Raw genomic sequence first — 56,801 nt, forward strand, 5'->3', positions numbered from 1 at the left:
GCCCCGCGCCCCGCGCCCCGCGCCCCGCGCCCCGCGCCCCGCGCCCCGCGCCCCGCGCCCCGCGCCCCGCGCCCCGCGCCCAAGATCGTGCTCGAGCCAGGATGTAGTGGCATCGGCGACGCGCCGACACCACTACGTCCTGGATTTTGCGCGATCTTGGGTCCGAGTCGGCTTCTTCGCGACAAGATCCGCTCAACTTCGGGGAACTTGCGGGGTCACAGCGCGCCGAGGCAGCACTTTCCCTGCAGTTGAGCGAATCTTCACGGGCCCGGCCGGACCGGGCCCGGCCTTCACGGAGCAGGCCTTCACGGACCAGGCCGGACCGGCTCGCGGATCCCGCCCCGCCGGACACCCGGCCCGGAGATCCCGCCGGGCCGCGCACCCGGCGGCCTGCCGGTGTGTCTCGCGGATCTTGACGGTCGCCGGCCGGCGTGGTCGGGTTTCGGAATGGGTGAGCAGTGGCGGGCACAGTTCGACGCGGAGGTGAACTTCGCCAACGGCGGCGGGCTACGTACCGAGGGGTTCCGGCTCGACATTCCCGGTCGGGAGATCACCGACGACGACCTGGCGGCGTTGTTCGTCCGGCACCTCGGGCTGCTGATGGTCGCCGACGTACGGATCAGCGCCAAGACGGTCATCGAGGAGCCGCACAAGGGCGGCCGGGGTGTCGCGGTCGACGAATCGGGCGCCGAACGCCGGCTGGTCGAGCTGAGCCACGTGATCCGCGACGGGATGACCACCCTGCCGGGATGGCCGGGCCCCCGGATCACCGACTGGCTGACCTTCGCGACATCCCGCGAGCGGTACGCCCCGGGCACCGAGTTCCACGTGGCCCGAATCGAGATGATCGCCAACACCGGCACGTACCTGGACACGCCTGCCCACCGCTGGGCCGGCCGGGACGACCTGTCCGCTGTGTCGCTGGACCGTCTCGCCGACCTGCCGGGGGTGGTGGTCCGGGTTCCGGCCGGCGTTCGCGCGGTGGACCGGCTGATGCTGGCCCCGTACGAGGTGAGCGGCCGGGCGGTGTTGCTGCACACCGGGTGGGGCGCGCACTTCGGCACCGAACGGTACGGCGCTCCGGAAGCGCCGTACCTGACCGGCGACGCCGCCCAGGCGCTTGCCGACGCCGGTGCGGCCCTGGTCGGCATCGACTCGATCAACATCGACGACATGAGCCCGACGGCCGCTGGCGTACGCCCCGCGCACAGCGCGCTGCTCGCCGCCGGGATCCCGATCGTGGAGCACCTGACCGGCCTGGACGCCTTGCCGCCGACCGGCTTCCGGTTCACCGCGGCTCCGCCGATGGTGGCCGGCATGGGCACCTTCCCGGTCCGCGCCTTCGCCGTCGTCAACCCCTGACGCCACCCCGCGAAGCCCTGACACGACCCCGTGACGCCGCACACCACCCGGGACGCCTGACACCACCCGCGACGCCTGCCGCAGGGCCAATGGCGGTCGTTACCGGTCGCCGGGGCGACGGGCTGGATCCGCCCTGCGGTCCGCGAAACGGATCATAGGCTGACAACGTGGACAAGGAATCGCACGGCACAGCTCGCGACTGGGCTCCGCGCAGCATCGGACTGCTCCTCGGCACCCTCGTACTGGCCACGACGTTCATCGCGGCCTACGTCGGCGCGTTGCACCAGCCCACGCCCCGCGACCTGCCGATCGGCGTCGTCTCCGGCGACCAACGCGCCCAGGCGACGCTCGACGCCGTGCGCGCCCAGACCACCATCCTCGAACCCATCAGGTACGACGACCCGGGCGCCGCCGAGCACGCACTGCTCAGCCGCGCGGTGTACGCCGTACTCAGCACCGGAGCCGACAACGGCCTGCTCCTCACCGTGGCGAGCGCCTCCGGCCCCTCCGCCACCAGCGCGATCAAGGAGGTCCTCGGCACCGCCACCACCCGTGCCGGCACCCCGCTCCGGATCGTCGACAAGGTGCCGGTCACTCCGGCCGACCCGCGCGGGGTGGTGCCCTTCTACCTGAACGTCGGGTACGTCCTCGGTGGTTATCTCGCCTCGACGGTGCTCGGGATATCCGCCGGCACCACCCCCCGTACGGCGCGACGAGCCGGACTGCGCATCGCCGCCCTGGCGGTCTACAGCGTGTTGCTCGGCATCGCCGGCGCGGTGGTGGTCGGACCCGTCCTGGACATCTGGCACGGGGACGTCCCGACGATCGCCGCCATCGGCGCGCTGGCCGTCTTCGCCGCCGCCATGTTCGCCAGCGCCGTTCAGGGCTGGCTCGGCGTCGCGGGCACCGCGCTGGTCATCCTGCTGTTGGTGGTGCTCGGCAACCCGGGTTCCGGTGGCATCTACGCGCCCGAGTTCCTCCCCGGCGTGCTGCGCGGCATGCACCGCTGGAACATCCCCGGGCTCGCCAACGACCTGACCAAGGCCGCCGTGTACTTCGACTGGCGGTCGGCCGGCTGGCCGGGTTCCGCCCTGGGGATCTGGGCGGTGCTCGGCGGGCTCGGACTGGTCAGCGCGAGCCTGGTCCGGGGTCGCCGGTCCGCCCCCTCCGACCCTGCGACGACCCGCTCGGGCCCCTCGCCGGACCGGGACGGTGTTTGAGATCACCCCGGAAAACACCCTTCCCCGGGCAGTGGATCACCAGGGGGCCCTCCAGACATCGGCTGCGCGCGGATACCATCCAGTAAGTCGGACAGCGCTGTCCTTCGTACCCACGTAAGGGAGCGCATCGTGACCGACCAGCACGACCACGACGGCCCGGACGCCGCACTGCGCGCCGACATTCGCCGACTCGGCACCCTGCTCGGCCAGACCCTGGCCCGCCAGGAGGGTCGCCCGCTGCTCGACCTCGTCGAGGAGATCCGCGCCCAGGTCCGCTCCGACGCCCCGGCGGCCGCCCAGCGCCTCGGCGGGCTCGACGTGACCACCGGCACCAAGCTGGCTCGCGCCTTCTCCACCTACTTCCACCTGGCCAACATCACCGAGCAGGTGCACCGGGCACGGGATCTGCGCCGCCGCCGCGCCGTGCAGGGCGGTTGGCTGGACCAGGCCGCCAAGATGATCGCCGAGCGCGGGGTGCCGGCCGAGGAGATCGCCAACGCGGCTCGCCGGCTGGCGGTGCGACCGGTCTTCACCGCGCACCCGACCGAGGCGGCTCGACGCTCGATCCTGTCCAAGTTGCGGGCGATCGCCGACGAGTTGGACACCGAGACCGCCAACGCGATCCTCTACGGCGCCAGCGACGAGGGCCCGGCCAACCGCCGGCTGGCTGAGTTGTTGGACCTGATGTGGCAGACCGACGAGCTGCGGCTCGACCGGCCGGACCCGACCGACGAGGCCCGCAACGCCATCTACTACCTGCGTGACCTGTACGCCGAGGCCGCCCCGCAGGTGCTCGACGACCTGGCCGACACCTTGCGCACGCTCGGCGTGGAGACCTCACCGACGGCCCGGCCGTTGAGCTTCGGCACCTGGATCGGCGGCGACCGCGACGGCAACCCGTTCGTCACCCCGGCGGTCACCCGCGAGGTGCTGACCATCCAGCACGAGCACGGCATCGCGGCCACCGAGAAGGCGATGGACCACCTGATCAACGAGGTCTCGGTGTCCCGCCGACTGCGCGGGGTCTCCCTGGACCTCTCCGCCAGCCTCGCCGCCGACCTGGACGCGCTGCCCGAGGTGGCACAGCGCTTCCGCCGGGTCAACGCGGAGGAGCCGTACCGGCTCAAGGCGCGCTGCGTGAAGGCGAAGCTCGCCAACACCCGGCTGCGGTTGCGCCAGGGCACCGCACACGTACCGGGCCGGGACTACCGGGGCTCGGCCGAGCTGATCGCCGACCTGGACCTGCTGCGCGCCTCGCTGGCCCGCAACTCCGGGCAGCTCACTGCGGTCGGCCGGCTGGCCTCCACCATCCGTACGGTCTCCGCGTTCGGTCTGCACCTGGCCACCATGGACGTCCGGGAGCACGCCGAGGCGCACCACGCGGTGCTGGCGCAGCTCTACGAGGCGGTCGGCGAGGTCTCCGACTACCCGGCGCTGACCCGGCTGGAGCGCACCAAGCTGCTGGCCGACGAGCTGACCGGTCGCCGTCCGTTGTCGACGCTGGACACGTCGCTGTCCGAGCCGGCCCGCAAGACGTTCGACGTGTTCGGCACCATCCGGGAGGCACAGGACCGGTTCGGCACCGAGGTGATCGAGTCGTACATCATCTCGATGACCCTCGGTGTCGACGACGTGCTGGCCGCGGTCGTGCTGGCGCGCGAGGCCGGCCTGGTGGACGTACACAGCGGGCGGGCCCGGGTCGGTTTCGTGCCGCTCCTGGAGACCCCGGCCGAGCTGAACGCCGGCGGCGAACTCCTCGACGAGCTGTTGTCGCTGCCCGCGTACCGGGCGCTGGTGAGGGCCCGGGGCGACGTGCAGGAGGTCATGCTCGGCTACTCCGACTCGAACAAGGAAGCCGGGATCACCACCAGCCAGTGGTCGATCCACCGGGCGCAGCGCGCGCTGCGCGACGTGGCCGCCCGACACGGCGTGCACCTGCGGCTCTTCCACGGCCGGGGCGGCACTGTCGGGCGCGGCGGCGGGCCGACGCACGAGGCGATCCTGGCGCAGCCGTACGGCACCATGGACGGTGCCATCAAGGTGACCGAGCAGGGCGAGGTGATCTCCGACAAGTACACCCTGCCCTCGCTGGCCCGGGAGAACCTGGAGCTCACCCTCGCCGCTGTGCTCCAGGCGACCCTGCTGCACACCGCACCCCGGCAGCCGGCCGAGATGTTGGAGCGCTGGGACGCGACCATGGACGTGGTCTCCGAGTCGGCGTTCCGGTCCTACCGGTCGCTCGTCGAGGACCCGGACCTGCCCGCGTACTTCTGGGCGTCCACCCCGACCGAATTGCTCGGCGCGCTGAACATCGGCTCCCGGCCGGCGAAGCGCCCGAACACCGGCGCCGGGCTGTCCGGGTTGCGGGCCATCCCGTGGGTGTTCGGCTGGACGCAGACCCGGCAGATCGTGCCGGGCTGGTTCGGCGTCGGCTCCGGGTTGGCCGCCGCCCGCGAGGCCGGTCTGGCGGACGTGCTGGCCGAGATGCACCGCAACTGGCACTTCTTCCGCACGTTCCTGTCGAACGTCGAGATGATGTTGACCAAGACCGACCTGAGCATCGCCCGCCGGTACGTCGAGACGCTGGTGCCGAAGAAGCTGCACCCGATCTTCGAGCAGATCGAGCAGGAGTACGAGCTGACCAAGCGGGAGGTGCTGGCGGTGACCGCCTCACCGGCCCTGTTGGAGAACTCACCGGTGCTCCAGCGCACCCTGGCCGTCCGCGACACCTACCTGGAGCCGCTGCACCATCTCCAGGTGGCGCTGCTGCGGCAGTACCGGGAGTCGGGTGCCGCCGGGCGGGCGGTCGCCACCGCACCGGGCGGCCGACGCGCGCCGAGCGACGGCACCGCCCTGGAACGCGCGCTGCTCACCACCGTGAACGGCATCGCGGCCGGAATGCGCAACACCGGCTGATCAACGGGTACGAGTGCGGGTTCCGAGGCCCGGGCCTCGGGGCCCCTGGCCTCGTCGATCATGGAGTTGTGGTGCTTCGCGAAGGCCGCCAACAGGGGCTGATCGGCCACCACAACTCCATGATCGACCCGATTGGGCGGGGTCAGAAGTCGCCACCCCCGAAGTCACCGCCGCCGAAGTCGCCGCCACCGAAGCCGCCGCCGCCGAAATCCCCACCGCCGAAGTCACCGCCGGCGTAGTCGCCGCCGCCGAAGTCCCCGCCCTGGTCACCGCCGCCGAAGTCCCCGCCCTGGTCTCCGCCCTGGTCGACGCCGTCGCCGAAGCCCTCCTGGTAGCCGGCGTCGTAGCCGTACCCGGGGTCGGCGAACGCGGGTGAGAAAAGCGCGTCGGCGATCAGGATGCCGCCGAGCACACCGGCGCCGGCACCCAGCGCCGTCTTCCACCAGGGCGTCGAATACCAGCCGGCGGGCACCGGTCGACCCTGATAACGCCCACCCGGGTAGTAGTAGGGCGTTTCCCGGCCAGGCTGCGGCCCGGCCCGGAAGGTCTGCCCCTGCACGTCGACCTCACGCTCCTTGGTGAGCTGCCCCGCACCGCGGGCGGCGGCCAGGGTCGGCACCTCGGGGCCCGGATCGATGCCCAGCGCGGTGCGCGCCGCCCGGATGTACGCCAGACCCTCCAGCGCGGTCTCCCGGGCCAGCCCGAACTGGTGTGGGGTGGTCGCCTGTTCAAGCTGGGAGCCCGCCGCGTTGTACCGCTCACCGGCGTCGGCGAGCGCCTGGCGTACCGCCGGGTCGTCGCCGTGCAGGTTCATCAGCTGGCCGCCGAGGCGCTCGTACCACCGCTGCGCCTCCGCACGGGCGTCGCCGAGCTCGGTGCGTCGACGGGCACCGGCCTGGGCGCGGACGAGCGCGGCGGCACCCAGCGCGCCGACCAGCACAACGGCGAGACAGAGCACAAGTTCCATGTCATCGAACGTACCCCCGGGTCGCACGTCGTATCCGTCTGGCAAGCTCCGGTGATGGACGTCTCGACGCTGCTTGTGGTGATCGTGTGCCTCGGCGCCGGCGGGGCGGTGGGCTGGCTCGCGGCCCGGTCCCGGTCGGCCGCCGACATCGCCCGGCTGGATGCCACCCTGGCCGCCACCCGGGAGGGTGAGGGTCGGCTGGAGCAGTCCATGCGGGCGTTGAGCTACGAGGCCACCGCACAGTCCCAGGAGGCGGTGGCCCGGGCCGTCGCGCCGCTGCACGACACCCTGCGCCGCTACGAGCAACGGGTGGCCGAGCTGGAGCACGACCGCGTCGACGCGTACGCCGAGCTGCGGGAGCAGGTCCGTTCGATGAGCACGGTCTCCGGTGAGCTGCGCACCGAGACCAAGCAGTTGGTGGCGGCGCTGCGCGCACCGCAGGTGCGGGGCCGCTGGGGCGAGCACCAGTTGCGCCGGATCGTCGAGGCCGCCGGGATGCTGGAGCACTGCGACTTCTCCGAGCAGGTCACCGCCGCCACCGACCAGCAGGTCGTCCGACCGGATCTGGTGGTTCGCCTGCACGGTGGTCGCTCGGTGGTGGTGGACGCCAAGGCTCCGTTCGACGCGTACCTGACAGCCATGGAGGCCCGCGACGAGCGCGGCCGGGACACCCACCTCGACGCGCACGCGCGGCACCTGCGGGGGCACGTCGACGCCCTGGCCGCCAAGTCGTACTGGTCGGCGTTCGACAACTCACCCGAGTTCGTGGTGCTGTTCGTTCCGGCCGACCCGTTCCTCGACGTCGCGCTCCAGCGGGATCCGTCGCTGCTGGAGCACGCCTTCGCCCGCAACGTGGTGCTCGCCACGCCGGCCACACTGGTCGCGCTGCTCCGTACCGTGGCCTACTCCTGGCGGCAGGAGGCACTGGCCCGCAACGCGCTCGCCGTGCACACTCTCGCCCGGGAGCTGTACGGCCGGCTCTCCACCCTCGGCGACCACGTGGGCAAGCTCGGGTCCTCACTGGCCGGTGCGGTGACCGCCTACAACCGGGCGGTCGGCTCGCTGGAGGCCCGGGTGCTGGTCAGCGCCCGCAAGCTCGCCGAGTTGGGCGTCTCGGACGACGAGTTGGCCACCCCGGCCCAGGTCGAGTTGACGCCCCGGCAACCGCAGGCACCCGAGCTGGCCGATCCAGCTGGTGACGAGGTCTCGAACCGCTCGCCAATCATGTGACAGTGCGTATACCCGCATGTCACGAACTGGTCACAAGGGACTGACCAGTAGTGACAGTGCTCGCCGCCACCACGAAAGATTCTGCTCACCCGAGCGCCCTTCTCAGAAGGGCCCTGTTCTCTGGAGGTAAAGAGAACGTGAGCAGACTCCGAAATGTGAGCCGGCGCACCTCAGCCGCGCTCTTCGCGTCGGCCCTGGCGGCCAGCGCCATGACGACGATGGGTGGTGCCGCCACCGCGGCCGCCGCCCCCGCCACCACACCGGACGCTTCCCCGGCCACCGCCGCCGAGACGCTGGGCGCGCACGACGCCAAACTGCTCAGTGAGGCCCGCGCCAAGAAGGCTCCGACCGTCACGTTGATCGTCGCCACCGAGAAGGGTGAGGCGGGGGACGTCGCCGACAGCCTCACCAAGCTCGGCGGCACCGTCAGCCAGCGGCAGGACCGGGTCGGCTTCGTGCTGGCCAAGGTGCCGACCGACCGGGTCCTCAAGGCGGCGCGGCTGCCCGGCGTCTCGGCCGTCGACCTGGACGAGGTCATCCAACTGCCGGACCCGGCCCCGGAGCGCACCGCCACCGGCACCGCCGGCGCGCGGCAGGCCGCCGTCGCGGCGCCGGGCGAGACCACCCCGGCCGACAACCCCTACATGCCGACGAACGAGACCGGCGCGGTGGCGTTCACCGCGGCCCACCCCGAGTGGGACGGCCGGGGCGTCACGATCGGCATCATGGACTCCGGTGTGGACCTGGCCCACCCGGCGTTGCAGCAGACCACCACCGGCGAGCGCAAGATCGTCGACTGGGTCACCGCGACCGATCCGCTGGAGGACGGCTCGTGGCGGCGGATGCAGGCCGAGGTCACCGGCCCGTCGTTCACCATCGCCGGCGGGACCTGGACGGCACCGGCCGGCTCGTACCGGTTCAACCTGTTCAGCGAGTCGGTCACCGCCGCGAGCGACGCCCGGGGCGACGTCAACCGCGACGGCGACACGACCGACACCTGGGGTGTGCTCTTCGACCCGGCCACGAACAACATCCGGGTGGACGCCAACCAGAACCTCAACTTCACCGACGACCCGATCATGCGGCCGTACAAGGAGAAGTACGACATCGGCTACTTCGGTACCGACAACCCGGCGACCCCGGTCGCCGAGCGACAGCCCTTCGTCGTCGAGTTCCGCAAGAACGTGAACACCACGCCGATCGGCCTGCCGGGCACCTACGACTACGTCAACATCGGCATCGTCGAGAGCACCCACGGCACCCACGTCGCCGGCATCACCGCCGCCAACGACATGCTCGGCAACGGCGCCTTCGACGGTGCCGCGCCGGGCGCCAAGCTGGTCTCCGCCCGTGCCTGCTCCTGGGGCGGCGGCTGCAGCGCGGCGGCCCTCACCACCGGCATGATCGATCTGGTGGCCAACCGTGGCGTCGACATCGTCAACATGTCGATCGGCGGCCTCCCGGGCCTGAACGACGGCAACAACGCGCGGGCGAACCTCTACAACGAACTGATCGAGACGTACGGCGTGCAGTTGGTCATCTCGGCCGGCAACTCCGGCCCGGGTCTCAACACCGTCGGCGACCCGTCGGTGGCCAGCAACGTGATCAGCGTTGCCGCCAACATCAGCAAGGACACCTGGCTGGCCAACTACGGCTCGGTCGTGAAGAAGAAGAACGCCCTGTTCAACTTCTCCTCCCGTGGCCCGCGCGAGGACGGTGGCTTCAAGCCGAACATCGCCGCCCCCGGCTCGGCCATCTCCACCGCACCCACCTGGCAGCTCGGAGCCCCGGTCGCCGAGGCCGGTTACGCGCTGCCTCCGGGCTACGCGATGCTCAACGGCACCTCGATGGCGTCTCCGCAGACCGCCGGCGCCGGCGCGTTGCTGCTCTCGGCGGCCAAGGCCACCGACCGGGGCGTCAGCCCGGCGGCACTGCGGCGGGCGTTGTTCAGCTCCGCCAAGCCAATCGCGGACGTGCCGACGTACGCGCAGGGCTACGGCATGGTCCACGTTCCGGGCGCCTGGCAGCTGCTGCGCCAGGGCGTCGAAACCCGGTCGTACGTCTCCGACGCGCCGGTCTGCAGCCCCCTGTCGGAGCAGCTGACCATCTGGAACGGCGTGAAGTTCGTGCCGAACCCGGGTCGGGGCACCGGCGTCTACAACCGCTGCACCTCGTCCGAGGGCGGCCACAAGGTCGGCCAGAGCAAGACCTACCCGGTCAAGCTCACCCGCACCAGCGGGCCGGCCGGCACCATCAAGCACAATGTCACGCTCCAGGGCAACGACGGCACGTTCAAGGCGCCGAAGACCGTCGCGCTGCCGCTCAACAAGACCGTCACCGTCAACGTGACCGCCAAGCCGACCACCGAGGGCGCGCACGGCGCGATCATGCGGATCGACGACCCGGCCACCAACGTGGTCGACTTCGAGGTGTCCACCGTGGTGGTGGCTTCGAACGACGTGAAGAAGCCCACCTTCTCGTACGCGAACGAGGGCTCGGTCGACCGCAATGGCTTCACGTCGTACTTCGTCACGGTGCCGGAGGGCGCCAAGGCACTCCAGGTGAACCTCTCCGGGATCGCCACCGGTTCGCAGACCCGGTTCATCGCGATCAACCCGTTGGGTGTGCCGGTGGAGGCCACCACCAGCACCGTCTGCTACACCAACTTCTCCGACGTCAACGTCTGCAAGCCGCAGGAGCGTGACTACCAGAACCCGCTTCCCGGGGTCTGGGAGATCGAGGTGGAGTCGCGGCGGACGTCCCCGGCGCTGAACAACCCGTTCAAGCTCCAGGTGCGGGTGCAGGGCCTGACGGTCGAGCCGGCGCTGGTCGAGCTGCCCAGTGTCGAGGCCGGCGAGCCGACCCCGGTGAGCTGGAAGGTCACCAACGCCTTCGGTCCGGTCTCGGTCAGCGGCCGCAGCGGCGCGTTGACCGGTGTGCGGACCGAGCGTCCGACCATCACCGAGGGCGGTCCCAACCAGGAGTGGACCGTCGAGATCCCGGCGGGTACGTCGACGTTCACCGCCCGGATCGGCGACCCCGCCAACGCGGGCGCCGACCTGGACCTGTTCGTCTACCGGGGTACCACCGAGGTCGGCCGGGCCGCGGACGGTGACTCGGAGGAGGCGGTCACGCTGACCAACCCGCCCGCTGGCACCTACCGGGTCGTGGTGGAGCCGTACGGGGTCGACGGGCCGGGCACCAGCACCGCCTACGACTACTACGACGCGTTCGCGTCCGCGTCGCTGGGCACGATCACCGCTCCGGCCGTCGCGGTGCCGCTGATGCACGGTGAGTCGGCCACCATCACCGGCACGGTGACCGCGGTGGCCGTCCCGGCCGACGGTCGTCAGCTCTCCGGTGAACTGGCGATCGTCACCAGCGAGGGTGCGATCGTGGGTCGCGGCACCGTGTCCATCGGTGCGGTGAACTGATCCGTTCGTAACACCGGCGGGAGCCCGCCCCCACGTTCGGGGGCGGGCTCCCGCATGTCGGGGTGGAGACGGTCAGGACCGGTGGGCTGCCGTCACGACGAACGGGGTGCCCTGCTGGCAGGTGGTCATCATGCCGGGCTCCACGCGACCGGTGACCTCGACCCGGGCGCCCGGCGTCAGCACCTCTCGTGGGCCGCCGAGCAGCAGGTAACCGTCGAGCAGCACGCAGCCGGGCTCCACACCGCCCTGCACGGTGCCGCTCAGGGTGGTGGCCCCGACGCCCGGCGGCGTGCTCGGGCCGCCCGGTTTCGGAGTTTTCAGGCCGGGCGGCACGCTCCGGGTGCCGGTCTCCGGCGAGGGCGTCGGGTCGGGCGTGGGCTGGCTGGTCACCGGCTGCGCTCCCGTCGGTGTCGGGGTGGGGGTGCCGCCCCCGACGCCCTGGCCGCCGCAGGCGCTCAGCGCCACGCAGACGGCCAGCGCGGGGACGGCGAGCCGAAGAGTCCTCATGCCGAATCTGACGTACGCCGACCCGAGTTCGTTCCCGTGCTTCAGCCGCGCCCCGCGGCGGCCTTCATGTCCCGCCTCAGCTCCTGCGGAAGCGAGAACGTGAGCCGCTCGTTGGCGGTGATGATCTCCTCGACGTCGGCGAAGCCGCGGGCGGCGAGGTGGGCCAGCACCTCCTGGACCAGGTCGTCCGGGACGCTCGCGCCCGAGGTCAGGCCAACCGTGGTGGCCCCCTCCAGCCAGGCGTCGTCGATCTCGTGCGCGAAGTCGACCAGGTGACCGGCGCGCGCGCCGGCGTCCAGGGCGACCTCGACCAGGCGAACCGAGTTGGAGGAGTTCGTCGAGCCGACCACGATCATCACGTCACAGTCGGCGGCGATCTCCTTGACCACGTGCTGCCGGTTGGAGGTGGCGTAGCAAATGTCGTCGCTGGGCGGGGACTGCAACAGCGGCAGCCGCTGCTTGAGGCGGGCCACCGTCTCCAGCGTCTCGTCGACCGAGAGCGTGGTCTGGGAGAGCCAGACCACCTTCTCCGGGTCACGTACGGTGATCTTGTCGGCGTCGTCCGGGCCGTCCACCAGCTGGATGTGCGCGGGGGCCTCGCCGGCGGTGCCGATGACCTCCTCGTGCCCCTCGTGGCCGATGAGCAGGATGTCGTAGTCCTCGGCCGCGAACCGCCGCGCCTCGTGGTGCACCTTGGTGACCAGCGGACAGGTCGCGTCGATCGCCTTCAGCGAACGCGCCTTGGCCTGCTCGTGGACCTCCGGCGCCACACCGTGCGCGGAGAAGATGACGGTGGCGCCCTCCGGCACCTCCTCGTTCTCCTCGACGAAGATGGCGCCCTGAGCCTCCAGGGTCTGCACCACGTGCTTGTTGTGCACGATCTGCTTACGCACGTAGATCGGTGCGCCGTAGAGCTTCAGCGCCTCCTCCACGGTCTGCACGGCGCGGTCGACACCCGCGCAGTAGCCGCGGGGCTTGGCCAGGAGCACGCGCTTGCCGGTCCGGTGAGTCGCCTGAGCCTCAGTCACCCCCCCATCGTACGTGCCACCCCACCACCCGCCACCGGCCCGCGCCCCACCCCCTCCTACGTTGATCATGAAGTTGTTGCTGCGACACGCCGGCACGGAGGGCAACAACCTCATGATCGACGGGCCAGGCCAGGGAGGTCCGTAGGGTGGGCGGGTGAGCGAGGGTGGGCGGGTGGGCAGCGGCGGGGGCAGCGGGGGCAGCGGCGGCGGGGCTAGCAGCGCCGAGGAGCCTTGGCCGGTACGGGTGGTCAGCCAGAAGGTGGGGGCCTGGATCGCCAAGCTGGGCTGGGTGTGGGTGGACGGGCAGGTGGCGCAGATCAGTCGCCGCCCGGGGGCCAGCACGGTCTTCCTCACCCTGCGTGACCCATCGGCCGACCTGAGCCTGACCGTCACCACCAACCGGGACGTCCTGGACTCCGGCGCGCCGGAGCTACGCGAGGGCGCCCGTGTGGTGCTGCACGCCAAGCCCGAGTTCTACGCCGCCCGGGGCACGCTGAGCCTGCGGGCCGACGAGATTCGTCAGGTGGGGCTCGGGGAGCTGCTGGCCCGACTGGAGAAGCTCAAGAAGCTGCTCGCCGCAGAAGGGCTCTTCGACCGCGCCCGCAAGCGTCGACTGCCGTTCCTGCCCGGCCGGATCGGGCTCATCACCGGTCGCGCGTCGGCGGCGGAGCGGGACGTGCTGACAAATGCCCGGCGGCGCTGGCCGGCCGTGGAGTTCCGCACTGTCAACGTGGCCGTGCAGGGTCCGTCCGCGGTGCCACAGATCGTCGACGCGCTCAAGGTGCTGGACGCCGACCCGAGCATCGACGTGATCATCATCGCCCGGGGTGGCGGCGGCATCGAGGATTTGCTGCCCTTCTCCGACGAGGCGCTCTGTCGCGCGGTGTTCGGCTGTCGTACGCCGGTGGTCAGCGCGATCGGCCACGAGACGGACGCGCCCTTGATCGACTACGTCGCCGACGTCCGCGCCTCCACCCCGACCGACGCGGCGAAGCGGGTCGTCCCCGACCTCACCGAGGAGGTACGCCTCATCGGACAGGCCCGGCACCGCCTGGAACGGGCGGTACGCAACCTGGTCGACCGGGAGACGCACCGGCTGGACGGGCTGCGTTCCCGACCGGTGCTGGCCCGACCCCAGGTGATGGTGGAGCACCGGGCGACCGAGCTGACCGCGTTGCGTCAGCGGGCCAGCCGTTGCCTTGAGCACCGGCTCTCGGCCGCCGAGGACGACCTGCGGCACACCCTCGCCCGGCTCCGCGCCCTCTCCCCCGCCGCCACCCTCGACCGGGGGTACGCGATCGTGCAGCGCGCGGACGGCCACGTGGTCCGCGCGGCGGCCGAGGTCGGTAAGGGCGACCCGCTGCGGGTACGACTGGCCGAGGGCGAGCTGGCCGCCACCGTCGACGGCTGAGTGGCGACGCGGCGCGGTGGGGAGTGGTGTGCTGAGATGAACGCGATGACTGACGACACGAAGGCCGGGCCGGACGAGCGGCTCAGTTACGAGCAGGCCCGCGCGGAGCTGGCCTCGGTGGTGGAGCGGCTGGAGGCCGGCGGCACGTCCCTGGAGGAGTCGCTGGCCCTCTGGGAGCGCGGCGAGGCGCTGGCGGTGATCTGTCAACGCTGGCTGGATGGCGCGCGGGCGCGAATCGACGCCGCCCGGCAGGAGCCCGCCTCCTGACCGACCGCCGGTGGGGCGGCCGGAGCCGCCCCACCTCGGCACGTCAGTTGAACAGGCTGTACAGCTCGGCCGGCGCCTCGACGACCTGGTCCGCCGGCGGCTTCTGCGCGGCGGTGGCGGCACCGTAGTCGGAGTACGTCATCTTGATCTCCTGGGCGGCGGTCTGCCCGGCGGCCGGCATCTGCAGCACCAGCTCGCTGAGCCGGCCCTGCGGGTCGACCTTCGCGGTGAACGGGACGGTCTTCGCCTGGGTGCCCAGCGCGGCGATCGTGGCGGCGTTCAGGGAGCCCGCCTCGGCGGCCTTGGTGACGTCGATGGTGCCGGCGTACGCGCCGGTGCCGGTGCTGCGGACCTCGGTGATGCCCTGGGTGAGCACCGCGCTGCCGGCCGGGTCGACCTTCTCGAAGTCGAAGCCGAGGTTGCGGTTGCCCTTGATCCGGGTCTGGTCGAGGTGCTGGTACTTGCCGAGATTGAGCTGCTTGATGGCGGGCAGGCTGTTGGCGGTGGGGCCGCTCAGCTCCAGCTTGACCCAGCTGTCCGGCTTGAAGTGGATCACGTCGAGCTTCATCGCCAGGTCGGACGAGGGACCACCGATCGCGATCTTCATCGCCGCGCTCTGGCTCGGCTGGTGCACGAGCCCTTCCGCCGTCGACCCGGCGCCAGCCAGGGTGAACCGGAAGTTCCCGTTGCTGATCTCCTTGGTGGAGTCGAGCAGCGCCTGCTTGGCGTCGCCCGCGACCGGGGCACCGGACGGGCTCGCCGTGCCGGACGCGCTCACCGTCGGGGACGGGGTCGATCCGGCGGTGCCGGTTCCGCTGGCGCAGGCCGCCAGGGCGGGCGTGATCAGGGCGGCGGCTACCAGGCCGGCGCCGAGTCGTCGAACAGTCATACTTGTCTCCCAAGGGGGTCACCCGACGACCTGGACGGCGCCGGACACTCCGGCGACGCAGCAGCACCGTCGGCTGCGTCGCGCGATCCGGGCCGAGCAGCGCGCCCGGATCACCTCCTCCTTGTTCCCTGTCGACGCGTCGGACAATCACCCTTCGGGCCGGTTGCCCAGATTCAGCCCCGGTGGGGCCGCCCCACCGGGTCCGGTCAGCGCAGTGAGCCGGCCAGTTCGCGGAGTTCGTTGTCCCGGGCATCGCCGACGACGATCACCGTGCGGGTCGGCTCCAGCAGGACCAGCGCCTGCTGGTTCCCCCGGGCCGTGTAGAGCTGCCACGCGCGCCCGGCCAGCTCGGTGGGGCCCTGCGGCTGGCCCTGACTGGTCAGCTCGGCGGGGAGCAGACGGTCCGCCGGGACGCTGCTCTGCAGCAGTTGGACGCCCCGCCCCTCCGGCGTGAGGTAGCCGAGTCGCAGGTTCGCACCGCCCTCGACCGTCTGGTAGCGGGCGCTGACCGTCTTCCAGTCGGCGCCGAGACCCTGTGGCTGGCTCACCGGGAAGACGTTCGCCGAACGTGCCTGCTCGATGGCGGGCGCAGGATCGACGGTGGTGGCCTGGTCGCCGCCGAGGAATCCTCGGTAGAACGCCAGAAGCAGCGCGATCGGGACGAGCAGCACCAGCAGCGAGATCGCCATGTCCTTCGGCGACCGCTCGGACTTGCCGGACACCGCCGTCGGCGGTGGGGTCGGGTCGGTCGCGGCGGGCTCACCACCGCGACCGGCGGGGACGTCGGCCGGCGGCTGGCCGTCGGGCGGCGTGCTGTCGGCGGGTACGCGGTCGGCAGGCTGTGCGGGTTCCACCCCGTTATCTTCGCAGCCGCCCGACCGGCGGTATCCAGGCCATCACCGCCCCGCGCCGACGCCCGGTCGGCCATCGTGTGAGGATCAGCGACAAAGCCGGCAGTGGGGGCCTCCCCGTCGCCGGTCGTCCCCGCACCGTCGCGAGGAGGAGTAGCCGTCATGACGAACACCAGGACGCGGATCCCGCAGGATCTCGACCGAAACCTTGCCCTCGACCTGGTCCGGGTCACCGAGGCCGCGGCGATGGCCGCCGGCCGGTGGGTCGGTCGGGGCGACAAGGAGGGCGGCGACGGGGCCGCTGTCGACGCGATGCGCAAGCTGATCAACTCGATCCAGATGCGCGGTGTGGTGGTGATCGGCGAGGGCGAGAAGGACAACGCCCCGATGCTCTTCAACGGTGAACACGTCGGCGACGGCACAGGCCCGGAGGTGGACGTCGCCGTCGACCCGGTGGACGGCACCACCCTGATGAGCAAGGGGATGCCGAACGCGGTGGCGGTGCTCGCCGTCTCCGAGCGCGGTGCGATGTTCGACCCCAGCGCGGTGTTCTACATGGAGAAGCTCGCGGTCGGGCCGGCGTACGCCGACGTGATCGACATCAACGCCGGCGTCGCGGAGAACCTGCGCCGGATCGCCAAGGTCAAGGGCACCGACGTCTCCGAGGTGACCGTCTGCGTGCTGGACCGCAGCCGCCACGACGATCTGGTGACGCAGATCCGCCGGACCGGGGCGGGGATCCGGTTCATCTCCGACGGCGACATCGCGGGCACCATCGCGGCGGCCCGGGGCGAGTCGGACGTCGACGTGCTGATGGGCATCGGCGGCACCCCGGAGGGCATCATCTCCGCGTGCGCGCTGAAATGCATGGGCGGTGCCATGCAGGCCAAGCTCTGGCCGCGCGACGAGCCGGAACGGGAGAAGGCGATCGCCGCCGGGCACGACCTGGACCGGGTGCTGGGCACCGATGATCTGGTCACCGGCGACAACTGCTTCTTCGTGGCGACCGGGGTCACCTCGGGCGACCTGCTGCGCGGGGTGCGGTACCGGGCGGGCGGCGCGTACACCCAGTCGATCGTGATGCGCTCGAAGAGCGGCACCATCCGGGTGATCGACTCGTACCACCGGTTGGAGAAGTTGGCGCTCTACTCCGCCGTCGACTTCGACGGTCGTCCGCTGGCCGAGCAGGAGTGACGTCCACCGACACGGCGACCCCGCAGACCCTGTCGGCCGCCCGCCGGATCACCGGCGTCGCGCTGGCGTCGGCCTCCGGGGTCGCCGTGGCGGTGCAGTCGCGCATCAACGGCGAGCTGGGGGTACGCCTCGACGACGGTTTCGCCGCCGCAGTCGTGTCGTTCGGCGTCGGTCTGCTGGTGTTGCTGGTGCTGGTGCCCGCGACCCCCGGTGGTCGGCGAGGTCTGGTCGCGACGCGTCGGGCCCTGCGGACTGGCACGCTGCGGCCCTGGCAGTGCCTCGGCGGGATGTGCGGGGCGTTCCTGGTGGCCACCCAGGGCCTGACCATCGGCACGTTGGGCGTGGCGGTGTTCACCGTGGCGGTGGTCGCCGGCCAGACCGGCAGCAGCCTCGCCGTGGACCGGGCCGGGATCGGGCCGACCGGCCGGCAGCCGGTCACCCGGCAGCGGCTGGCCGGGGCGGTGCTCACCGTGCTGGCGGTCGGCCTGGCGGTCGGCGACCGTCTTGGCGACCTTGGCGCGCTGGCGCTGGCCCTGCTGCCACTGCTGGCCGGGGTGGGTATCGCCTGGCAGCAGGCCGTCAACGGTCGGGTCCGAGCGGCGGCCGACAGTGCGCTGACCGCCACGCTCGTGAACTTCGCCGTCGGCACCGCCACCCTGCTCGTCGCGTTCGCGATCGACATCGCCGTACGCGGCCTGCCCGGCGGTCAGTTTCCGTCCGAGCCGTGGCTCTACCTGGGCGGCCCGATCGGCATCGTGTTCATCGCGATCGCCGCCGCGATCGTGCGCTTCACGGGTGTGCTGCTGCTCGGCCTGGCCACCATCGCCGGTCAGATCGTGGGCGCGGTCCTACTGGACCTGATCCTCCCCACGGCGGCCTCGCACCCGGGTGTGAACACCCTGCTCGGGGCCGCGCTGACAATGGTGGCGGTGCTGATCGCCGCGCTGGCGCCGCCCGCCCGTCGACGTGATGCCCGGGTATGACGACCAAGAGCCGGCTCGGTCGGTGACCAACTCCGGCAGGAGCTGACCATTTGAGTGGACTTAGTACGGTCGATCTGAACTGCAGCCAGACGGTGCTCAACTCGAGACGGGCGGCCACCTCCAGCCCAGAGGTCCGCCCACCTGTCGGCGTCGAGCACCAAGCAACCTGGAAGTCGGCTATCCGAAGGAGTTACCTGTGGCTCAGCAACCGCATCCGCCTACCCCCGGCGCCCCAGTCCTCAGCACCCAAGGGCGGATCAACCCGAGCGCGCTGTCGGCGGCCGTCTTCGCCGCCCTATCCGTCGTGTTCCTACCGCTGGCCTGGGTACTCGGCGCGGCGGCCGTCCTGACCGCTCGGCGAGCGCGCACCGAGATCACGCGAACTGGGGATCGTGGCGAAGCCCTTGCCTCAATTGCGCTGGCCACCGGCTGGGCAACCATCGTCATAGTTACGGTCATCTACGCAGGCGTTTTGCTGTCAGCAGCCTTCTAGAAGCCCCCGTCGCCCCCCAGAAGCACCTTATGGCACCGACATCCAGCACAAGCGCCACTGACGGCTGGAGACATCGAAGCGCACGGGATTCAGGCGGCGGTCATCGCCTGACGCAATAGACCGTAGTCATCGTTAAGTCAACATCATGTTGCGGTTGAGTTACTCCTTGTCGCATGACAAGCTTATCTCTCACACGGGGGTGTGGTTACGGCGCGGGAACGCCGTAACCACGTGTCCCCCACACCACACCTTGGGAGGAACATGTGAGGGACAGAGGGATTGTATCGAGGCTGTCTAGGTATGGCGTAGCGGCCTCCGCTGTTGCGCTCGCCGTCGCGGGTGGTGCGGCACCAGCTCAAGCTGCCGACATGACGCCCATGGCCAGCGGCAGCGCCTCAACGACGTTCGCCAATGGCGCCAAGCTGACCGGCAACGTCTGGATCGCCACCTGGGCAAGCGGTGGCTGCGCCGACTGGACCAGCTCGGCCGTCATCTCCGGCGGCTCGAACCCGGTTTCGGGAAATGACTGGGTAAAGAACACCACCAAGTTCGACCCGTGGGGTGTTTCCCCGTCGGTCACCGCGTTCGGAAAGAGCGGTGACCCGATCTCCGCCAGCTGGACGAACAACAACGGGTCCCGCGGTTCGTACCAGTCGGGCAACCTGTGCACCAACTGGCGGACCATCGGCGTCGAAGGGTCGGAGACCGCGCAGGCCTTCTACTACGGCCAGACCAAGACGGTCACCGCGGTCACCTGATTGTGAGCAACACAATCGCTAGTCGACGGAGCCGCAGCCGCTGGCTGCGGCTCCGTTCGCGAAAGTCATTGACCTGGTTCACCGTAGCGGCAATTATCGCCGGTGGAGTCGGCTTCTTCGTCATAAGACGCGATGAGGGGCCCGTGCGGTCACGCGAGCAACGCGCGTTGATCGACACCCTGCGCACGTTGGTGGCTGAGAACGGGCTGATCATGCGGCCCGGCCTGTCCTCGGACGGCCCTTCGTCGTGGCCGGCCAGCGGGTACGGCTTGGCGGCCATAGCAGCGATCGAGGCAGCAGGCCCTCATGCAACCGTTGTCGGCTCGGGTGAAGTGCAGCGGTCCCTCAAGGAACAGATCGATGAGGAGCCGATCTGGGGACGCTGGTACGCCGCTCTGGTCGAGAAGAGCACGGGGCAGGCCATCCCTGGGGACTGGGCCACCGGCATCCTGAACGACCCGGCACTCCCCGAGGACGGAACAGCACAGATCGCCGCCATCGCTGCCATCACTGATGTCGTCGCGGTGAAGTCGCTACCCCTGCCACCAGCGACGGCCGCCGACTTGGTCGCGCGACTGAAGGCCGCGGCAGCAGCCACGGACGTGGCGTACGCCAAGTGCCGGGCACTGGAGAGCGCCGCGGTGCTCGGGGACCAGACGATCGCCACGACCATCCGCCCCGTCGCCGGGCCCGACCTCGGGCAACCGATGTCCACCAAGTCGATTGTCGACCTGCACGGAGTGCTGTGCGCCCAGAGCCAGCTCGGGCAGAAGTCGGATGCCAGTCAATTGGCACGGATCCGCAGTTGGCTTGAACCACATCTGCAGATGACAGTGGCGGGTGCAGAATTCGAGGCGTACTACCTCTCGCAGAGTTGGCTGCTCGCCGGCGGTGAGCCGGCGCGGCTCCAGCCCTTAGCAGCGAGCCTCCGGGCCAGGATCGACCCCGCGACCGGGCTGCTGCGAGGCCACGCCGTACGACTGGGGACCTTGGAGAACACTTACTTCGCCGCAGTCCTCGCCGAGAGCGTCGACGCGGCAGACGAACTGTTCAGCCAGGACACGATCCGTGCGGTAAAGGAGCAGATTCCCGAATTCCGGAGCCGCGGAAACGGCCTTGACCTGCTGATGTGCGCAGTAATCCTGCGATACTCGGGCCAGGCGGATCGAGCGCTGGAGGATGAGGCCGCTTCCCTTGCCGTCCAGAAGCTCGGCGGCAAAGTAGATCGAAGCAGCGTCGTCGTCGCCGCCCGCGTAATGACTCTGCTCCAGCAGATCGGCCGGCAGGCGCCCCGGGTCACCGCCAGCCTGTTTCCGGTCAAGGACGCGGAAGATCGCTACCTGTCGTGGACCATGCTTTCCCTCGCGCCTCACCTGAACAACCCTGAAGCTGTCCGCGAACACTTCAAGGCGCAGATGACCGAGGCCGGCCAGGCGCTGGCCAGCCCGGATCAACTGATGGCCAAAGAAGTCATCGCCGCCCTCGTCGTCTCCGGGACGTCGGTCAACCGCGACGCGCTGCCGCCGCCTCTTGAGCAATGGGCAAGAGGCGTGCGCGGCTGCGATGGGTTCCCCCTGCTCTATCGACCACTGCTATCCGAATCGAGATGCACTCTCGAAGCCACGGTTCAATTGCTGGACGCAGGCCTCAGCAGGCCTTGACGATCGCGAGACGAGGGAAATTGGTTTACGCCCTGGAGTTGACGGATATTGCGAAAGGCTATGCTCGCGGCGATAAACTGGTGCGGGTTCTGACGGATGTGCACCTCTCGGTCACACCCGGAGAGATCGTCTGGCTGCAAGGGCCGTCCGGAGCAGGCAAGAGCACTCTGCTCAACATTGCTGGACTGCTTGCCGTTCCGGACGCCGGCCGTGTACGAATAGCTGGTCAGGACGCCTCAAGAATCAGCAGCCGACAAGCCGCCGTGCTACGAGCGACGAAGCTCGGCTTCGTCTTTCAGGAGCACAATCTGTTCGGGCATCTCACCTCCATCGACAACATCATGCTTCCCTCCCTCGACTCGGCACGTGTCGCCCGGTCCAAAGCTATCAGCATGGTGGCGCAGCTGGGGCTAGCGGACAGAGCACAGTTCACGGCTAATCGCCTGTCCGGCGGGGAACAAAAGCGCATAGCCGTCGCGAGGGCGCTTATCAACAAGCCTGCGATAGTGCTCGCAGACGAACCAACCGCAGGCTTGGATTCCGAAGCGATCCACGAGGTGTTGGCGCAGTTTACCAGCGCCGCGAACGACGGCCTGGCGGTGGTAATCGCCTCTCATGACAACGTCGTGTCCGACATCAGCCAACGTACCGTCGCGCTGAGCGACGGCGCGTTGTCGGAAATTCGCCCTGCACATCTGGACGGCATCGAATCATGAAAATCATCCCGGACTGGCGACTGGCACGCGAGAACACTCGCCTGACCGTGCGCCGGAGCAAGTCTTTCGGCCTACTGGTGGCTGCCGGAGTTGCTTTCGCGCTACTTTGCGATGCTCTGGTGGGGCAGGCCGGTGCGGCAGTGGAGCATCAGGTCCGCGAAAGCTCGATCATGCGCACGATCGAGGTGAGCAATTTCGGTGTCAGTAAACCTCTACCGCTGACCGCCAACCGAATAGCGGACATGTCCCAGATGCCCGGTGTGACGTCGGTTCGGCCGTGGATTCAGGCGGGCTGCCTCGTCACCAGTGCCGATCTTGACGTTCCCGGCGCGCTCTGGGCCACTCCGCGGATGCCCGCCGGTCAGCCTCCAATCGTCGCGTCGTCTCGGCCCGACCTGATGACACTGACGGGAGACGAAGCCGTGCTGCCCGCTCATCTTGCCGGAGCGGACCTCGAAGGCCTCATTGGTAAACGCGTCACGGTGGAGTACACCCGCCGTGTAGCGGCTGAGGCAGGTGAAGCGGCCTACCTCGACCTCCAGATCGTCGGCGTGTACAACGAAGCGATCGGCGGCCGCGACGGCCCCACGGCGATCTACCTGAGTCAGGAGACCGTCCTGGCGATGGCAGCGGCGCGTGAGGGTGTGACGCCGGAGTCGTTCGGCCGCAACCTCGGGTATCCGAAGGTGATCGTGGAGGTCAGCGACTCCGAGATGGTCCCGGACACCCAGCAGAAGCTCAGCGATCAGGGCTACAACGCGTCGAGCATCCAATCGCAGCTTGACGCCCTACCCCCAGCGATGAACTTCCTCCGAATACTGGGGCAGTTGATCACCGGCGCACTGCTGCTGATGTGCCTGCTGGCCGGCCTTTCCATCGGTGCTGGCCTCGTGCGCGCACGACTGCGGCAGATTGGGCTCCTCAAGGCGCTGGGCTTCAGCGACATGCGGGTAGCTCGCCTCTTCGCCATGGAGCTCGCCGCATTCGGCGTCCTGGCCACCAGTATCGGACTTCTCGTCGGTGGTATCGGGTTCCTGGTTGTGCAGTACCGACTCGCTGGAGAGACCTTCCTCGACGTCCCGATGGCGGAGACGATGGCGTTTCCCGCCAGCACACGAGTCGCGGCCCTCCTCTTGGCCCCCGCAATCGCCATGCTAGCCGGAGCGGTGTATCCCCTCTGGCGCGCAGCCAGAGTCCCCCCGGATCTTGCCCTACGGGACCCAGCCTGACCGGCCTGGGGATCGCCGGCAGCGTCGGCGGATGTCACCCGGCGTCGGAGGAGTGCCCGGGGAAGAGGTGTGCGCTCGGGTCGATGGCCACTGCCGCGTTGTTGACGGCCGTCGCCGCCTCACCGAAGCCGGTGGCGATCAGCCGGACCTTGCCCGGATATTCGGTGATGTCGCCCGCCGCGAAGACCCGGGGCAGGTTGGTGGCCATCGCGCTGTCGACCAGGATGTGCCGGCGGTCCAGCCGGAGCCCCCACTCGGCGAGCGGGCCCAGGTCGGCGGTGAAGCCGAGGGCGGCCACCACGACGTCCACCGGCAGCGTCTCGGTCGCGCCGCCGCGCACCGTCACCTCGGCGCCGGTCACCTCGCCGTCCCCGAGCAGCCTGGTGACCTCGGCGTTGACCACCACCCGTACCGGCAGGGAGAGCACCCTGGCGACGGTCGAGGCGTGGGCCCGGAACTTCTCCCGGCGGTGCACCAGGGTCACCGACCGGGCCAACGGTTGCAGGGCCAGCGCCCAGTCGAACGCGGAGTCGCCGCCACCGACGATCAGCACGTCCCGATCGGTCAGCTCGGTCGGCTCGGTCACGAAGTAGAGGATCCCCGAGCCGGGGGCGCCGTCGGCGCACGGCAACGGCCGGGGGCTGAAGCTGCCGAGCCCCCCGGTGACCACGACCGCGCCGCAGGCGAGCTGCTCGCCACCGGCCAGCCCGAGCACCGGTCGACCGTCGGCGTACGCGAGCTTCTCCGCCCGGGTGCCGAGCAGGTACTGCGGGCCGAACGGTGCCGCCTGGGCCACCAGGTTGGCCACCAGGTCGCGACCCTTGACGGCGGGGAAGCCGGCGACGTCGAGGATCAGCTTCTCCGGGTACATGGCGGTGACCTGGCCGCCCGGCTCGGGCAACGCGTCGATCACCGCCACCGACAGCCCCCGGAACCCGGCGTAGTACGCGGCGAAGAGGCCGGCCGGACCGGCCCCGATCACGGCGATATCGACCTCGCGCATGGCGTACCGTCGCTTTCCGCTCACGGATCAACGCTTGCTGATCTCGACCGTAAGCGGGCGGCGACGGTCGGGCAAGCACGTCCCAGAGGCGCGCCGGAGAATCGCCTCAGGGCAGGCTGAGCGGGGAGCCCGAGTAGTCCGGGCCGTCCAGTGCGGGTCGCCGTCGACGGAACAGGATCGCCGCCACCACCCCGCCGAGCAGGCCGAACAGGTGCCCCTGCCAGGAGATCCGCTCGTCGGTGGGGAGGATGCCGACCAGCTGCCAGCCGTAGAGCAGACCGACCAGGAGGAAAACCGCGAAGTTCCACCAGCTGCGCTCGACGATGCCTCGGGTGAGCAGGATGCCCAGGTAACCGAAGATGACTCCGCTGGCGCCGACCACCACCGAGTTGGGCGAGCCGGTGAACCACACACCGAGGCCGCTGACCAGGATGATGACCAGCGTCGACCAGAGGAACCGGCGGGCGCCGGCGGCGAGGACGAAGGTGCCCAGCAGGATCAGCGGGATGCTGTTGCTGTAGAGGTGGTCGAAGCCGTGGTGCAGGAACGGTGAGAAGAAGACCCCGTCCAGACCGTCGATGCGCTGCGGAATGATGCCGGCGGTGGCGTCCAGGCCGAACGCGAGCCCCTGGTCGACGGCCTCGATGAGGAAGAGGAACGGGACCACCGCGCACATGGCGACGAACGCCCGGCCGAGCGAGGCGTAGAACGCCTCGGTGCCGAACCGGAACGGGTCGCCGCTTGGCGGGTGCAGGCTCACCTGACAACTGCTATCAGCAAAAGCGGCCGACCGCCACTCACGTTCCGTCCGAGTACGCGCGAAGGCGGGGCGGGTGGAGAGCCACCCGCCCCGCCTTCGAGAGCCGTCAGTAGTGGTTGTTGTTCTGGAAGTAGGTCCAGGCGCCGCAGGGCGTCTTGTACCTGCCCTTGATGTAGCCCAGCCCCCAGATGATCTGCGTGGCCGGGTTGGTGCGCCAGTCGGACGCGACCGAGCCCATCTTGCTGCCCGGCAGGGACTGCGGGATGCCGTACGCGCCGGACGAGGAGTTGTTGGCCTTGTGGTTCCAGCCGCTCTCCTTGGTCCAGAGCTTCTCCAGGCAGGGGAACTCCGCGATGCCGAAGCCCTTGTCGATCATCAGGGCACAGCCGATCTTGCGGTTGCCGCTGTATTCCGCGCAGGAGGCCGGGATGGGCCCGTCGTACGGCTTGGCGGGAGCGTTCGCCGCCTCGCGCTCGCGCTTACGGGACGCCGCGGCGGCCTCGGCCTTGCGGGCCCGCTCGGCGGCTTCCTTGGCGGCCTGCTTCGCCCGCAGCTTGGCCTGGTACTCGGCGGCCCGCTGCTTGGAGAGCTGCACCTGGTGGGCGGCCTGCCGCTCGCGCTGGTACGCGAGGTCGGCCCGGTCGACCTCGAGACTGACCTGCTCGGTCAGACCCTGTTGCTGGGTTTCCCGGTCTTCGCCCAGGTAGAAGCCACCGGCAACGCCCACGGAGAGCAGCGCGACAGCAGCCGTACGGGCGCCCAACCGGCTCCACAGCCGACTCACGAAGTGGTCCCTTCGTCGGGAGCAAGGACGCGGCGCGGCGCAGACCACAGGTGGACCGTCAGCCGTGCCACGAGCGCCCCGACCGGTTGCCGGTCGCGCCGACGCACCGACCTTCGCCGATGTCGTCCGCCTCGCGGCGTTCGATCAGCAACGATTCCGGTGGTGCGTGGACGCTCGTGGGACACGATTGCGCACAGTGAGGCGGATGGGAAACCAACCAGACTGTTTGTGATCTGCGCCACACCGAAAATGCGGACATAAGCCCGCAAAATACCCGTCAGATCGGGATGTCCTCCAGAAGGTCCGTGACCATCGCGGCGATCGGAGATCGCTCCGAACGGCTGAGGGTGACGTGCGCGAAGAGCGGATGACCCTTGAGCGCTTCGATGACAGCCGTCACCCCGTCGTGCCGGCCGACCCGCAGATTGTCCCGCTGGGCCACGTCGTGGGTGAGCACCACCCGGGAGCCCTGCCCGATCCGGGAGAGCACCGTCAGCAGCACCCCGCGCTCCAGCGACTGGGCCTCGTCCACGATGACGTAGGCGTCGTGCAGGCTGCGCCCGCGGATGTGGGTCAGCGGCAGCACCTCCAGGATGCCCCGGGAGGTGACCTCCTCCAGCACGTTCTCGTGCACCACCGCGCCGAGCGTGTCGAAGACCGCCTGGGCCCACGGCGACATCTTCTCCGACTCCGAGCCCGGCAGGTAGCCCAACTCCTGGCCACCCACGGCGTAGAGCGGGCGGAACACGATCACCTTCTTGTGCCGGCGGCGCTCCATCACCGCCTCCAGCCCGGCGCAGAGCGCCAGCGCCGACTTGCCGGTGCCGGCCCGGCCACCCAGTGAGACGATCCCGATCGACTCGTCCAACAGCAGGTCGAGGGCGACCCGTTGCTCGGCCGAGCGGCCGTGCAGCCCGAACGCCTCCCGGTCGCCCCGAACCAGTCGCACCGACTTGTCCGGCAGCACCCGACCGAGCGCGGAACCGCGCCCCGAGTGCAGCACCAGACCGGTGTGGCAGGGCAGCCCGGCCGCCTCGTCGAGGTCGAGCGTCTCGCCGGCGTACAACTGGCCGATCTGCTCCTCGCTCAACTCCATCTCCGACATGCCGGTCCAGGTCGGGTCGCTGGCCTGGCCATGGCGGTACTCGTCGGCGCGCAGTCCGACCGAGGCCGCCTTGACCCGCAACGGCATGTCCTTGCTGACCAGGGTCACCTCCCGCCCTTCGGCGGCGAGGTTGAGCGCGACGGAGAGAATCCGGGCGTCATTGCTCTCGTTGCGGAAACCGGGCGGCAGAACACCGTCGTCGGTGTGGTTGAGCTCCACCCGCAGGGTGCCGCCGACGTCGTTGGCGGGCACCGGGCGGTCGAGCCGGCCGTGCCGAACCCGCAGGTCGTCGAGCATCCGCAGCGACTGTCGGGCGAACCAGCCCAGCTCCGGATGGTGCCGCTTTCCCTCCAACTCGGTGATCACCACCAGAGGCAGCACCACTTCATGCTCCGCGAACCGGTGGAACGCCGCCGGATCGGAGAGCAGCACCGACGTGTCCAGGACAAAGGCCTGGCCCGCTGGTCGTGGCTCCTTGGGGTCGGCCGGCGCGGCGGCCGCCGAACGGCGGCTCCTGGTGGCTCGGCGGGGCGTGGCAGTCGCGGCCGGGGTCTGGTCGGCACCGGCGATGGTACGGCGAGTCGTCACAGGCCTGCTCCGACGGATGGGCACCCGCCACCCGTGTTCCGCCTCCTCCGGTGCCCGGGGACACGGGGTCGGATGCGGAACCCCATGCGCGAGGTCGCAGATCCGGGCGGACCGGCTGGCTCGGGAGAACCCCGTGCCATGCCTAGACGCTAGCCCCGCCGGACCTTCCCGGCTAGGGGCCGAACGTGGATCTCCCGAGACACGCTCGTGAACAGCGCTCCGTCGACGCCCGCACCAGCCGAAAGGCACTGTCGCGCACGCGGCGGACCCGGCCGGGATGCATGCCCCCTGCGCGCATCCCGGCCGGTGGGGCCACCGTCACCGGTCTGACGTGGCCCCGACGGTGCGTGTCCGCCGCGGACGACGCACCGCGCTCGTGGCGCCGGTCGGCGGGGCAGGCCCGCCGACCGACCTCAACCGGTACGTCGGACGAGCGTGCCGGTCGGGTGCCGCCCGGTGATCGGGGCGGCCGGCGCGCTGAACGACGAGCCGGTGTACGTGGTGCCGGGGCGTTCGACAGCACCGGCGGTGCGGACCACGCCCGCGGGCGAGACCGACAGGGCCGAGGCGATCGCCGCCTGGGCGTCCCGACGACGCCGGTTCCAGGCGCCCCGGTCCCCGTCGAAGTAGCCCTGCCGGTAACCGAAGCGGTAGCCGATGCGGTAGCTGAGCTGCCCGTGCAGCCGACCGGCCGCGTAACTGGTGGCACCGAGCACCAGGACGAGGAACACCGCGAGAAACGGGCTCATCGGGCAGCTCCGGCCCAGCCGGGACGCCAGGTCATCGCTCCTCCGGCTCGATGGTGGTGGGGTCGGCGACGAGCAGCCGGTCCAGGTCGTCGGTGCTGACCTCCTCGACCAGCTCGACGCTGATCCGGCAGCCGTCCAGCACGACTTCGGCCATTGAGGACCGGCGGATCTCACCGCCGGCGTCGTAGACCCGGACGCTGAGCTCCGGGCAGCCGAGATGGGTACGCCAGGCGTTCCACTCGGCACGGTCACCGACGCTCAGCGACAGGTAGCGGCAGCCTCGGGCCAGATAGAGGCGCCAGGGGGCGGTCAGCCCTGCGGCGACCCCCTCGGCGATCAGCCCGAAGGCCTGGGCGCGGGTGGCGAGCTCGGTCACCACGACCCCCTGGCACCGGGGGCGTGACGCATGCGAGCACCAATCGTCTCATGCACGTGACACACCGTAGATTGTCCCATGGGCGTGACAGTATCAGCTTTTCGTCCGCTTACGTTTGCCACTACGTTCATCTATTCTGCCCGCGTGACACCCCTCAACAGTGGCACTGACTCGTTTACCGGAAATCCGAAGCATCCGTCACGTCCGCGTGACAGTGGCGAGCCGGGGCGCGCACCCGCAGTCGGCTGGCCGTACCGTCACGGAGTGACCGAGACGGCCAATGCGCGGAAGATCGCCTTCGCCACCTTCGTCAGGCGGGCCCTGGACGAAGCACGGGCGACCCGAGCCTGGAGCGGCACCGAGGTGTCCCGGCGCACCGGCGTCTCCCGGCAGACCATCAACCGTTGGGTCCGCGGCGACTGGGCCAGCGACCCGGAAGCCGAACGGGTGGTCGCCTTCTGCGAGGGCCTGGGGTTGAACCCGGCCGCGGCCTTCGCCGCACTCGGCTGGGACCGCGCCACGGCCGGCCCCCGCACCGGCCAGGCCGCCCCTCCGATGGACCCCGACGTGGAGGCGTTGCTGCGCCGTCTGGTCGATCCGCAGGTGTCGGACGCGGAGAAGTTCCACATCCGGGAAACCATCAGATACCTCGCATACCGCCCAACGTTGCCGGTCGATGTCCGAAAAAGGGGCAATCAGGCAGGCTAGTTCCTCAGATAGCGAAAGAACGCCTGGTCGGGTTCATTCGTTTGCCTCCGGGGCTGGAACGGGCACGCTAGCGTCCCTATTCGTACTGCTTGGGCTCGTCATCGGCGGGGGGACGGGACAAGGCCGAACCCAGCCCTGCGGGACAGAAGGAGGGGTCTGTCCATGACCCTGAAGTGGTTGGCAGTCGTGGTCGCAACGGTGTCGGTGACACTGTGGGCGACCGGCAACACGGTGACCCTCGCGGTCGACGGCGGGCAGCTGCCGCTGCTCGTCAACCTCTTTGCGCTCATCACCGCCGGCACCGCGGTCGTCCTGGCCGTCGTCGCCGAGCTGCACGAGCGTCTGAACAACCGAATCAGCGCACTCACCGAGTTCCTGGTGGCACGGCTCAACGAGATCGACAACCACACCGGCGATCGCAACACCGGGTTCGTGGAGGGCTACCTGTTGAGCCACGGCCAGGAGGCCGCGGTGGTGCCGTTCGGCCGGCGCGGACGAGGAGCCGCCGAACGCTGATCGCGTACCGCGGAATGGGTCCGCTCGGCCAGGAATGAGCCTGGATCGCCGGGGTACGCTGACGCGCGTGCCGCCGTTGAATCTGGGCAATCAGCAGCCGAGGACCCCGTTGAACGCCGACCAGGCCTGGCGAACAACCGCCAGCCGGGCGGCCGGGACCGTGCTCTTCTTCGACTTCGACGGCACGCTCGCGCCCGTCGACGACGATCCGACCGCGGTACGCCCGGCACCCAAGGCGTTGGCCGCGATCGAGGCGCTCGCCCCGGTCGTGCAGCGGGTCGCGATCGTTTCCGCCCGGCCCGTCGAGTTCCTTCGGGATCAGCTCGGCGGGCTCGCCGGCGTGGACCTCTACGGCCTCTACGGGCTGGAGCACAGCCACTCCGGCGGCGACACGGTCACCGAACCGGCCGCGCTGCCCTGGGTGCCGACCATGGCGGAGCTGGCCGACCTGGCTCGGGCGGAACTGCCACCCGGCACGCTGGTGGAGTACAAGCGGCTCTCGGTCGCGCTGCACTGGCGTACCGCCCCGCAGCTCGGCCCGACGGTGCAGCAGTGGGGGCAGGCGCAGGCCGACCGTCTGGGGTTGCGCTCGCAGGCCGGGCGGATGGTGCTGGAGCTCAAGCCGCCTGTCGACCGGGACAAGGGCATGGTGATCGGCGAGGCGATCAAGGGTGCCACCGGCGCCTGGTACTTCGGCGACGATGTCTCCGACATCAAGGCGTTCGCCGCGCTGCGCGCTCGCGCCACCGCCGACCCGGACTTTCTCGGCGTCTGCGTGGCGGTGGCCAACCCGGAGACCGGTCACGAGGTGGCCAACGCCGCCGACCTGACCATCGAGTCGCCGGCCGCCCTGGGTGACTTCCTCACCCGGGCGCTGACCCACCTGTCCTGAACCGACCTGACCCCAGCGGCGGCCGACGGCGTCGCCGCCGGGTCAGGCGCCGTAGCGGCGTTGCCTGGTGGCGTACGAGCGCAGGGCCCGCAGGAAATCGATGTGCCGGAAATCGGGCCAGTTGAGCTCGCAGAAGTAGAACTCCGAGTGCGCGGACTGCCAGAGCATGAAACCGGACAGTCGCTGCTCCCCGCTGGTGCGGATGACCAGGTCCGGGTCGGGCTGGCCGCGGGTGTAGAGATGCTCGGAGATGTGCTCGACGTCCAGCACCTCGGCCAGCTCCTCGATCGTGCCTCCGGTGGCGGCGTGCTCCAGCAGCAGCGAACGGACCGCGTCGGTGATCTCCCGACGGCCGCCGTAACCCACCGCGATGTTGACCTCCGCGCCACCGGTGCGCTCACGGGTGCGCTCCTCGGCGCCCTTGAGCGCCGCCGCAGTCTGCGCCGGCAGCAGGTCGAGCGCTCCGACGATGCGCAGTCGCCAGGGGTTGCCCTCCTCGGAGAGCTCCACCACCAGGTCTTCAATGATCTTGAGGAGCGGGTCCAGCTCGGCGGCCGGACGGCGCAGATTGTCGGTGGCCAGCAGGTAGAGAGTCACGTGCCCGACGCCGGCCTGGTCACACCAGCCGAGGACATGCTTGATCTTCGCCGCGCCGACCCGGTGCCCGTCGTTCGGGTCGACGAAGCCCATCTCCCTCGCCCATCGGCGGTTGCCGTCGCACATCACCCCGACATGCCGGGGCACCGGCTTACCCGCGAGCTTCGCCGTGAGCCGGCGCTCGTACACGGAGTAGATAAGGTTCCGCAGCGTCATCACCTTGCAGCGTAGCGACCCTCGCGCCAGTTCACTGCCTCGGAGCCCCATCCCCGCCGCGCAGACCGACACCGATCAGCGCGAGCGTACGAGCGGTGAGGCGTCCGTCACCCAGCCCCAACTCGATCACGTCGTAGAACACCCGGTCGTCCCGACGAGCGGCCCGGACCGCCGCGTCCACCACCCGACGCCGCCGGGCCAACCAGGCCGCCACCGAACTGTGCCGCAGGTGGGTGCCGAGGCGGCGACGCAACCCGTCGGCGTAGCGACCGGCCGCGCCATCGGGCGACCGGGCCGCCGCCGAACCGGCGAGCGCGCCGGAGAGCAACGCGTAGAAGATCCCCTCCCCCGTGAACGGATTAATCAGTGACAGGGCGTCCCCGGCCAGCAGGGTGCGCCCACGCCCCGGCGACGGGCGGTGGGTGGAGAGCGGCAGGTGATGCGCGCGTAACGCGGTCACGGTCGCCAGATCGGTGCCGGGCAGCAGCGCGGCCAGCCGGTCCAGCAGGTACGCGCGGCTCAACGGCTCACCGCGCAGGACCTCGCCGTACCCGACGTTCGCCCGTCCGTCACCGATCGGAAACGACCAGGCGTATGCCGGCCAACGCGCCTTCGAGGTGACGATGAGCTGCTCGGACGGGCCGGGCAGAGCCGGGGCGTAACCCCGGATGGCCAGCGCGAGGTGTCGGTCGGGGTTCTGCGGATGACCGAGCGCCCGGCGTACCACCGAACCGGCGCCGTCCGCGCCGATCACCACCCGGCCGGACACCTGCCCGTCGAGCACCACCCGGTCCGCGCGCGGCTCGACCTGGCGCACCGTGTGCCGGCGCAGCTGCGCACCGGCGGCCACCGCGGCCGCCACCAGCCGCGCGTCGAAAACCTCCCGAGGCACGGTGTACGCGGGGCGGGGCAGCGCCCGAGCCACCGCACCGCCACCCGGCGAGACCATGCGCAACGCCGGCAGCGGCGCGTACCCCGCCACCGCCTCGGTCACCCCCAGCTCGGCGAGTACGTCCACCGAGTGCGCGGCGATCCCGTCACCACACGCCTTGTCCCGGGGAAAGTCGGCCCGGTCCAGCAGCAGCACGCTGGCGCCGGCCCGGCGAGCCGTCAGCGCGGCTGCCGCCCCGGCCGGCCCCGCCCCCACCACCACCACGTCGAACTCGTCGCTCACCACGAGCCTCCCTCCAGCCGGACCGCGTCGCGGCCACTCCCGCCGGGCGACCCGGTAGGCCCGAGCGGCCGGCCGCCGCGACATCTCCACAGCTCGCCCCGACGTCGACACTGTGACCGACGCCACCCGCCATCCTGCCCCCTGCCCGCCCGCGAAGACCGCTCCCGCACCGGGCGGCCAATCTCACCAACCCCACCTTTGCTCTGCACCCGCGGATGCGACGGTTACCGTCCGCGACTGTCGCCTATCGGGGTGCAGAGCAAAGGACGGTGCAGAGCAGACGAGGGGATGGGCAGGTGCTGGGCTGCGGTCGACCGCCGGGTCGGCACCCGGCGGCGTCGGTGCGAGGCTCCGCCGCGGTCAAGGTCGGGGTTCAGGTCCGGCGTCGTCGGAGGCGCGAGCGGCGCGGCGCAGGCCGTACAGGGTCAACCCTGCCGCCGCCACCAGGGGGGCGCCATCGCGGATCAGGCCGTCCACGCCGAGCAGCCACCAGCACAGCGGCAGATCCACGGCGAGTACGGCAACAGTGACGACGACCAGCAGCCCACGCGCCCAGTCCTTGCCCCGCATCAGGAACGCTGTGCAGAACAGCACCGCGTAGCTGGCCGTGATGCCCGCACCGAACCAGAACAGCACCGCCGGCACCGCGGTCAGTCGACCATCCAAAAGGGAGCCCCCGGCGACCAGGGCCGGCACCAGCATCAGCGGGCTGTAGGTGAAGGCCGCCACCCGGCTGGTCAACAACCAGGCACTGGCCTGTGGTCGGCGTGGCGGGGTCTCCCGCCAGGAGATGCCGTCGGAGTCGATGACGAGGCGTGGACGGTGCCGGACCAGGTGCGCGGCCAACGCCGACGAGCGGTAGAGCAGCCAGACCACCGCGACGCAGAGCGCCGTGAGAATGGCGAAGCCGAGCAGGCCGGGCAGCGGCGGCACGCCCTGCCGGGGCACGATGAGCCGGCCGACCGCGAAGATCGTGGTGACCGCGAGGATCAGCCCGAACGGGCGGGCCGCCGTACGACCGCGTCGCACGTGCCCGATCAGCAGCAGGAAGCCGAACGAGCGCAGCATGGCCCAGCCGGTCCGTACCGCGAGCCCGAAGCCCTGCTCCGGGGCGTACCACCAGTTGAGCAGCTCGACCACGACGGTGGCCGCCGCCGTCGTCGCCAGCAGGATGGTGAGCACCCGGACGGCGGACGGCCGCCGGACCTCTGTCTCGGCGGCCGTCCTCATGAGATCCGATGTTGCCCGCGAAGGGCCTCGTTCACACCTACCGCTGCGGTTGTGCGGCGTCCAGGCGGGCGCGCAGCGCGTCCAGCTCGGCCCAGAGCACGCCGGGCAGCTTGTCACCGAACTTCTCGAACCACTCGGTGATCATCGGCAGCTCGTTGCGCCACTCGTCCGGGTCGACCTTGAGCGCGATCCGAACATCCTCCGGCGTCATGTCCAGGCCCTCGACGTCCAGGGCGTCCGGCGCGGGGACCATGCCGACCGGCGTCTCGACCGCGTCGGCAGTGCCCTCGATCCGCTCGACGACCCACTTGAGCACCCGGGAGTTCTCGCCGAAGCCCGGCCAGAGGAACGAGCCGTCCGGGTCCTTGCGGAACCAGTTGACGTAGTAGATCTTCGGCAGCTTCGCCTCGTCGCCGTCGGCGCCCTTGCCCATCTCGATCCAGTGCCGGAAGTAGTCGCCGGCGTGGTAGCCGATGAACGGCAGCATCGCCATCGGGTCCCGCCGGACCACGCCGACGGCGCCGGACGCGGCGGCGGTGGTCTCCGAGGAGAGCGTGGCGCCCATGTAGACGCCGTGCACCCAGTCGCGGGCCTCGGTCACCAGCGGGACGGTGTCCTTGCGGCGTCCACCGAATAGGATCGCGTCGATCGGCACGCCGTTCGGGTCGAAGTACTCGTCGGCGAGGATCGGGCACTGCGTGATCGGGGTGCAGAACCGGCTGTTCGCGTGGGAGGACAGGCTGTCGCTCTCCGGCGTCCAGTCGTTGCCCTTCCAGTCGATCAGGTGTGCCGGCGGCTCGCCCATGCCCTCCCACCAGACGTCGCCGTCATCGGTGAGGCCGACGTTGGTGAAGACCGAGTTGCCCCGGTCCAGCGTGCGCATGGCGTTGGCGTTGGTCTTCCAGTCGGTGCCGGGCGCGACGCCGAACAGGCCGTACTCGGGGTTGACGGCGTAGAGGCGGCCGTCCGGGCCGAACCGCATCCAGGCGATGTCGTCGCCGATGGTCTCGACCTTCCAGCCGGGAATCGTCGGCTCCACCATGGCGAGGTTGGTCTTGCCGCAGGCGGACGGGAACGCTCCGGCGATGTGGTGGACCTTGCCCTCCGGCGAGGTGATCTTGAGGATCAGCATGTGCTCGGCGAGCCAGCCCTCGTCCCGGCCCATCACGCTGGCGATGCGCAGCGAGTAGCACTTCTTGCCCAGCAGCGAGTTGCCGCCGTAACCCGAGCCGTACGACCAGATCTCCCGGCTCTCCGGGAAGTGCGAGATGTACTTGGTGTCGTTGCACGGCCAGGCGACGTCCTGCTGGCCGGGGGCGAGCGGGGCGCCGATCGAGTGCAGCGCGTGCACGAAGTCCGCGTCGTCGCCCATCGCCTCCAGGACCCGGGTGCCCATCCGCGTCATGATGCGCATCGAGGCGACCACGTACGGGCTGTCGGTGATCTCGACACCGAACATCGGGGACTCGGCCTCGACCGGCCCCATGACGAACGGGATGACGTACATGGTGCGACCGCGCATGGAGCCCCGGTACAAATCCGTCATCGTCCGCTTCATCTCGGCCGGCGCCATCCAGTTGTTGGTGGGGCCGGCGTCCGCCTCGTCGACGGAGCAGATGTAGGTGCGTTCCTCGACCCGGGCGACGTCCGTCGGGTCGGTGCGCGCGTAGAACGAGTTGGGCTTCTTCTCCGGGTTGAGCCGGACCAGGGTGCCGGCCTCGACCAGCTCGTCGGTGAGGCGGCGCCACTCCTCGTCGGACCCGTCCACCCAGACGACACGGTCGGGGGTGGTCAGTTCCGCGACCTCACGGACCCAGGCGAGCAGTTTCGGATGGGACGTCGGGGCCTGATCGATACCCCGCACAACAGCCGGAGCAACCATGACACATCTCCTTGTGGTCGACGCTGACCGATCTATGGGATGCACGAGACTCAGCGGCGCGATGCGTCGCCTTCGTGGAAACCTGGGATTGGCCTCAGCGTAAACCGGGCAGCCTTCCGAGTCAGTGGGACAGGTTGTGAAGAACTGCACAAGCTACGGCCTCGCTGCGGCATCACGATCTGATACCCGCTTTCCCGCGCAGTTTCACGCAAATCTTGTTGTGCACCCCGGCGGACGCTTGTTGCGGTCGGGCCGTGGACCTGCCCCGCCGACCGATGCGGTGATTCCCGTTCCGGGGCGACTCAGTCCTCCCAATTGGCTACGCTCTGTGCAGTGGTTAGGTACACGGCGCTGGGCCCCTGCGGGAGACCACGCCCGCTTGTCGTTGCTACCCCTCTGACTGGCCGGCAGCCGGTAGGCTCCCCCCGTGGCCGCCACGATGACCGGGGAACAACCGGGTCCCCGGCAGACCCGACGGGGTCTCGTCGGCTTACTCCTCGACCGCTTCGGTCACCTCATCCGCGAGATGGGCAAGTTCGCCACCGTGGGTGGTTTCGCGTTCCTCGTGGACTTCGCGCTCTTCAACTACCTGACGAGCAGGCACGGCGTCGAAGAGTTGACGGCGAAGACGATCTCCACGGTGATCGCGGCGTCCGTCGCCTTCGTGGGCAACCGGTTCTGGACGTGGCGGCACCGTCAGCGCAACAACGCGGCCCGCGAGTACGCGCTCTTCTTCTTCTTCAACGCGGTCGGTCTCGGCATCACGGTGGCCTGCCTCGCGCTCAGCCGCTACGGGCTCGGGGCCATCTGGCCGGACGTGTTCCAGACGCGCCTGGCGGACAATCTCGCCAGCTACATCGTCGGCACGGGATTCGCCACGCTGTTTCGATTCTGGTCGTACCGGCGGTTCGTCTTCGTCGAAGCGGGAACCCCGACCCTTCCGCAGGTGAATCCCGACCGTGACCCCGGGGCGTGACCTGCCGCCCACCTCGTTCGGCCGGTGATCGCCGGCCGCACCGACTGCCCTAAGGTGTTTCGCATGCGTCTTGTCCGCCTGCTGCCTGAGCGCTGGCAGAAGTTCATCCACGAGGCGCTCAAGTTCGGCATCGTCGGCGGCATCAACACCGTCATCAATTACGCGGTGTTCAATGCCCTTGCACTGACCGTTTTCGTCAATGGTCAGTTGAAGGCGACAGTGATCGCGACGATCGTCGCCACCATCACGTCGTACCTCATGAATCGGCACTGGACGTACCGCGATCGTCCGAAATCGGCGCTTCGCCGCGAATATCTGCTTTTCTTCCTATTCAACGGCGCTGGCCTGCTCATTGAGCTGGGGGCTGTGGCGGCGGCGAAGTACGGTCTCGGCGTACACGGCCTGCTGGCGCTGAATCTGGCCAAGACCGTCGGCGTCCTGCTGGCCACGCTGTTCCGCTTCTGGTCATACCGCACGTTCGTCTTCCAACCCGTCGCGCCGGCCGAGGACGAGCCCGCGAAGCCCGACTCCACCTGGCACAGCATTCCGCGCGACGAGTGGGACACCATGGCGGAGATGGACCCGGTCGCCGAGCTGGCGGAATCGGTGTCCGAGCTGGAGGAGGCGGAGTCCGCGAAACGCCTCGACCCACCAGCCGGCGCACCGACTCAGGGTCGGCTCCCTCGGCTGAGCGTCAGCCCCGCCGTCGACCTGGACGCGGAACTCGCCGCGGAGCTGCACGTCGGCACCCGTCGCGCGCCCCGCCGGTGACGACACCCGACGCCCGCTCCGGCACTGGGCGACCGGCCGAGCTGTTCTTCGAGGATCTCGTCCCGGGGCTCACCGTCGACCTCGGCGTGGTCACCGTGGACGCCGACGAGATGGTCGCCTTCGCCCGCCGCTTCGACCCGCAGTGGTACCACGTCGACCCCGACCTGGCCGCGGCGAGCTCACACGGTGGTCTGATCGCCAGCGGCTTCTACACGGTCAGCCTCTTCATGCGCGCGTACGTCGACCACCTGCTGTCCCGGGCCGCCGCGGACGCCTCCCCCGGCCTGGAGGAGCTGCGGTGGCTCGCCCCGGTGCGGGCCGGCGACCGGCTCGCGGTCCGGGTCGACGTGATGGGCGCCCGGCCGTCGACGGCCCGCCCCGGGCTCGGCACCGTCAGCCTCACCGGCACCATGCTGCGCCTCGGCCCGGACGACCGGCCCGAGCAGGAGGTGCTGCGGACCCGCTTCCGTGGCTGGTTCGCCGTGCGACCGGTCGAGGCCGACCCCGCCGAAGCCACCGCAGCCGCTCCGACCGACGCCGACCAGCCCGGAGCCGACCAGCCTGACAGCGACCCGACCGCGGCAGACCCGTCCACCGTCGGGTCGCCCCAGACCGACCCGCCGAAGAGCAGCGGCCCACCCGACTGACCCGCCCCCCGACGGTGTGCCGGGGACGGGTCTCCACCGGCCCGGATCAGGTCGTGGTGTCGCGCAGCGGCTTGCCGTCCTGCATGTCGGCGAGCATGTCGCGCATCTCGCCATCGCCCAGCGAGTGCTTGTCGTGCTGTGCCTCGACCAGCTCGTACAGGGTGGTCTGCACCTTCCCGACGTCCGGCACGTCGGCGAGCACCGACTGGCCGCGCTCACCGGCCGACTCGATGGTGAGCGTCCCGCAGCCGAGCAGACGCTCGACGAAACGCTGGTTCATCGAGTGGTCGTTGACCCGGGCGAGCGGGAGGTCCCGCCGATCCCGGGAGAGCACACCCTGCTGAAGCAGGACCCGCTCGTTCGTGAACAGGTAGTGGGTGGTCCGCCAGACCAGGAACGGCCACAGGCCGAGCCAGAGCACCGCGACCAGGGCGATCGCCCCGATCACGGCCAGCGCGATCGAACCGCCGCCGCTCTGGGGCAACAGGAGCACGCCGACCACCACCGCGGCGATGGCCAGCACCAGCACCGCGATCGGCCGGATCAACGCCTTCCAGTGCGGATGCAGGTGCAGCACGACGTGCTCGTCCTCGGTGAGCACGTCCTCGGGAAACGCCACGGGAACCTCCAACGCGATTTTCTGGACGCGCAGACGGTAAACCCCGCAAGCCCCACCACAACATCCGCCGCGCGGGCCCACTCGGCTCTACGTGATCTTGCCCGTCCTCAGCGGAGGTGCAGGACGTCGCCGGCGGCCAGGGTTCGGGCGCCGGTCGACGTGGTGACCATCAGTTGGCCGTCCGGGTCCACTCCGGTGGCGGTGCCGGTCAGGGAGTCCCCGTCGGGGAGCAGGACGCGCACCTCGCGCCCGATCGTCGCGCAGGCCGCCAGGTAGGCGTCGCGCAGGCCGCTGGCCACCGCGTCGCCGCCCGTCGAACGCCAACGGTCGTACCAGTCGGCGACCGCTCGCAGCAGCGCCCGCAGCAGCGGGTCCCGGTCGGTGGCCACCGCGCCGGCCAACTGGAGCGAGGTGGCCGGCAGCCCGGTCGGATTGACCGGCAACTCGTCGGCGCGCAACGTCACGTTGAGCCCGATGCCCAGCACGATGGCCGGCGGTTGGTCCGGCGCTCGTCCCGGCACCGCCTCGGCCAGCACGCCCGCGCACTTCGCGTCGTCGATCAGCAGGTCGTTCGGCCACTTCAGGGTGGCTTCCAGCTCGGCCAGCCGGGCCACCGCCTCCACCAGCGCCACCCCGGCCAGCAACGGCAGCCACCCGTACCCGGTGGGTGTCGCCGGCAGCCAGCCGCGGTCCGGCACGGCCTCGCCGGGCCGCAGGAGGACGCTCGTCGCGATGCCGGCCCGCGCCGGCGACTGCCAGACCCGCCCGCGCCGGCCGCGCCCCGCGGTCTGCCGCTCGGCGACCACGACCAGGCCCTCGGGCTCGTCGGCCCGGGCGGCCTCGGCCACGTCGGCGTTGGTGGAGCCGGTCTCGGCACGCAGCTCCAGTCGGGCCCAGGGCCCGTTCGGCGCGGTCAACGCGCGGCGCAGCCGGGCCGCCGACAGCGGCGGCCGGTCCAGATCGGTGTACGGGGAGCCCGACATTCCGCCAGCCTACGGCGGTGCTCCGGCCGACACTGAGGCGTACTGCACAGCGGCACCCACCTGAACCATCGTTATATTCCCTGGGTGACTACCGAGACCGGGACCAACATGCACAGCACCGCGGGCAAGCTGGCGGACCTGGAGCGCCGGGTCGACGAGGCGGTGCACGCCGGGTCGGCCCGCGCCGTGGAGAAGCAGCACGCGCGCGGCAAGAAGACCGCCCGCGAGCGGATCGAGATGCTGCTCGACGAGGGCTCCTTCGTCGAACTCGACGAACTGGCCCGGCACCGGTCCACCGCCTTCGGGTTGGAGCGGAACCGCCCGTACGGCGACGGCGTGGTCACCGGCTACGGCACGGTGGACGGCCGGCAGGTGTGCGTCTTCGCGCAGGACTTCACGGTCTTCGGTGGCTCGCTCGGCGAGGTCTTCGGCGAAAAGATCGTCAAGGTGATGGACCTGGCCATGAAGATCGGCTGCCCGGTGGTCGGCATCAACGACTCCGGCGGCGCGCGCATCCAGGAGGGCGTCGTCTCGCTCGGCCTCTACGGCGAGATCTTCTTCCGCAACGTGCGGGCCTCCGGCGTCATCCCGCAGATCTCACTGGTGATGGGGCCGTGTGCCGGTGGCGCCGTCTACTCCCCGGCGGTCACCGACTTCACCGTGATGGTCGACCAGACCTCGCACATGTTCATCACCGGCCCCGACGTGATCAAGACCGTGACGGGCGAGGACGTCGGCATGGAGGAGCTGGGCGGCGCGCGTACGCACAACACCCGCAGCGGCAACGCGCACTACCTCGCCAACGACGAGGAGGACGCGGTCGACTACGTCAAGGCGCTGCTGTCGTACCTGCCGTCGAACAACCTCGACGAGCCGGTCGTCGTCGAGGCCCCCGCCGAGCTGGCGGTCAGCGACGAGGACCGGGAGTTGGACACCCTGATCCCGGACTCGGCCAACCAGCCGTACGACATGCACACCGTCCTCGAACACGTCCTCGACGACGGGGAGTTCCTCGAGGTTCAGCCGCTCTACGCGCAGAACATCGTGGTCGGCTACGGCAGGGTCGAGGGGCGGCCGGTCGGTGTGGTGGCCAATCAGCCGATGCACTTCGCCGGCACCCTGGACATCGCCGCCTCGGAGAAGGCCGCCCGGTTCGTCCGCACCTGCGACGCGTTCAACATTCCGGTGCTGACCTTCGTGGACGTGCCCGGCTTCCTGCCTGGCACCGGTCAGGAGTGGGACGGCATCATCCGCCGGGGCGCGAAGCTCATCTACGCGTACGCCGAGGCGACCGTCCCGAAGGTCACCGTAATCACCCGCAAGGCGTACGGCGGGGCGTACGACGTGATGGGCTCCAAGCACCTCGGCGCGGACCTGAACTTCGCCTGGCCGACCGCGCAGATCGCGGTGATGGGCGCGCAGGGCGCGGTGAACATTCTCTACCGCTCCGAGCTGGCCGGGGCCGAGGACCCGGCGGCCGTCCGGGCCGAGAAGATCGCCGAGTACGAGGACACCCTGGCCAACCCGTACGTGGCCGCCGAGCGCGGGTACGTCGATTCGGTGATCGCTCCGCACGAGACCCGCACCCAGATCGTCCGGGCGCTGCGCGTCCTGCGGACCAAGCGGGAGACCCTGCCGCCCAAGAAGCACGGCAACATTCCGCTCTGAGGCTGGTCGATCCGCGCAACGTCACGAGAAGCTGCCTCCGGGCGGCGGGCGACAAACCCCTGAGGTGGCGCGGATCGACAGTGGTCAGCAGGCGGGGTTGGCGGCGGCACACATCCGGCGGGCGGCGACCTCCGCCAATCGGGGCACGTCCACCTCGGTGCCCGTCTCCCGCAGAGTGAGCACGGTGATCAGGTCGCCCACCCGGACCACGGCGGTGGTGGTCGGCCGAGGTGGCGCGGCGATGGGTTTGCCCGTCTTCTGGTCGACGGGCTGCGAACCGGTGTGCCGCAGCAGCGCAGCCCCGTCACCGGCGAAGTCCCGCTGGATCACCGCCCAGCGGTGCGTCGCCGACCCGATGCCTGTTCCGCCCTGCACCTTGATTTCGCCGACGCTGGTCCATTCGGCACACGGTGCGACCAGGTCGTCCATGGTGGCGAGAAGCTGGATGGCCGCGTCCGGAGGCAGCCGGTAGAGATCCTGCGTGACCAGACCATCGGATTTTGCCGCGTCGCGCTTCGGCACCAGGGTCTGCGAACGGGACAGGATCGAATGCAGCCAGCCATTCGATCGCCCCTGACTCGTCCGGCAGGCGGCGAGCTGGTAATCCAGCAGGACCGGCTCGCCCAGGCCCGACTGGCTGAGCTGCACGTCGACCTGCTGTGGCAGGTCAGCCGGCTGCAACAAGGCGTCGGTGCTGATCTCGTGCCGGGTCGGCGAGGCGGAGGGCGCGGCGGCCGGCGGGACCGGCGGCGCGGACTTCCTCGGGGCGGCGACCGCCACTGCGGAGACCCCGGCGAGAGCCAGCGCGACGGTGGCCACCACGATCCTGCGCTGGCTGCGCCGGCGGGCCCGGGAGCGGATCTCCTCCGGGCCGAGCCAGCGCACGTCCCGCAGGTCCCGCTGGATCTGTTCGACGAATGTCGGGTCGTCACGCATCGGTAGCCTCCTCCAAATCAGAGACGGCGAGCAGACCGGCGAGCGCGGTACGCCCCCGGGAGAGACGGGCCTTGACGGTGCCCACCGGGGCCGCAGTCTCCCGCGCGACCTCGGCGACCGGCATGCCTACCAGGTAGTAAAGGGCGATGGCGACGCGTTGCTCCTCGGGCAGTCGACGCAGCGCGGCGACCACCGCGACGGTGTCGGTGCCCGGCCCGGGAACGGTCTCGGTGGCCCCGTGCCGCAGGTAGGCGCGGGCGCGGCTCCGCAGGCTGCGCCACCGGCTGACGGCGATCCGGCTGGCCACCACCCGCACCCACGCCTCCGGGTCGTCGTACCCGCTGATCGCCGACCAGCGCTGCCACGCCCGGACGTACGCCTCCTGCACGGCGTCCTGCGCCTCACCCCGATCGCCGGTGAGGGCGTAGACGAACCCGAGGAGTCGTTGCCGACTCCCCCGGTAGAACTCGTCGAACCCGTCGACGTCCGGCACCCGATACCTCCCCGTGTCGGTCGCTGGGAACACGCACCGGCGTGGGGCATTGGTTGCCCGGTCAGGCGATCGACTTTTCCAGCTCGTCGAGCGGGAACGCGCCGGCCCCGATCCGCTCCCGGACCGCCCGGCGTACGGCCCGCTGCACCGCGGCATTCACCGGCGTCGGCACCCCGTGCAACCGGCCGAGCAGCGCGATCTCACCGTTGAGGTGGTCGACCTCGGTCGAGCCGGTGCCCCGGGCCAGGCTCTGCCAGGTCGAGCCGCCGGAGCGGGCCTCGCCGTCGACCGGGCGCTGCCCGACCAGGTCGCCGCGTTCGGCCTTCTCCTCCTGCGGGGAGGTGTGCGCGATGCCGGCGGCGGCGAGCGCGGCGACGCCCTCGGCGCGTACCCGCTCGACCAGGGCGTCCGGGACGTCCCGGCCGAGCAACGCCTGCAGGCCGTTACCGAGGTTGCTGAGCAGCTTGCCGTACTTCCAGCGCAGCACGTCGGCGCGGACCGGGGCGACGAAGCCGGCGGCGGTCAGGTCGGCGGCGACAGCCCGGTCGGTGTCGTCGGCGCCTGCGGGGTACCGCCCGATGTGGAGCATCCCGGGATGCGGGTGACCGTTGGCGACCACCACTCCCGGATCCAGGTGGGTGGCCGGCAGCCAGACGCAGACCGGGTGCACGTCGGCGAAGAGGCGCAGCGCGGCCCGCTCGTTGGCCACCCCGTTCTGCGCGGTCACCAGCGGCAGACGTTCGCCCGCCGTGCCACCGCCGACCACGGGAGCGTCCACCCAGGCGGCCAACGCGTCGGCGGTGTCCTGTGACTTGACGGTGAGGATCAGCACGGTGTCGGCCGGCAGCGGCTGGTCGGTGGGCCGGTCCACCGCCGCGAGCCGGGCGGTGACCTCACCCTCGGGCTGCCGCAGGGTCAGACCCCGCGCTCGGATCGCCTCCAGGTGCGCACCGCGGGCCACCACCGTCACGTCCCGGTCGGCCTGGGCCAGCCGTACGCCGATGGTCCCGCCGACCGCGCCCGCGCCGATGATCAGGTATCGCATCGCCCCATTCTGCCCGGATCGACCGGAGCGAGGCGGCTAGGGCGACGTGGGGAGGAACGGCCCGGCGAGCAGGAGCGCTCCGGCGATCAGCGCCGCCACGTTGACCAGGAAGAAGACGCCCACCCAGAAGAGCGGCGGGAACGGGGTGAGCCCGGCGAGCTGATCGGCGTCGGAGGCGGGCATCCGGCCCCGCGAGCGCAGCCGTTGCAGCTCGACCACCGGTCGCACCCCGCCGAGCAGCAGGAACCACACCCCGGCGTACGCGAACGCGGCCTGGACCTGCGGCGTCGCGTACCAGGAGACGGCGAACACCAGTGCGCCGGTGACCAGCAGCGACACCACACCGAAGGCGTTGCGGATCATGACGAGCATGGCCAGCAGAAGCGCCACGGCCACCCAGAGCAGCAGGGTGATCCGGTTACCACCGAGCAGCCAGGCCCCGGCCAGCCCGACCAGCGGCGGTGCGACGTACCCGGCGAGCAGAGTGAGGATCATGCCCGGCCCGGTGGGGCGGCCCGCGGAGAGCGTCAGCCCGGACGTGTCCGAGTGCAGTCGGATGCCGCGCAGCTTGCGGCCGGTCAGCAGGGCGACCAGGGCATGCCCGCCCTCGTGCGCGATGGTGATGGCGTTACGCGCGATCCGCCACGGCAGCCGGGTGGAGACCACCACCAGCGCGACGGCCCCGGTGATCAGCACCAGCAGCGCGGGCGGGTCCGGCTGCGCGCCGAACAGCGTGTCCCACTTCTCGCCCAGTCCGTCGATCGACATCATGGGGCGCGAGCCTACCGGCGACGTTCCGTGTCGCTCCCGAGGCACCGGCTCGTATCCTGTGAGACTGATCGGGTGGCGAGTGAAGCGGGAGGTGAACGTCGGTGAGCACTGCACCTCTGGAGCCGCACATCGGTTTGTGGACCGAAACCGACTATTTCGCCTTGGGCGAGACGCCGGACCGGATCGAGCTGCTCGACGGGAGCCTGCTGGTGAGCCCTGCCCCGAGCCGACGGCACCAGCGGGTGTCGCGTCGGCTGGCGAACAGCGTCGAGGCCGCAGCAGAGCCTTGCGGCTTCCTGGTCTACGACGCGATCAACGTCCGGCTCGGCGTCGACCGGGTCGTCATTCCGGACCTCGTCGTGACCGACGACGACGACGAGGGCACCTTCCTCGACGCTGACCGGGTGCGCCTGGTCGGGGAGGTCGTCTCGCCGGGCAACGCAGCCGCCGATCGTCTGCTCAAGATGCAGCTCTACGCCATCGCGCGAATCCCCTGGTACCTGCTTGTCGAGCAGGACGGGGAGGGGCACTCGTTGCGGCTGTACCGGCTGGACGGTGAACACTACGTCGAGGACCAGGTCGCCAAGGCTGGCGAGATGCTGATCATCGTGGAGCCGTTCCGCTGGCAGCTCGATCCGGCCACCCTGCGCTGAACCGTTGGACCCCGGGCGGCGGACCTTCATGAACCATCGATGAAGCTTTTTTCAGCTGCACTTGCGATCTAGGGCACTTACCTCCAAAGATGGATGTCGATAGAGCGACGTCCTTGGAGGCACTCATGGCCCGTACCTCGTCATCGCTGCGCCGCGCGCTCGCGGCCGGCCTCACCGTCCTCGCCACCGCGGCGGCGGCTCTGGTCGCGACCGCCGGACCGGCGGCCGCCGCCACCACACCCGGTGTGGACGTGTCCCGCTACCAGGGCAGCATCAACTGGACCAGCGTCCGCAACGCCGGCATCGAGTTCGCCTTCATCAAGGCGACCGAGGGCACCAGCTACAAGGACCCGAACTTCAACGCCAACTACGTCAACTCGTACAACGCCGGGGTGATCCGCGGGGCGTACCACTTCGCCCGCCCGAACATCTCCGCCGGCTCCACCCAGGCCAACTACCTGGCCTCCAACGGCGGCGCCTGGTCCGCGGACAGCCGCACCCTGCCGGCCGCGCTGGACATCGAGGCCAACCCGTACAGCGGCGGCTACTGCTACGGGCTCAGCACCACCGGGATGCGCAACTGGGTGCAGGACTTCCTGAACACCTACCGCTCCCGCACCGGGCGGTACGCGGTCATCTACACCACCACGAGCTGGTGGAACCAGTGCACCGGCAGCTGGACCGGCCCGTGGGCGAACCACCCGCTCTGGCTGGCCCGCTGGTCGAGCACCCCCGGTGCCCTGCCGGCCGGGGCTTCGGTGTGGAGCTTCTGGCAGTACACCAGCACCGGCGCGGTCTCCGGGATCAGCGGCAACGTGGATCGCAACTACTGGAACGGTGACCGGAGCCGCCTGATCGCGTTGGCCAACAACACCTGACCGGGCCGTTGGCGGCAGCGGGATCGACGATCACCATCATGGTCGACAATCGGTCCGGCTGCCGCCACACCACCGGGCACGGGTCAAGCCCGCCGCCGGCTCAGGGCCGGCACCACAGCATCCTCACGAGCCAGCGCGCCCCTGCGGGTCAACCGCCAGGCAGCAACACCAAGGCCGGTGACGATCACGACGCCGAGCAGTGCGACGAGCACCGAAACCCCAGCGCTGACCAGCAGCAGGATCGCATCGCCAAGCGCCACGAGCATCCACAGTGCCAGCCGGGGCCGAGCGTCCCTCCGTCGGTAACCCATGTCGTGCCTCCCTTCCGTCGTCGAAGGTCAATTACCCACGACGACGGAAGGTCATGCGAAGGAGTTTCAGTCCTGACGGTCGGGCACGAAACCCTTGGCGATCCGGTCGAAGTTCGGCAGGTTGGCCTGCCAGTCCTTCTCCGCGATCTCCCACCGCAGCGCGTAACCACGGTTGCTGGCCGTCACGAACCCTCGGTTACGGACGTGGATCCGCTGCCCGTCCCGGGTTTCCAGCCACTCCCAGTCCCCACAGGTCTTCCAGAAGTTGCAGGGCTTGATGCTGAGGTACTGGTAGTTGTTGACGCGGCTGGCGCGGTTCGGCTCCTGCTCCCTCCAGTCCGCCACAGCGTCCTTCGCCGGGTTTGGGGTCCACTGCACGAGCAGCTCACCCGGCCCGTTGGACTGGTCGAAGACGACAGTGACGCTGTCGACCTCGCGACGCACCCAACCATTGGGAATCGGCAGGGAGAAGCCGGCCGGGTCGCGGTGCAGCTTCCAGCCCGCCGGCAGCGCGTTCGGGTCGACGGAGGGGGTGGCCGACGCCGACGGGCTCGGAGCACCCGTCGTCGGTGACGGTGGCGGTGCTGCCGCAGCGGAGGTCGGCGCGGCACCCGAGGTCGCGCCGGCACCGGTCGGGTTGGCCTGCGGAGTCTTGTCGTCGTCCTTGGTCAGCATCGGCACGACCACCACGAGGCCGATCAGCAGGAGCGCGACCACCGCCCCGATCAGCAGGTTGCGTCGGGTGTTGTCCGGCTTCGTGCCATCCGAGAGCGGCACCGCAGCGCGGCCGGCCGGACTCACCGGCGGCATGAGCGACGTCGGCGTGGTCGGCTTGCGCTGCTCCGGAGCCACCGGCGGACCGTCGACAACCGTCGGCTCGTCGTCGACGTTCGTCGTACCGTCGACGCTCGTGTCGGGCGCGGCCGCGACCTTCGTCGTCGGCTCGGCCTCCACCGGGTCGGCAGCGGTCGGGCGGTCGATCGTGGCGGTCGGCTCGGCAGGCGCCGCGGTCGGCTTGGCCGGCACCACAGCGGTCGGGTCCGCGGCCGCGCCCGAGGAGACGACCGCCGTCGGCGTGGCATCGGCGGCGGGGGTCGCGGCAGCAGCGGAAGTCGCGGCAGCGGCAGAGGTGGCGGCGGAAGTGGTCGCGGCGGCGGGCGGCGGGGACACCGGCCGGTCGACACTCTCGGCCGGTCGCGGAGCCGGCACCAGCGGCGGTCGCGGCTCGCGCGGACCGTTCGGCCCAGGCCGGCGTACGCCATCGAGCAGGGAGATGCCGCGCGACCGCTTGCCCCCGGCGCGGCGCAGTAACCGCTCCGCCACCTCGGCGGTGATCCGCTCGTTCGGGTCCTTGCGCAGCAGCCCGTTGAGGACGGCCTTGAGCGGACCGGCGTTCTTCGGCGGCGGAATCGGTTCGGTCGCCAACGCGGCCAGGGTGCCGATCGCCGACGGCCGGGCATACGGCGACTTGCCCTCGACCGCCGCGTAGAGCGTCGCGCCCAGCGACCACAGGTCGGCCTCCGGCCCGGCGGTGCCGTCCCGGGCCCGCTCCGGCGAGATGTACGCGGGCGAACCGAGCACCATGCCGGTGCGGGTCACGTTGGGGTCACCGGGGATCGTGGCGAGACCGAAATCAGTCAGCACCACCCGGCCGTCCTCGCCGAGCAACACGTTGCCGGGCTTGACGTCGCGGTGCATGACGCCCGCCTTGTGCGCGGCGCTGAGCGCACCCAGCACGCCCAGGCCGATCTCCACCGTGCGGGCCACCGAAACGGGGCCGTCCTCGGCGAGAGTGTCCTGCAACGACTTGGACGCCACGTACTCCATGACGATCCACGGATCGCCGTCGGTCCGCAGCACGTCGAAGATGCGGACGACATTGGCGTGGTTGAGCCGGGCGATGGCCCGCGCCTCCCGCAACGAGCGCTCCCGCATCTCGCGGCGCTCCTCGTCGGTGAGACCGGGTGGCGGCACCAACTCCTTGATGGCGACGTCCCGGTGCAGCACCTCGTCGCGTGCCTTCCACACCCGGCCCATGCCGCCCTGGCCGAGCGGCGACAGGAGCCGGTATCGGTCAGCGACGAGTTGGGGAAGCGCGTTCGACATCGGTGAGACGGTACCCGGACCCGCTGACGCTCACACCGCCGGCACGCCACTGGGCGCTTCGGGTAACTTCGCGCCGCGTACCCTGGCGGCATGTCTGCCGAAGAGCCGCTGTTCCGGGTCGTCCGCGGCGTGCCCACCGCCGAGGAGTTGGCCGCTCTGGTGGGGGCGATCATCGTCCGAACCCGTCCGGCCGCCGCCCCCGCCCCGGCGACCGCGTCCGCCTGGGCGCGCAGCGGCCGACCCGGCGACTCACGCGGGTGGCGTGCCGCCGGCCTGCCCCGCTGACCCGAGACCTGCCGTACGGGGGCTGCCAGGGTGGCGATGAGCCGTTAACCTCACTCAGGGAAACGGTGCCGTTACGGGTAGGGAGGATCCATGATCCCCGAAGAGGACCGGCCAGCACCCTGGCTACGCGGTTACGGCGGCATCGAAGCCGACATCAGCCAGCTCAGAGAGTTCGCCGACCGGCTCGCCGCCGAGGTCGAGAGCAACTACGCGCCGCACCTGTCGTACATCGCCGAAGACATGTCGGCGAAGCTGCCCAACCCGTGTGACGCCTTCATCGAGCTGGTCACCTTCCTGCACGCCCACCACGAGACGCAGCAGGCCACCGCCGACATGGTGTACGCCGTCCGCGGCGCCACCGGCCACCTCGCCGCCGCCGCCGATCAGGTCGCCACCCGCTACGCCGACAGCGACGCCTTCACCGCCGCCCGAGTGATCGACGTGCAACGAGCCCTCGCCAACCCTTTGAACATGCTGCCCGGCGGCCCCACGTCGATACTGACCGACCCGACCGGTCCCGACGCCGAAGGGCCGGTGATGCTGCCGTGATTGAACGGGGCACCGGCCGCACCTCCGGCCTCACCGACTGGCACCTCATGGACGTCAACAGCATGTGGGCCTGCCTCCAGGACCACGACACCGCCAACCACTGGAAACAGGTCGCCGGCTGGCGCAAGGTCTGCGACCTGGCGCAAACCCACCTCGGCCGCCTCCAGCAGTACCGACGCGGACTCGCCGCGGCATGGCCCCCCGAAACCAGCGCCGCCTCCCGCACGTACCTCGCCGAACTCGACGAACTCATCGACAAGGTGCAGCGCACCCACGACGCCGCCGCCGCGAACTACACAGCGCTCTCCGCCGCAACCCAGGCCATCGGCACCACCCGCGCCGCACTTCAGAAGATCTATGAGGAGTACGCGACCAAGTTCCAGCAGAAGCAGGCGTACGAGTCGATGGTCGCCGACCCGAAAGCGGTGATGGGCAACCGGGTGACCGAGCCGCCTGTCGCTGACGGGGACCTGGAACGGCTGAACGTGCAGGCCCGCTCCATGATGTTCAACCTGAGCGGCGAACTCCAACAAGCCCAAGCAACACTTCAAAAACCACCCCCTCGGCCCGCTCCTCGCGTCGACGAAGAAGGGGCTGGCACGACAACAGCTGTGGCACTGGCACCCATTGTTCCCCCCATCGTTCCGGTCCCCATTCGGCCACCTGCGAGGATTCCGTCATCCATTGACTCTTCCGCTAGCTCGCCCGACAGCCGGCTACCGGCTACCGGAGGAGTTGGCCCTGTTCTTGGTGGGGCAACAGCAGTCCCAGTCCCCACGGTTGGCGACTTGCCACGCGGCCAACAACTAGGACACGTCAACCAGGCATCTGGAATGGCGCAACCGCCAACTCTCGGGGGAATTCCTAACGCGTCAAATGTCCTCCGGTCGCCAACTGAGCAGCGCGCACCGGGGCTGCCTTCACCCAACGAGCCGAGGACCAACGGGGTTACTACGCCCACCACACCTCGGACAATGCCACCGAGTGGTTTGATCGGTGGATCACCCGGCCTTGGCTTTGGTCAACCCAACAGCGGCGCGGCCGCGCCGCGCCGGGTCAATCCGATTGGAGGTGTCATCGGCGGCGGTAGCGCTGGGACAGCGCCAACAGGAGGGGCAGGCTCACGACCAAGCGCTCCGCGCGCTTCCGGAACGATCGGCGGCATGTCGCCTATCGGTGGCGCCCCGGGCACCGGAGCCAATCGGCAGACGGGAACCCCTCCTGTCCGTCCCGGCCGTTGGGTTTACGGTGGCAGCGACAGCGAGTCCGACCGGTGGGACGCCGACTATCCGTGGAGAACCGAGCAAGGAGTGGCACCAGTGGTGCTCCCGCCCGACGAGGACGGCCCAATCGACCCGGGCCCCGCTCTCGGCCTTCCTCGGTGAGGCCTTACCTCGCCCTCCCCCTCCTGTTGGCATTGAGCCTTTCGGGAGGAATTCCAGAGCCCGCGCTACAAAGACAGCCCAATCACGCCCGTAGCGAGCAATGGCATCTCAATTTTTTGAAAGCTACCGACGCGCATGAGATCAGCCAAGGCGACGGGGTGGTTGTTGCACTTCCCGACAGTGGCACAGACCAACATCCGGATCTAAGGGGAAGCCTACTTCCTGGCAAAGACGTAATTTCTGGAGGCGGCGGGGACGGATTGACCGACATGGACGGCCATGGCACGGGAATGGCGGGTCTAATCGCGGCTCACGGCAACGGGTACTCAGGTGCACTGGGCATCGCACCGAAAGCGAGGATTCTGCCAATATTTTGTTCACCTCCGGGGAGGGAAGGCGATTCGGAATCATTAGCAGCGGCAATAGAGTACGCAATCAGCGCCGGTGCCGATGTTATCAGCATTTCAATCGCCGGCGGGGTTAGCGCTCGCCTGCAACAGGCAGTCAGAATGGCCTTACAAGCTGACATCATAGTGGTTGCTGCCGCCGGCAATGCACCTTGGACGCAAATGGTGGGTTATCCCGCACGCTACCCGGAGGTTATCGCGGTGGGTGGAATCGACCGAGACGGGAAGCGTGCCGCCGTCTCGGTCACTGGGCCGGAGATTGACGTGGTTGCGCCTGCGGTAGACATCTACAGCACGAGCATCGACGGCAAGTACCGCAAAGGCACCGGCACCTCCGACGCGACGGCGATCGTTGCGGGTGCGGCTGCGTTGATCAGATCCAAGTACCCGTACCTGCCGGCCCGGGAGGTGGCGCATCGGCTCACGGCTACCGCCGTCGACAAGGGCCCCCCTGGGCGTGACGACGAGTACGGCTATGGAGTGATCGATCTTGTGGCGGCGCTGACGGCAGACGTACCGCCGCTTGGGTTTGAATCGGTGAGCGCTCCGGCCGGCGCTGGCCCGACCACGACGGCTGGTGCGCAGCCGGGTGATGAGAGCGATGGCGCGACCGCGCGGGGGCTGGCCACTCTCGGGGTGCTCGTGGCTGCCGGCGTCGGATGGGCCGTGATGGCGCGGCGGCGTCGTCGTGGTGATGATCCGCCACCCAGAATCAGTCGCTGAACGATCGGCGAAGCGGTGATCCACTCTGCTTGCAGGAAGTCGCGGTGTTCGGGGTGGTGGGATAGCGCGGTTTCCTGGAAATGGAATGGATCAAGGGCGGGCCACTCGGCGGCGGGGTGTGGGTCCGTCCTGGTGGGGTGTTGGGCGGTAACGTCGGGGTGGTGTCTGAGACTTTGCCGCTCCGCCTCGTGCTCGCATCGGCGAGCCCTGCCCGTCGTAAGTTGCTCCAGGCTGCCGGCGTCGAGCCGGAGGTGCTGGTCAGTGGGGTGGACGAGTCCCTGGTGGTGACCGAACGGGCCGAGGAGTTGTGCCTGGAGTTGGCTCGCCTGAAGGCACAGGCGGTGCTGACCCGGCTCAACTCGGCCGCCGATCAGCGGACGTTGGTGATCGGCTGCGACTCGGTGCTCGCCTTCGACGGGGAGATCCTCGGCAAGCCGACGGATGCCGCGGACGCGACCCGGCGGTGGCTGCGGATGCGGGGCCGCAGCGGCATTCTCCACAGCGGGCACTGCCTGGTCGACGTGGTTGCGGGCCGGCGCGCGGAGGCGGTCGCGTCGACAACCGTCCACTTCGCTGACATCAGTGACGACGAGATCGCCGCGTACGTGGCCACCGGCGAGCCACTGGCGGTGGCCGGCGCGTTCACGATCGACGGGCTGGGTGGGCCGTTCGTGGAACGGATCGAGGGTGACCCGGGGACGGTGGTCGGGCTGTCGATGCCGCTGCTGCGCCGGCTCCTCGCCGAGCTGGATCTGCGGATCACCGACCTGTGGACGACTGTCGCGCCGGGCGGCCAAATGGTCGAGCCGCTCGGTAACGTCCGGTCATGACCATCAAGTCGATCCCGCTCACCAACGAGCTGCACGCCTATCTGGTCGCACACGGCTCCCCGCCGGACGAGATCATCCGTGACCTGGCCGAGGAGACCCGGTCGGTGCTGCCCGAGCACGCCACCATGCAGGTGGCTCCGGAGCAGGCCGCATTCCTGACCTTCCTCACCCGGCTGCTCGGTGTGCGCCAGGCCGTCGAGGTCGGCACGTTCACCGGGCTCTCGTCGCTGGCGATCGCCCGCGGGTTGCCCGAGGGTGGGCGATTGACCTGCTTCGACATCTCCGAGGAGTTCACCGGCATCGCCCGGCGCTACTGGGCGCGGGCCGGCGTGCAGGATCTGATCGACCTGCGCATCGGCCCGGCCGCTGACGGGCTGCGGGAGTTGCCGCACGAGCGGCACCTGGACTTCGCGTTCATCGACGCGGACAAGACCGGCTACCCGATCTACTGGGCCGAGTTGGTGCCCCGGATGCGTCCGGGTGGGGTGATCGCCGTCGACAACGTCCTGCGTGGCGGGCGGGTCATCGCCCCGCGGGACGCCGCCGACCGGGCCATCGCCGCGTTCAACGATGAGGTTGTCGCGGACGTACGGGTGGACCCGGTGATGCTTGCGATCGCGGACGGCCTGACCCTGGCCCGGGTCCGCTGACCGTCGGCAACCGCCGAACACGGATGGTGAGGTGCCCCCACCAGGGGACACCTCACCATGGAGGAGCAGCGGGAGCGGGCGTCAGCGGACGCTGCGGGCGAACTGGCGGGCAGCCCAGTAGACGCCCAGCGCGGCCAGGACCGCGGTGATGCTGAGGCCCTGCCAGACCTTGTCGCTGCCCAGGTCACCGGCGAACAGCGCCCGGGTGCCGTCGACCGCCCAGGAGAACGGGTTCCAGTTGGCGATGCCCTGCAACCAGCCGGGCGCGAAGGTCAGCGGCAGCAGGATGCCGGAGAGCAGCAGCACCGGCTGCGCCACCGTGTTCATCAGCGGGGCGAGCGCGTCCTCACTCTTGACCTTGAGGGCGACGCCGTAGGAGACGGCCGAGGTCATGAGGGCGATCAGGGCGAGCATCAGGTACGCCAGCAGCAGGTCCCCGAGGAACACCCGCAGGTCGAAGATGAGCGCCAGGAGCGTGATGATGACGGCCTGCACCAGGAGCGAGACCACGTCGCGCAGCGAGCGGCCGAGCAGCAGGGCGAGCCGACTGATCGGGGTGACCCGGGAGCGTTCGATGACGCCGGCTCGCAGCTCGGCGATCAGGCCGAAGCCCTGGAACAGGCCGCCGAAGATGGCCAGGAGCACCAGCAGACCCGGTACGAAGATCTTGTAGGCGGCCGCCTGGGTGGGCGCGTTCAGTGCCGGCTTGAGCAGCGGGGCGAAGAGCAGCAGGTACATGACCGGCTGGAACACGCCGACGAAGACCCAGACCGGGTTGCGTAGTAGGAGTTGGATCTGGCGCTGGAAGATCAGCCACGAGTCACGGGCGAATTTCATGAGAGTCGTCTCCGGTGGTCAGGACTCGCGCAGCGAGCGGCCGGTCTTGGTGAGGAAGACGTCGTCCAGGCTGGGTCGGTGCAGCTCGATCGAGCGCAACTCCAGCCCGGCGTGGTCGAGTCGGCGCAGCACCTGCGGGATGGCGGTGGCGCCCTCGTCGACGTAGAGGCGCAGGCCGCCCTCGTCGACCGTCTCCAGCTTGTTGACGTACGGCTCGCCGTCGAGCGTCTGGGCGGCCTGCGGGGTGGCGGTCAGGTCGAGACCGACCAGCACCACGTCGCCGGAGATCTCCCGCTTCAGCTCGGCGGGGGTGCCCTCGGCCACCACCTCGCCGTTGTCCATGATCGCGATCCGGTCGCAGAGCGCGTCGGCCTCGTCCAGGTAGTGGGTGGTGATGAAGACGGTCATCCCGTCGGCGCGGAGCCGGCGGATCTCGTCCCACATGTGCGCGCGGCTCTGCGGGTCGAGGCCGGTGGTCGGCTCGTCCAGGAAGACGATCTTCGGCTCGTGGATGATGCCGAGGGCGATCTCCACGCGGCGACGCTGGCCGCCGGAGTAGGTCTTGCACTTGCGGTCGGCGTATTCGGTGAGCTGGAAGGCGTCGAGGGCGCGGGCGGCACGCCGCTGCGCTTCGGCCTTGCTGATGCCGTACATCCGGGCGTGCAGCACCAGCTCTTCGCGGGCGGTGGACTCGTCCCAGGTGCTGCCGCCCTGCGGGACGTACCCGATGCGGCGACGCACCTCGGCGGGGTCCTTGCGCAGGTCGGCGCCCGCGATGGTGGCCTCGCCGCCGTCCGGCTCGATCAGCGTGGCGAGCATCCGCAGCGTGGTGGTCTTACCGGCGCCGTTCGGGCCGAGGAAGCCGAAGATCTCACCCTTGGCAACGTCAAGATCGACGCCCCGCACGGCGTCCACCGTCTTCGTCTCTCGACCCGCGCGGGAGCGGAACGACTTCCGCAGCCCCCTGGTCTCGATCATCTCTGCTCCTGGTCGTTCGGGCCGGTCGGGCCGGCCGTCGAGTGGGTCGACGCCGGACGGCGCAATCCCCCGCTGTGCCGTCGGTAGGCTAACGCGATATAGCTTTTCTAGTCAACGTTGATTATTCCGCGTCGGTGCCGGGCGACTCCGCGCCGTCCTTCCACCCCGTCCAACCCTGCGCTCCGTCCAGCTCAGCAGGCAGGTACGACACTCCGGAATCGATCCGCTCCGCGATCCGCTCGCACCAGGTCATCTCCGCCTCCGCGCGCGCCGACCACAGTTCGAACATCCAGGCCACGTGCACCGGCTTGCGGTTGCGCACCCAGCCCGACTCCAGCGAGGCGCGCATCGAGTCGACGCCGGCGCGCAGCAGGTTGGCCCGGTTACGCAGGGCGGCAGCCGCCTCGGCGCGCGGCATGGCCGGCAGGAAGGAGAAGGCGGCCACGAACGGGTCGACCGGCTCGCTGATGGTCCACCAGGAGTTGCGCAGCAGCGTCTCGAACTCGTCCTCCCCCTTGACCGTCACCTCGTACGTGGTCCGCGCCGGTCGGGCGCCCACCTGCTCGGTCGCGACGGCGCGGAGCAGCCCCTCCTCGGTGAGCTTGCGCAGGGCGTGATAGATCGATCCGGGTTGCACGTTCGCCCACTTGTCGGCGCTCCAGCTCAGCAGCTCACGGCGCACGTCGTAGCCGTGCACGGGCTGCATCCACCGCACCAGACCGAGAATCATCATCCGAGTCGAAGACACCCGACAAGCGTAATAGCCAAGTTTGACTAAACCGTGGCGGGTGCAGTGCGCCATCCCACACTGAGCGATCGTTAGGGCCGCCGTGGGCGGCCGATAGACTCCCCGTCAGTAACCTGCCCGGGAGGAGCCACGAAGGTGCGCAAGGTACTCATCGCCAACCGCGGCGAGATCGCCGTCCGGGTGATCCGCGCGTGCCGCGACGCCGGCCTGGGCAGCGTTGCCGTGTACGCGGACTCCGACCGCGACGCCCTGCACGCCACCCTCGCGGACGAGGCGTACGCGCTGGGCGGGGACAGCGCGACCGAGACCTACCTGCGCATCGACAAGCTGCTCGACGTCGCCGCTCGCGCCGGTGCCGACGCCGTACACCCGGGTTATGGCTTCCTCAGTGAGAACGCCGACTTCGCCCAGGCCGTCACCGACGCCGGGCTGACCTGGATCGGCCCCACCCCGCAGGCGATCCGCGACCTGGGTGACAAGGTCACCGCCCGGCACATCGCCCAGCGGGCCGGCGCACCGCTGGTCCCCGGCACCCCGGATCCGGTGGCCAGCCCGGACGAGGTGATGGCCTTCGCCGTCGACCACGGCCTGCCGGTCGCCATCAAGGCCGCCTTCGGTGGTGGCGGGCGCGGCCTCAAGGTCGCCCGCACGATGGAGGAGATCCCGCAGCTGTTCGAGTCGGCAACCCGGGAGGCGGTCGCGGCGTTCGGTCGGGGCGAGTGCTTCGTCGAGCGGTACCTCGACCAGCCCCGGCACGTCGAGGCGCAGGTCCTCGCCGACCAGCACGGCAACGTGATCGTGGTGGGCACCCGGGACTGCTCGTTGCAGCGGCGGCACCAGAAGCTCGTCGAGGAGG

The 56,801-nt window shown here is 70.1% G+C and carries 55 protein-coding genes (1 of these 55 running past the window's edge); 29 read left to right on the forward strand and 26 right to left on the reverse strand.

Going from position 1 to position 56,801, the window contains the following annotated elements; all coding sequences use genetic code 11:
- The first annotated feature begins 447 nt into the window (after positions 1 to 447).
- The 3 genes from AB0877_RS28340 (at position 448) to ppc (ending at position 5,498) form a co-directional block, all read left to right on the forward strand.
- The gene (locus tag AB0877_RS28340) at positions 448 to 1,362 is read left to right on the forward strand and encodes a cyclase family protein (protein ID WP_366612624.1); all 915 of its coding nucleotides are present in this window, start codon (positions 448 to 450) and stop codon (positions 1,360 to 1,362) included.
- Between the two features lie 167 nt (positions 1,363 to 1,529).
- Positions 1,530 to 2,582 carry a hypothetical protein gene (locus AB0877_RS28345; protein WP_366612625.1) on the forward strand — a complete coding sequence of 351 codons (1,053 nt, stop codon included), beginning with the start codon at positions 1,530 to 1,532 and terminating at the stop codon, positions 2,580 to 2,582.
- Between the two features lie 129 nt (positions 2,583 to 2,711).
- The gene (gene ppc, locus AB0877_RS28350; RefSeq protein WP_366612626.1) at positions 2,712 to 5,498 is read left to right on the forward strand and encodes a phosphoenolpyruvate carboxylase; all 2,787 of its coding nucleotides are present in this window, start codon (positions 2,712 to 2,714) and stop codon (positions 5,496 to 5,498) included.
- A gap of 142 nt (positions 5,499 to 5,640) precedes the next feature.
- Here ppc and AB0877_RS28355 read toward each other — a convergent pair whose 3' ends face one another.
- Positions 5,641 to 6,465: a hypothetical protein gene (locus AB0877_RS28355; protein ID WP_366612627.1), complete on the reverse strand. Its 825-nt coding sequence runs from the start codon at positions 6,463 to 6,465 to the stop codon at positions 5,641 to 5,643.
- A 54-nt stretch (positions 6,466 to 6,519) separates the two neighbouring features.
- Here AB0877_RS28355 and AB0877_RS28360 point away from each other — a divergent pair, with 54 nt between their 5' ends.
- Positions 6,520 to 7,695: a DNA recombination protein RmuC gene (locus tag AB0877_RS28360; RefSeq protein ID WP_366612628.1), complete on the forward strand. Its 1,176-nt coding sequence runs from the start codon at positions 6,520 to 6,522 to the stop codon at positions 7,693 to 7,695.
- A 137-nt stretch (positions 7,696 to 7,832) separates the two neighbouring features.
- Positions 7,833 to 11,129, forward strand: coding sequence for a S8 family serine peptidase (locus AB0877_RS28365; RefSeq protein WP_366612629.1), 3,297 nt, complete (start codon positions 7,833 to 7,835; stop codon positions 11,127 to 11,129).
- A gap of 72 nt (positions 11,130 to 11,201) precedes the next feature.
- Here the strand turns inward: AB0877_RS28365 and AB0877_RS28370 are convergent, their stop codons facing one another.
- Both AB0877_RS28370 and AB0877_RS28375 read right to left on the reverse strand, forming a co-directional pair.
- Entirely contained in the window at positions 11,202 to 11,636 is a 435-nt protein-coding gene (locus AB0877_RS28370) for a hypothetical protein (protein ID WP_112581935.1), read from the reverse strand.
- Positions 11,637 to 11,677: 41 nt separating this feature from the next.
- Positions 11,678 to 12,664 carry a 4-hydroxy-3-methylbut-2-enyl diphosphate reductase gene (locus AB0877_RS28375; RefSeq protein WP_366612630.1) on the reverse strand — a complete coding sequence of 329 codons (987 nt, stop codon included), beginning with the start codon at positions 12,662 to 12,664 and terminating at the stop codon, positions 11,678 to 11,680.
- 154 nt (positions 12,665 to 12,818) lie between these two features.
- Here AB0877_RS28375 and xseA point away from each other — a divergent pair, with 154 nt between their 5' ends.
- A complete protein-coding gene (gene xseA, locus AB0877_RS28380; protein ID WP_366612631.1) occupies positions 12,819 to 14,075 on the forward strand; it encodes an exodeoxyribonuclease VII large subunit in 1,257 nt (418 codons plus the stop codon).
- A gap of 45 nt (positions 14,076 to 14,120) precedes the next feature.
- Positions 14,121 to 14,342, forward strand: coding sequence for an exodeoxyribonuclease VII small subunit (locus tag AB0877_RS28385; protein ID WP_030328827.1), 222 nt, complete (start codon positions 14,121 to 14,123; stop codon positions 14,340 to 14,342).
- A 43-nt stretch (positions 14,343 to 14,385) separates the two neighbouring features.
- Here the strand turns inward: AB0877_RS28385 and AB0877_RS28390 are convergent, their stop codons facing one another.
- On the reverse strand, positions 14,386 to 15,231 hold the full coding sequence (locus AB0877_RS28390; protein WP_366612632.1) for a hypothetical protein: 846 nt from the start codon (positions 15,229 to 15,231) through the stop codon (positions 14,386 to 14,388).
- Between the two features lie 206 nt (positions 15,232 to 15,437).
- Positions 15,438 to 16,085 carry a DUF4245 domain-containing protein gene (locus tag AB0877_RS28395; RefSeq protein WP_366612633.1) on the reverse strand — a complete coding sequence of 216 codons (648 nt, stop codon included), beginning with the start codon at positions 16,083 to 16,085 and terminating at the stop codon, positions 15,438 to 15,440.
- A gap of 159 nt (positions 16,086 to 16,244) precedes the next feature.
- On the opposite strand from AB0877_RS28395, the gene glpX reads away from it, so the two are divergent.
- From glpX to AB0877_RS28430, 7 genes are all read left to right on the forward strand, one after another.
- Positions 16,245 to 17,276: a class II fructose-bisphosphatase gene (gene glpX, locus AB0877_RS28400; protein WP_366612634.1), complete on the forward strand. Its 1,032-nt coding sequence runs from the start codon at positions 16,245 to 16,247 to the stop codon at positions 17,274 to 17,276.
- On the forward strand, positions 17,273 to 18,259 hold the full coding sequence (locus AB0877_RS28405; protein WP_366612635.1) for a DMT family transporter: 987 nt from the start codon (positions 17,273 to 17,275) through the stop codon (positions 18,257 to 18,259). Before glpX ends, AB0877_RS28405 begins: the two co-directional genes overlap by 4 nt.
- 196 nt (positions 18,260 to 18,455) lie before the next feature.
- Complete coding sequence (locus AB0877_RS28410) at positions 18,456 to 18,752, forward strand: DUF4190 domain-containing protein (protein ID WP_366612636.1); 297 nt, start codon at positions 18,456 to 18,458, stop codon at positions 18,750 to 18,752.
- A gap of 368 nt (positions 18,753 to 19,120) precedes the next feature.
- Entirely contained in the window at positions 19,121 to 19,510 is a 390-nt protein-coding gene (locus tag AB0877_RS28415) for a hypothetical protein (RefSeq protein WP_366612637.1), read from the forward strand.
- 167 nt (positions 19,511 to 19,677) lie between these two features.
- Complete coding sequence (locus AB0877_RS28420) at positions 19,678 to 21,171, forward strand: hypothetical protein (protein ID WP_366612638.1); 1,494 nt, start codon at positions 19,678 to 19,680, stop codon at positions 21,169 to 21,171.
- Positions 21,172 to 21,191: 20 nt separating this feature from the next.
- Positions 21,192 to 21,887 carry an ABC transporter ATP-binding protein gene (locus tag AB0877_RS28425; protein ID WP_366612639.1) on the forward strand — a complete coding sequence of 232 codons (696 nt, stop codon included), beginning with the start codon at positions 21,192 to 21,194 and terminating at the stop codon, positions 21,885 to 21,887.
- A complete protein-coding gene (locus AB0877_RS28430; protein WP_366612640.1) occupies positions 21,884 to 23,116 on the forward strand; it encodes an ABC transporter permease in 1,233 nt (410 codons plus the stop codon). The genes AB0877_RS28425 and AB0877_RS28430 overlap by 4 nt, the downstream gene beginning before the upstream one ends.
- A gap of 34 nt (positions 23,117 to 23,150) precedes the next feature.
- Here AB0877_RS28430 and AB0877_RS28435 read toward each other — a convergent pair whose 3' ends face one another.
- The 6 genes from AB0877_RS28435 to AB0877_RS28460 form a co-directional block, all read right to left on the reverse strand.
- Entirely contained in the window at positions 23,151 to 24,119 is a 969-nt protein-coding gene (locus AB0877_RS28435; protein ID WP_366612700.1) for an NAD(P)/FAD-dependent oxidoreductase, read from the reverse strand.
- Positions 24,120 to 24,225: 106 nt separating this feature from the next.
- Positions 24,226 to 24,879, reverse strand: coding sequence for a rhomboid family intramembrane serine protease (locus tag AB0877_RS28440; RefSeq protein ID WP_366612641.1), 654 nt, complete (start codon positions 24,877 to 24,879; stop codon positions 24,226 to 24,228).
- A 106-nt stretch (positions 24,880 to 24,985) separates the two neighbouring features.
- Positions 24,986 to 25,663, reverse strand: coding sequence for a lytic transglycosylase domain-containing protein (locus tag AB0877_RS28445; RefSeq protein WP_366612642.1), 678 nt, complete (start codon positions 25,661 to 25,663; stop codon positions 24,986 to 24,988).
- A 277-nt stretch (positions 25,664 to 25,940) separates the two neighbouring features.
- A complete protein-coding gene (locus tag AB0877_RS28450; RefSeq protein ID WP_357202766.1) occupies positions 25,941 to 27,356 on the reverse strand; it encodes a PhoH family protein in 1,416 nt (471 codons plus the stop codon).
- A gap of 413 nt (positions 27,357 to 27,769) precedes the next feature.
- Positions 27,770 to 28,105: a hypothetical protein gene (locus tag AB0877_RS28455; protein WP_357198029.1), complete on the reverse strand. Its 336-nt coding sequence runs from the start codon at positions 28,103 to 28,105 to the stop codon at positions 27,770 to 27,772.
- Between the two features lie 31 nt (positions 28,106 to 28,136).
- Positions 28,137 to 28,481, reverse strand: coding sequence for a hypothetical protein (locus AB0877_RS28460; RefSeq protein WP_110562608.1), 345 nt, complete (start codon positions 28,479 to 28,481; stop codon positions 28,137 to 28,139).
- A 264-nt stretch (positions 28,482 to 28,745) separates the two neighbouring features.
- Here AB0877_RS28460 and AB0877_RS28465 point away from each other — a divergent pair, with 264 nt between their 5' ends.
- The 3 genes from AB0877_RS28465 to otsB all read left to right on the forward strand — a co-directional run bounded on the left by AB0877_RS28465 (position 28,746) and on the right by otsB (position 30,597).
- A complete protein-coding gene (locus AB0877_RS28465) occupies positions 28,746 to 29,189 on the forward strand; it encodes an XRE family transcriptional regulator (protein WP_366612643.1) in 444 nt (147 codons plus the stop codon).
- Between the two features lie 162 nt (positions 29,190 to 29,351).
- Positions 29,352 to 29,705 carry a hypothetical protein gene (locus tag AB0877_RS28470; protein ID WP_210784414.1) on the forward strand — a complete coding sequence of 118 codons (354 nt, stop codon included), beginning with the start codon at positions 29,352 to 29,354 and terminating at the stop codon, positions 29,703 to 29,705.
- A gap of 67 nt (positions 29,706 to 29,772) precedes the next feature.
- Positions 29,773 to 30,597: a trehalose-phosphatase gene (otsB, locus tag AB0877_RS28475; protein ID WP_366612644.1), complete on the forward strand. Its 825-nt coding sequence runs from the start codon at positions 29,773 to 29,775 to the stop codon at positions 30,595 to 30,597.
- A 42-nt stretch (positions 30,598 to 30,639) separates the two neighbouring features.
- Here the strand turns inward: otsB and AB0877_RS28480 are convergent, their stop codons facing one another.
- From AB0877_RS28480 to AB0877_RS28495, 4 genes are all read right to left on the reverse strand, one after another.
- On the reverse strand, positions 30,640 to 31,410 hold the full coding sequence (locus AB0877_RS28480; RefSeq protein ID WP_366612645.1) for an isoprenyl transferase: 771 nt from the start codon (positions 31,408 to 31,410) through the stop codon (positions 30,640 to 30,642).
- 31 nt (positions 31,411 to 31,441) lie between these two features.
- Positions 31,442 to 32,584 (reverse strand): geranylgeranyl reductase family protein, encoded by a 1,143-nt coding sequence (locus AB0877_RS28485; protein WP_366612646.1) that lies wholly within the window; start codon positions 32,582 to 32,584, stop codon positions 31,442 to 31,444.
- Between the two features lie 360 nt (positions 32,585 to 32,944).
- On the reverse strand, positions 32,945 to 33,814 hold the full coding sequence (locus AB0877_RS28490) for a hypothetical protein (RefSeq protein WP_366612647.1): 870 nt from the start codon (positions 33,812 to 33,814) through the stop codon (positions 32,945 to 32,947).
- A gap of 37 nt (positions 33,815 to 33,851) precedes the next feature.
- Positions 33,852 to 35,696, reverse strand: a complete 1,845-nt coding sequence (locus AB0877_RS28495) for a phosphoenolpyruvate carboxykinase (GTP) (RefSeq protein WP_366612648.1) — start codon at positions 35,694 to 35,696, stop codon at positions 33,852 to 33,854.
- Positions 35,697 to 36,123: 427 nt separating this feature from the next.
- On the opposite strand from AB0877_RS28495, the gene AB0877_RS28500 reads away from it, so the two are divergent.
- The 3 genes from AB0877_RS28500 (at position 36,124) to AB0877_RS28510 (ending at position 38,090) form a co-directional block, all read left to right on the forward strand.
- Positions 36,124 to 36,672 carry a GtrA family protein gene (locus AB0877_RS28500; protein ID WP_366612649.1) on the forward strand — a complete coding sequence of 183 codons (549 nt, stop codon included), beginning with the start codon at positions 36,124 to 36,126 and terminating at the stop codon, positions 36,670 to 36,672.
- A gap of 63 nt (positions 36,673 to 36,735) precedes the next feature.
- Positions 36,736 to 37,443, forward strand: a complete 708-nt coding sequence (locus AB0877_RS28505; RefSeq protein ID WP_366612650.1) for a GtrA family protein — start codon at positions 36,736 to 36,738, stop codon at positions 37,441 to 37,443.
- Positions 37,440 to 38,090, forward strand: a complete 651-nt coding sequence (locus AB0877_RS28510) for a MaoC/PaaZ C-terminal domain-containing protein (protein WP_366612651.1) — start codon at positions 37,440 to 37,442, stop codon at positions 38,088 to 38,090. Before AB0877_RS28505 ends, AB0877_RS28510 begins: the two co-directional genes overlap by 4 nt.
- Positions 38,091 to 38,136: 46 nt before the next feature.
- Here the strand turns inward: AB0877_RS28510 and AB0877_RS28515 are convergent, their stop codons facing one another.
- Together AB0877_RS28515 and AB0877_RS28520 are read right to left on the reverse strand one after the other, a co-directional pair.
- Entirely contained in the window at positions 38,137 to 38,709 is a 573-nt protein-coding gene (locus AB0877_RS28515) for a PH domain-containing protein (RefSeq protein WP_366612652.1), read from the reverse strand.
- A 107-nt stretch (positions 38,710 to 38,816) separates the two neighbouring features.
- Positions 38,817 to 39,692, reverse strand: a complete 876-nt coding sequence (locus AB0877_RS28520; protein WP_366612653.1) for a biotin--[acetyl-CoA-carboxylase] ligase — start codon at positions 39,690 to 39,692, stop codon at positions 38,817 to 38,819.
- Positions 39,693 to 39,776: 84 nt separating this feature from the next.
- Here AB0877_RS28520 and AB0877_RS28525 point away from each other — a divergent pair, with 84 nt between their 5' ends.
- Positions 39,777 to 41,360, forward strand: a complete 1,584-nt coding sequence (locus AB0877_RS28525; RefSeq protein ID WP_366612654.1) for an acyl-CoA carboxylase subunit beta — start codon at positions 39,777 to 39,779, stop codon at positions 41,358 to 41,360.
- An 84-nt stretch (positions 41,361 to 41,444) separates the two neighbouring features.
- Here the strand turns inward: AB0877_RS28525 and AB0877_RS28530 are convergent, their stop codons facing one another.
- The 4 genes from AB0877_RS28530 to AB0877_RS28545 all read right to left on the reverse strand — a co-directional run bounded on the left by AB0877_RS28530 (position 41,445) and on the right by AB0877_RS28545 (position 44,605).
- A complete protein-coding gene (locus tag AB0877_RS28530; protein WP_366612655.1) occupies positions 41,445 to 42,296 on the reverse strand; it encodes a hypothetical protein in 852 nt (283 codons plus the stop codon).
- Positions 42,289 to 42,789 carry a SigE family RNA polymerase sigma factor gene (locus AB0877_RS28535; protein WP_366612656.1) on the reverse strand — a complete coding sequence of 167 codons (501 nt, stop codon included), beginning with the start codon at positions 42,787 to 42,789 and terminating at the stop codon, positions 42,289 to 42,291. The genes AB0877_RS28530 and AB0877_RS28535 overlap by 8 nt, the downstream gene beginning before the upstream one ends.
- Before the next feature lie 61 nt (positions 42,790 to 42,850).
- The gene (locus AB0877_RS28540) at positions 42,851 to 43,834 is read right to left on the reverse strand and encodes a 2-dehydropantoate 2-reductase N-terminal domain-containing protein (RefSeq protein WP_366612657.1); all 984 of its coding nucleotides are present in this window, start codon (positions 43,832 to 43,834) and stop codon (positions 42,851 to 42,853) included.
- A 36-nt stretch (positions 43,835 to 43,870) separates the two neighbouring features.
- Positions 43,871 to 44,605: a M50 family metallopeptidase gene (locus AB0877_RS28545; protein WP_366612658.1), complete on the reverse strand. Its 735-nt coding sequence runs from the start codon at positions 44,603 to 44,605 to the stop codon at positions 43,871 to 43,873.
- A gap of 101 nt (positions 44,606 to 44,706) precedes the next feature.
- Between AB0877_RS28545 and AB0877_RS28550 the strand changes: the two genes are divergently transcribed.
- The gene (locus AB0877_RS28550) at positions 44,707 to 45,258 is read left to right on the forward strand and encodes a Uma2 family endonuclease (RefSeq protein WP_366612659.1); all 552 of its coding nucleotides are present in this window, start codon (positions 44,707 to 44,709) and stop codon (positions 45,256 to 45,258) included.
- A gap of 125 nt (positions 45,259 to 45,383) precedes the next feature.
- Complete coding sequence (locus AB0877_RS28555) at positions 45,384 to 46,136, forward strand: GH25 family lysozyme (protein WP_366612660.1); 753 nt, start codon at positions 45,384 to 45,386, stop codon at positions 46,134 to 46,136.
- Between the two features lie 83 nt (positions 46,137 to 46,219).
- On the opposite strand, the gene AB0877_RS28560 is transcribed toward AB0877_RS28555, so the two are convergent.
- Together AB0877_RS28560 and AB0877_RS28565 are read right to left on the reverse strand one after the other, a co-directional pair.
- Positions 46,220 to 46,447, reverse strand: a complete 228-nt coding sequence (locus AB0877_RS28560; RefSeq protein WP_366612661.1) for a hypothetical protein — start codon at positions 46,445 to 46,447, stop codon at positions 46,220 to 46,222.
- 66 nt (positions 46,448 to 46,513) lie between these two features.
- Positions 46,514 to 48,553, reverse strand: a complete 2,040-nt coding sequence (locus AB0877_RS28565; protein WP_366612662.1) for a protein kinase — start codon at positions 48,551 to 48,553, stop codon at positions 46,514 to 46,516.
- 90 nt (positions 48,554 to 48,643) lie between these two features.
- Between AB0877_RS28565 and AB0877_RS28570 the strand changes: the two genes are divergently transcribed.
- The 5 genes from AB0877_RS28570 (at position 48,644) to AB0877_RS28590 (ending at position 53,382) form a co-directional block, all read left to right on the forward strand.
- On the forward strand, positions 48,644 to 48,838 hold the full coding sequence (locus AB0877_RS28570) for an acyl-CoA carboxylase epsilon subunit (protein ID WP_366612663.1): 195 nt from the start codon (positions 48,644 to 48,646) through the stop codon (positions 48,836 to 48,838).
- Between the two features lie 90 nt (positions 48,839 to 48,928).
- Positions 48,929 to 49,387, forward strand: a complete 459-nt coding sequence (locus tag AB0877_RS28575; RefSeq protein ID WP_366612664.1) for a hypothetical protein — start codon at positions 48,929 to 48,931, stop codon at positions 49,385 to 49,387.
- A 1,435-nt stretch (positions 49,388 to 50,822) separates the two neighbouring features.
- Positions 50,823 to 51,902: a type VII secretion-associated serine protease mycosin gene (mycP, locus tag AB0877_RS28580; RefSeq protein WP_366612701.1), complete on the forward strand. Its 1,080-nt coding sequence runs from the start codon at positions 50,823 to 50,825 to the stop codon at positions 51,900 to 51,902.
- A 161-nt stretch (positions 51,903 to 52,063) separates the two neighbouring features.
- Complete coding sequence (locus tag AB0877_RS28585; RefSeq protein ID WP_366612665.1) at positions 52,064 to 52,732, forward strand: nucleoside triphosphate pyrophosphatase; 669 nt, start codon at positions 52,064 to 52,066, stop codon at positions 52,730 to 52,732.
- On the forward strand, positions 52,729 to 53,382 hold the full coding sequence (locus AB0877_RS28590) for an O-methyltransferase (RefSeq protein WP_366612666.1): 654 nt from the start codon (positions 52,729 to 52,731) through the stop codon (positions 53,380 to 53,382). Before AB0877_RS28585 ends, AB0877_RS28590 begins: the two co-directional genes overlap by 4 nt.
- An 81-nt stretch (positions 53,383 to 53,463) precedes the next feature.
- Here the strand turns inward: AB0877_RS28590 and AB0877_RS28595 are convergent, their stop codons facing one another.
- From AB0877_RS28595 to AB0877_RS28605, 3 genes are all read right to left on the reverse strand, one after another.
- Positions 53,464 to 54,219 carry an ABC transporter permease gene (locus AB0877_RS28595; RefSeq protein ID WP_366612667.1) on the reverse strand — a complete coding sequence of 252 codons (756 nt, stop codon included), beginning with the start codon at positions 54,217 to 54,219 and terminating at the stop codon, positions 53,464 to 53,466.
- Between the two features lie 18 nt (positions 54,220 to 54,237).
- A complete protein-coding gene (locus tag AB0877_RS28600) occupies positions 54,238 to 55,197 on the reverse strand; it encodes an ATP-binding cassette domain-containing protein (protein WP_366612668.1) in 960 nt (319 codons plus the stop codon).
- Between the two features lie 121 nt (positions 55,198 to 55,318).
- Complete coding sequence (locus AB0877_RS28605) at positions 55,319 to 55,930, reverse strand: PadR family transcriptional regulator (protein WP_366612702.1); 612 nt, start codon at positions 55,928 to 55,930, stop codon at positions 55,319 to 55,321.
- Between the two features lie 150 nt (positions 55,931 to 56,080).
- On the opposite strand from AB0877_RS28605, the gene AB0877_RS28610 reads away from it, so the two are divergent.
- Positions 56,081 to 56,801, forward strand: the beginning of a protein-coding gene (locus tag AB0877_RS28610) for a biotin carboxylase N-terminal domain-containing protein (RefSeq protein ID WP_366612669.1). It continues 1,031 nt past the right edge of the window; only the first 721 of its 1,752 coding nucleotides appear in the window; the start codon lies at positions 56,081 to 56,083; its stop codon lies off the right edge, out of view.

The sequence above is a fragment of the Micromonospora sp. NPDC047644 genome (assembly GCF_040704315.1).
Classification (GTDB): Bacteria; Actinomycetota; Actinomycetes; order Mycobacteriales; family Micromonosporaceae; genus Micromonospora.

What these genes read in the sequence shown, in the direction of transcription:
- AB0877_RS28340 (WP_366612624.1), top strand. Translation starts at nt 448, where the DNA reads ATGGGTGAGCAGTGGCGGGCACAGTTCGACGCGGAGGTGAACTTCGCC.
- AB0877_RS28355 (WP_366612627.1), bottom strand. Translation starts at nt 6,465, where the DNA reads ATGGAACTTGTGCTCTGTCTCGCCGTTGTGCTGGTCGGCGCGCTGGGT.
- AB0877_RS28360 (WP_366612628.1), top strand. Translation starts at nt 6,520, where the DNA reads ATGGACGTCTCGACGCTGCTTGTGGTGATCGTGTGCCTCGGCGCCGGC.
- AB0877_RS28370 (WP_112581935.1), bottom strand. Translation starts at nt 11,636, where the DNA reads ATGAGGACTCTTCGGCTCGCCGTCCCCGCGCTGGCCGTCTGCGTGGCG.
- AB0877_RS28385 (WP_030328827.1), top strand. Translation starts at nt 14,121, where the DNA reads ATGACTGACGACACGAAGGCCGGGCCGGACGAGCGGCTCAGTTACGAG.
- AB0877_RS28390 (WP_366612632.1), bottom strand. Translation starts at nt 15,231, where the DNA reads ATGACTGTTCGACGACTCGGCGCCGGCCTGGTAGCCGCCGCCCTGATC.
- glpX (WP_366612634.1), top strand. Translation starts at nt 16,245, where the DNA reads ATGACGAACACCAGGACGCGGATCCCGCAGGATCTCGACCGAAACCTT.
- AB0877_RS28415 (WP_366612637.1), top strand. Translation starts at nt 19,121, where the DNA reads ATGACGCCCATGGCCAGCGGCAGCGCCTCAACGACGTTCGCCAATGGC.
- AB0877_RS28430 (WP_366612640.1), top strand. Translation starts at nt 21,884, where the DNA reads ATGAAAATCATCCCGGACTGGCGACTGGCACGCGAGAACACTCGCCTG.
- AB0877_RS28435 (WP_366612700.1), bottom strand. Translation starts at nt 24,119, where the DNA reads ATGCGCGAGGTCGATATCGCCGTGATCGGGGCCGGTCCGGCCGGCCTC.
- AB0877_RS28455 (WP_357198029.1), bottom strand. Translation starts at nt 28,105, where the DNA reads ATGAGCCCGTTTCTCGCGGTGTTCCTCGTCCTGGTGCTCGGTGCCACC.
- AB0877_RS28470 (WP_210784414.1), top strand. Translation starts at nt 29,352, where the DNA reads ATGACCCTGAAGTGGTTGGCAGTCGTGGTCGCAACGGTGTCGGTGACA.
- AB0877_RS28480 (WP_366612645.1), bottom strand. Translation starts at nt 31,410, where the DNA reads ATGACGCTGCGGAACCTTATCTACTCCGTGTACGAGCGCCGGCTCACG.
- AB0877_RS28490 (WP_366612647.1), bottom strand. Translation starts at nt 33,814, where the DNA reads ATGAGGACGGCCGCCGAGACAGAGGTCCGGCGGCCGTCCGCCGTCCGG.
- AB0877_RS28495 (WP_366612648.1), bottom strand. Translation starts at nt 35,696, where the DNA reads ATGGTTGCTCCGGCTGTTGTGCGGGGTATCGATCAGGCCCCGACGTCC.
- AB0877_RS28505 (WP_366612650.1), top strand. Translation starts at nt 36,736, where the DNA reads ATGCGTCTTGTCCGCCTGCTGCCTGAGCGCTGGCAGAAGTTCATCCAC.
- AB0877_RS28520 (WP_366612653.1), bottom strand. Translation starts at nt 39,692, where the DNA reads ATGTCGGGCTCCCCGTACACCGATCTGGACCGGCCGCCGCTGTCGGCG.
- AB0877_RS28530 (WP_366612655.1), bottom strand. Translation starts at nt 42,296, where the DNA reads ATGCGTGACGACCCGACATTCGTCGAACAGATCCAGCGGGACCTGCGG.
- AB0877_RS28540 (WP_366612657.1), bottom strand. Translation starts at nt 43,834, where the DNA reads ATGCGATACCTGATCATCGGCGCGGGCGCGGTCGGCGGGACCATCGGC.
- AB0877_RS28545 (WP_366612658.1), bottom strand. Translation starts at nt 44,605, where the DNA reads ATGATGTCGATCGACGGACTGGGCGAGAAGTGGGACACGCTGTTCGGC.
- AB0877_RS28555 (WP_366612660.1), top strand. Translation starts at nt 45,384, where the DNA reads ATGGCCCGTACCTCGTCATCGCTGCGCCGCGCGCTCGCGGCCGGCCTC.
- AB0877_RS28560 (WP_366612661.1), bottom strand. Translation starts at nt 46,447, where the DNA reads ATGGGTTACCGACGGAGGGACGCTCGGCCCCGGCTGGCACTGTGGATG.
- AB0877_RS28565 (WP_366612662.1), bottom strand. Translation starts at nt 48,553, where the DNA reads ATGTCGAACGCGCTTCCCCAACTCGTCGCTGACCGATACCGGCTCCTG.
- AB0877_RS28570 (WP_366612663.1), top strand. Translation starts at nt 48,644, where the DNA reads ATGTCTGCCGAAGAGCCGCTGTTCCGGGTCGTCCGCGGCGTGCCCACC.
- AB0877_RS28575 (WP_366612664.1), top strand. Translation starts at nt 48,929, where the DNA reads ATGATCCCCGAAGAGGACCGGCCAGCACCCTGGCTACGCGGTTACGGC.
- AB0877_RS28590 (WP_366612666.1), top strand. Translation starts at nt 52,729, where the DNA reads ATGACCATCAAGTCGATCCCGCTCACCAACGAGCTGCACGCCTATCTG.
- AB0877_RS28595 (WP_366612667.1), bottom strand. Translation starts at nt 54,219, where the DNA reads ATGAAATTCGCCCGTGACTCGTGGCTGATCTTCCAGCGCCAGATCCAA.
- AB0877_RS28600 (WP_366612668.1), bottom strand. Translation starts at nt 55,197, where the DNA reads ATGATCGAGACCAGGGGGCTGCGGAAGTCGTTCCGCTCCCGCGCGGGT.
- AB0877_RS28605 (WP_366612702.1), bottom strand. Translation starts at nt 55,930, where the DNA reads ATGATGATTCTCGGTCTGGTGCGGTGGATGCAGCCCGTGCACGGCTAC.